Origin of the sequence: Alteromonas macleodii (assembly GCF_903772925.1) — a bacterium.
GTDB classification, from domain to species: domain Bacteria; phylum Pseudomonadota; class Gammaproteobacteria; order Enterobacterales; family Alteromonadaceae; genus Alteromonas; species Alteromonas macleodii_A.
This window is the reverse complement of the sequence record NZ_LR812090.1, coordinates 3,180,270-3,237,940: the sequence shown is the minus strand read 5'-3', so window position 1 is coordinate 3,237,940 and position 57,671 is coordinate 3,180,270. Positions and strand designations below refer to the sequence as shown.

Genomic DNA, 57,671 nt, shown 5'->3' with positions numbered 1-57,671 from the left:
TGACAATAAGGGCGATGCCCTCTATCTTGCTCTCTTAGGTAAGGCGAGTGGTGGCACAGGGGAGTTATTCTACAAACTAGGTATTGCTAAAGTAGATGTGGATCTTTCTTCAGAGTGTTCTGACGCTGGGGTTGTTACGCAATGCCGAGCTTCGGAAAGCATTGCAGCTGGAATCGCTGGTTTAGGGTTTGACTATTATGTCGGCCTTAGCTCTATGATTCGCTTAGAATATGTTCATATGACGGGTGAAGACAGCTTTTCTACAAATATGGTTAACGTCGGTTTCAGATATAACTTCAATTGATCTTTAGTATTTTAAATCCAAAAGCCGCTTGTTGATGTAAAAGTAAGTAAATTCACAACTATGGATTTACAATGAAAAACGAATTAGACAGCAAGTTCTTACTTCAAGTTTTCGATAAGATTCGCCAACATGGTGCAAAAGAAAACGAACAGTATAAGCTTAAAGGGATAACTGCTTTTACTGACCATGACGGGTATACGCTGTACATTGAAGACGTGAATGTGAAGCTCCAGTTTGGTTTTCATAATCAGTATCACTTTGATTATGATTCAAAAGATCAGTACGAATCTTTTGAGAAGAAACTAAAGGAAATTGATAAAGAGTTCTGAGTAACGGCTCCTTTCATTTTTGCTACAGCAAGCTAAAACAGACAATTGTGTAAACGCATAGGCTAGGTGGTGATATTTAGCGAATAATTTAATCCTGTCACTGCCTGCCTTACGTCTTTTTTGTTCCCTTTTATCCCAATCATCCTGTTGGTTAACTGGCCCAATTAGCCCCGCTAAAAACCTTCTGCTACAATGCCGCCCACTTCACTTAATAGGAAATATACATTGGCGGCGGCAATTAAAGCTCCTAAGTTTAAATTGGCATTTCTTGGCCCTAAGTTCTGGCCCGTTTGGTTGGGCGTTTTTATTCTATATGCTATTACTTGGCTACCATTACCTGTTATCCGCACTATTGGGGGCGGCACAGGAAAGCTGATTGCTCTTGTTGTGCCTAAACGAGCGAAAGTTGCAAAACGAAATTTACAACTTTGGAACCCGTCATTGTCTGAAAGTGAAATTGAAGCACTTTATAAAGAAAACATACGTAGAACAGGTATGGCACTGTTCGAAACCGCCATGGGGTGGTGGTGGCCTGACTGGCGGGTCAAACGCGCTATTGAAATAGAGGGCACTGAACATGTGGAAGCTGCCCTTGCTGAAGGCAAAGGCGTTTTTGGTATGGCGCTACATAATATGAACTTAGAGTTTGCGTGTCGTGGCATAGGTTTTTACCACCCTAGTATTGCCTTTTACAGAAAGCACAACAACCCGTTAGTCGATTATCTTCAGTATCACGGGCGCAACCGCTCTAATAAATACATGATTGATAAACGAAATGCTAAGGCGCTTATTGCAGCACTTGATGATAAAGAGTTATGCCTGTATCTGCCCGACCAAGATTACGGCCCTAGGCAGAGCATTTTTGTGCCATTTGGTGGCGTAAAAGAAACGGCTACAACAACGGCGACGCTTATGTTTATAAGGCGCACAAACTCTGAACCTATGATCATAACGTCTCAATACACCAAACGCGGCTATAAGATAAAAATATACCCACCACTTTCTGAACTTGGTGCAATGGAAGATGCAGAGGCTTTAACTCTTTTAAATCAACACGTTGATAGCGCAGTGAAGGAGCAACCAGAGAGCTATTTATGGATGCACAAGCGTTTCAAAACACGCCCTGAGAATAATCCAGAATCTCTCTATAAGTCATTGTAAGCGCTAAACTGAAAGCCAATTTAACGAAAAAAGTACGCACAGTGGTTGAGCATAATTATAGCGTGAGATTTGACAACATTTGGCAGAGTGTTGAGTTTTGTAACCTGGCAATAGGTGACTAAAGTGCATAACCATTGCTTATATCGTGATTGACCGCAACCTGTTTGCTCTTACAAAAATAGATAAATAGGATAAAGGCGTATTAGAGCCGATTCGTCTAATATAAACAAATCGGGTTGGTTCGAGCTGCGTTAAAAACGCTTCGAACTTGTTTAAGTGTATTTACAGATTGGTAGGTTATGGGACAGACGAGTTATTCAAGCTCTTCATTTTGGGCAAAGCAGATAGGTATTGCGGTAGTGCTTGTTATTGCCGCAGGCGTACTGATTTATATGCTACAGACACACGAACAGTCACCTACACCTGCATCACAAAAAGAAGAGAAATCTGTTTCAAAGGGCCTTAGCGAGTTTTACCGTGACTTTCGTATGTCTTCAACTGACCCATTAGAGGATGAACAGGGTGATTTCGTGCTTGATATTGCCGGAGTAGATCCTAACCTAGACAGCAAGTTAGCAAATATGTCCAGTCAAACGCGTCCGGTTGACAAGAACTGGACTGGCGAACACAAATACCGAACCTTCAAAGAAGGCAACACGCTTCGCGAGGCTATTTCACAATATGCTCAAGCGGAAGGGATGCAGTTAATTTGGAATTTGGAACAAGACTTTGTTATTAAGCATCAATTTCAATTAGACAACACAGTTGCCGGTTCTTTAGCTAAAATAGCAAGCGCCATCGACAGTAGTTTCGAAGGCGAAGTTCAAGCTTATCTATGTGCAGAGCAGCGCTCTTTAGTTGTTACAGCTCAAGAGACCGATTTTCTAAAAAATCAATGTCGCCGGGTTCGCGGGTAGCTCGTTTGCAGGCTCAGTCACTGAGCCTGCCAAATAATGTATCCCAGTGTTGCCTCACTTGCTCGCGTATAATATCTAACTCTTCACTTTGGTCAGCGTACTTGGTGTCTGCCAGAGTGAGGTGGTGATATTGCTCACGAAGCCGCAGGTACGCCTTTTGAAGTTTTTGTGCTGTTGGCGTATCAATAATGTTCGCGCTGGCTGCCACATCGAAAATTCTAAGGTTATCTGGGTACTCAGTCATTGCTTTCACAGTACAAGCGTGTGCTAATACAAGGTATTGCGCAATAAATTCAATGTCAGTAATACCGCCTTCACACTGTTTCAAATCTACTTTTTCATTATTTTTAACCAGTAAGTGTTCACGCATTTTTATCCGCATTTTGCAGACATCTTGTGACAGTGTTTGAAGGTCTCTAGATTGACTGAGAATTGAATGCCTTACCTGTGAAAAGTCGTTCAATAGTGATGTGTCGCCGCAGATAGCTCTTGCTCTCACCAGCGCCTGGTGTTCCCATGTCCAAGCTTCCTCAACTTGATATTTTTCGAAACCGTTTATGTGACAGCACAATAGCCCTGCGTTACCAGAAGGGCGCAAACGCAAGTCAGTTTCGTACAGCTGACCAAACAGTGTTTTAGTATTGAGGAGGTGCATAATGCGTTGGGCCAACTTAATATAAAACTGTTGTGCCTCAATCGATTTTTTACCGTCTGTACTACTTGAACGGGGCGCATTGTGTATAAAAACTAAATCTAAATCCGACCCATACCCCAGCTCATAACCGCCTAATTTACCGTAGCCAATAACGGCAAAGCCTTTATCATTACCCTCAAGGTGCAAAGGAACGCCGAAGCGCTGTCGCATTTGCATCCATGCTGCATTAACGACGTGCTCTAAGATAACCTCTGCTAGAACGGTGAGTTTATCGCTAACGTTATTAATGGGTAGGGATTCACTGATGTCGCTGGCAGCAATACGAAGCTGTTGGCAAAGTTTGAACTGTCTAAGTCCATCCATCAACATTTCCACGTCGTCTTGCTCTATACGGAGCATGGTCTCGCGTAGCTCGGTCTGATATTCCTGCTTGCTGGTTTTGATGTCAGTATTCTGCTGCCCTAAATAGAGTGGGGTGAGCAGTTCATCTAATAATAGTGGGAATCGTCTAATTTCCTGGGCTATCCAGTCGCTTCTTTCGCAAAGCCTTACCAACTGCTTAAGCACATCCGGGTTTTCAAGCAAAAGATCAAGATATGTTGTGCGACCTGTAATTGCTTCAATGACGCCTAATAATCGGCTCAACACCTGCGCTGTGTGATTGGGGTGCTGCTTAATTAATACGTATAAAATTTCTGGAAGAAGTTTATTAAGGGTATCTTCTCCTCTTTGACCTATGCGGTAGTTTCGTTGCTTGTCTTTAAAGGCGACGAGAATGGTGTAGATTTGACTACTTTCTTTACCGGAAAGATTGTCACTAAACGTTTCAGTAAACTCATCTTCTTGCAGTGAAAGGCGCCAGGCGTCTTGGCAAGCAATGAAAAGCTGGTCTTCATCTGAATGTGTGTCATGGCATTCTTCAACTAATTCGTTGAAATGACCGTGTATGCGACTCATCACTTCGTCTAAATGAGTCAAAAAGTCGCTATAATCAGCAAAACCCATAACATCAATCAGCGCATCTTGTTGCCACGGTTCGTCGGGCAATGTTTGAGTTTGACGGTCTTGGCTTTGTTGTAATGTATGTTCTACTTTTCTTAAGAACAAATAGTCTTGTTTAAGCTGCTTTGTTACTTCGCTTTCTACAATGTCTAATTCGCTCAAAACATCTAACGTGTGAAGTAAAGACTTACTTTGTAGCGCGGGTTCACGACCGCCATGGATAAGCTGAAAACTTTGGGCAAAAAACTCAACTTCTCGAATCCCGCCAGCACCCAGTTTAATATTGTTGCTCAAACGTCGCCTGCGAATTTCTGTAGCGATAAGCTTTTTCATATTGCGCAGCGCATCTAGCGTGGTGAAGTCTAAATAACGCCTATACGTAAACGGGTGAAGAATGCCTTTTAGCCACGAAGCATTATCTGAATTATCATCATTAATAACCCGTGCTTTAACCATGGCAAAGCGTTCCCAGTGCCTGCCTTGGTCCTGATAGTAGTCCTCAAGCGCAGCGAAATGCATTACAAGGGGACCGGAATCCCCAAACGGACGTAAGCGCATATCCACACGGTAGACTTGCCCATCATTAGTAACTTTGTTCAGCGCTTGAATAAGCTTTTGGGCTAGCTTGGTAAAAAACTGCTGATGTTCTAGCGCTTTTTTGCCTCCGCTAGTTTCTCCTTTTTCTGGGTAAGCGAATATCAAGTCAATGTCTGACGAAAAGTTGAGTTCTCGCCCACCAAGTTTGCCCATACCAAGAATGTACATGTGCATATCTTGGTTGTTGCTCTTCGGAGTGCCATAGCGTTGAGCTAAGTTTTGGTAAATCCAATGGTAGGCGCTAGTTATCAGCGCATCCGCTAATGCAGAAACTTGTGCAAGTGAGTCTTCAATATTCTGTTTGTTGAGCACATCTAAGAAGGTGATACGTGCCATTTCTTGATTGCGATATTCACGAAGCACTTTTAGTAATTCGTCTTCGCTCTTGAGTGCTTCAAGTTTTATCTTTAATTCAGTGCTGAAATGACTAATAGTTGAGTCAAAATCGGTAAAATTAGACAAAGGCTCGACGACTCTGGAAGTAAACTCAGGCTTTTGTATTAGTGTGTTAGCTAGGAAAGCGGAGCGAGCAAAAGCGTTTAAAAGTGCTTCACGGTGTTTTTCTGCTATGACTCGATCGGTTTCCGTCAAGGCAGGTGAATCTAGCAACTGCTGCCATAATTTTTCGGCTTGCTCTAGGTTTGTCATGCTATTTTCGTTGTCTATTGGCATAATGCTCGCGTCTTAAGAGATAACATTTATGTAAAATAATGAATACTCTCATTTTTATTAAAAGTATTCATAGCCTGTTGAGTTTTACCGTCTTGGACAGCGACGGTGACTTCTTCGGGCATTTATTGAAATAAATCTGAACAAGTTCGCTGTCATCCTTGTAACCATTTAGCAAGGATGGATGCTGCTGCCTCAATTGTTATTACTACAACAATACTGATTACAGAAGGGCACTCAGCAATGAACTTCGTATGTTCAAGGAGCAAAGATAACGTGGAAGCCTTATTAAAACTAGTACCTCTAACGCAGGAACTATTGATTTACCTTGCCATGGATGTGGCAATAGCGTTGGTGCTACTCATGATTATGAAATGGCTGACTGGCGCATTTAGAAATTACTCGGTAACTGAAGAACTTGGTGTTAAAGATAACTTTGCGTTTGGCATAAGCATTGCCGGGGGTATGTTGTCTTTATGTATTGTATTGAGTTCAGTAGTGGGACGTCATATAGGCGTAGGCTACCAAGAAGCGGCCATTGGCATGGTGACTTTTGGTTTTGTGGGGATCATGTTAGTGAAATTTGGGCGCTTTGCACACGATAAACTCGTACTTAACAAACTAGACACCCACACAATGATTGCCGAGCGTAGCGTTAGTGTGGCGCTTGTTGATGCTGCAAGCTTAGTAGCCAGTGCAATAGTGCTACGCAATATTATGATATGGGTTGATGGCAGCGACATGAATGCGCTGATTGCCATTGTAACGGGTTTTACCGTAGTCCTGACCATGCTACTAGTGATGACGCGGATTTTAGAGTTCAGATACGCACGGGATAACCAAAATGACTCGTTTCAAGGGGCGCTAGAAAAAGGGCAGTTAGCGCTCGCTATCGAACATAGTGGTAACCTGCTTGGTACAGCTATGATCGTTTCAGCAGCTAAGAACTTACTCATCTACAATCCATCAGGCTATGTGAGTAATGTAACGGGGTGGTTAATTGTGAGTGTAGGTTTGGCTATCGCACTTCATTTGCTGGTTCTAGTGAATAAAAAAATAATACTTTTTGGTATGAACTTCCGCCGAGAAGTGGACCATCAGCACAATGTAGGTGTAGCGGCGTTAGGTTTTACGTTAAGCATCGGTAACGCCATGATCATCAATGGAGTTTTGGGAGGCTAGTTCAGCAATTTGAGAGTTTTTTACAAACTAAGCATTCAAAATATTCCGCCTTTAGCGCTCTCATTGAACGATAGTTGGCGACAAATCTGTCGCCAATCACTTAGTCCTCAAACGCTGACTTAATACACGGCAAATCGTTGAGTTGCTTTTTTTGAATGATGCCGTTTTTTTGAGCGCGGTTCATTTGCTTAACCGCATATTCGAGTTTTGCTGCTTGCGCTTTGTCGGCAACTTCAAATACGGCTCTAAAAATTAATGGAGACTTACCTTTAAGCGCCTTTGCGCCCCCTTTTAGTATACCCCTATGCTGGGCAATACGACGTTTAGGGTCAGTAGTAATACCCGTGTAAATTTGCCCGAGCTTGTTCTCGACCATATAAAGATACCAAAGTGGATTTGCTTTTGGTTGGTGGGTATTGCCTGTCTTGGCTGTTATACTCTGTGCCAATGTACTCAATGTCTAAAAAGTTACTCTCAGCATGATATTACCAGATTTTAGTAAAGCAAAAGTGCTTATTGTTGGCGACCTTATGTTAGACCGTTATTGGAGCGGTGGTACAGGTCGTATATCGCCGGAAGCCCCCGTACCAGTAGTGAATGTTCAAAATTCCGAAGATAGAGCGGGTGGCGCAGCCAACGTTGCGGTAAATGTAGCAACGTTAGGCGCAAAGGTAACCCTGCTTGGCATGTGCGGTAAAGACGAAAACGCCAACATATTAAAAGAGCGATTAGAAACTCACGACATTCGCTGTGAGTTCTTTGAAGTGGATGGCTTTGATACCATTACAAAGCTTCGTGTAATGAGCAGAAATCAGCAGCTTCTACGCTTAGATTTTGAGAAGAGTTTTGAGGAGACAGACAAATCAGTATTGGAATTAGCTTTCGAAAAGGCGCTAGACAATGCTGACGTTGTTATTCTAAGCGACTACGCAAAAGGTTGTTTAAGCAACCCACAAGCATTAATAGAAAAAGCGCGCAGTAAGAACAGGCGTGTGATTGTTGATCCTAAAGGAAGTAATTTTGAAAAGTATGCGGGAGCGACTTTGATCACTCCTAATATGGATGAACTTCGCGGTATTGTCGGTGAATTAGATAGCGAACAGACATTGGTGGAAAAAGCACAGTCACTGAAAGCATCGTTGAATTTAAGTGCCCTTCTGGTAACGCGCTCGGAAGACGGGATGACATTGTTTGACGGTGACAATACCGAATTTCACTTGCCAGCAAAAGCTAAAGAGGTGTACGACGTAACTGGGGCAGGGGATACGGTTGTCTCAACACTCGCTGTTGCCATGGCCTGTAATTTGCCACTTCAAGCAGCCTGTGTACTTGCTAATTTAGCTGCAAGCGTAGTGGTTGGAAAACTGGGTACATCTACCGTGTCGAATACTGAACTTGCGCTGGCCTTGGGCGAGCAATCGGTGCATTTAGATGGCGGCGTGATGAATGAAGACCAGCTAGAAATTGCCCTTCAAGCAGCTAAAGCCCGCGGCGAACGTATCGTCATGACCAACGGCTGTTTTGATATATTGCACTCTGGTCATGTTGCTTACCTTGAAGAAGCTGCACAGCTTGGTGACCGCTTAATTGTTGCAGTGAACACTGATGCGTCTGTGGCCAAATTAAAAGGTCCAGGTCGCCCTGTGAATAATGTTAGCAGGCGTATGGCTGTACTAGCAGGCTTAAGCGCAGTCGATTGGGTGGTTCCCTTCGAAGAGGATACGCCTCAGCGAGTTATCGCCCGATTACTGCCTGATGTATTAGTAAAAGGCGGCGACTACAAGATTGAAGACATTGCAGGTGGCACTGACGTTTTAGAAAATGGCGGTGAGGTTAAAGTGTTAACGTTTGAAGATGGGGTATCGACTACAGGTATCATCGAACGCATTACTGAAAACAAACTGCGATAACCTAGTCGCTGACACGATAATACTTCGATAACGGCGCGTTGTTAGTTACCATGTAGATTACAAGCATAAGTAAAGCATAACGCGCTATTCTTAACCAACTTTAAGCCTTGGTTTTGAACACACATTTCTAATGGAATAACGGCAAATAGCATGTACGAAAGTTACTATGGACTTAACTCGAAACCGTTTCAGTTAACCCCAGACCCAGAATTTTTCTTCGCAAGTAAGTGGCATAAGCGCGCCATGTCTTATCTGCAATATGGCCTTTCTCAGGCAGAAGGGTTTATCGTTATAACCGGTGGAATTGGTACGGGTAAAACCACGGTTGCCAATAGCCTACTGGAAGAAATTGAAGATGATATTGCGGCAGCGCAAATAGTTACGCCAAAGCTGTCGCCAGACGAGCTAGTAAAAATGGTCGCGTCTAAATTTGATATTCCTACTGAGGGACGTTCAAAAGCGGATATTTTAAAAGCTCTTGAAATTTTCTTGTACGACTTGAACAAAGCAGGCCGACGTGCTCTGTTACTTGTAGATGAAGCACAAAACCTTCCGTTAGAAACCATCGAAGAGCTAAGAATGCTGAGCAACTTTCAGCTAAACGGCAAGCCGCTTATTCAAAGCTTTTTGCTTGGTCAAGAAGAGTTACAGCCTATCCTGCGTGCGCCGAATATGGAGCAGTTTAGGCAGCGTATTGTGGCGTCGTGCCATCTAGCACCACTTTCCTTAGAAGAGTGCAAAGAATATATCGAATACCGTTTGCACCATGCCGGATGGAATGGTTCAGCACTATTTAGCGACGAAGCGTTAGAACGCATTCATATGTTCTCTCGCGGCATACCTCGTAAAATTAACACCCTTATGGATAGGATAATGCTTTATGGCTTTCTTGAAGAGCTAGAGAGCTTTAACGCCGATGCGGTAAACGAGGTTATTGAAGAAGTAAAAGCTGAAATGTTCGAGCCGGATAAAACAGGCGCTGAAGTTACCGAACATATGGGATTTGCTGACCACCCCGAAAGTCAGACTATTATGACGCCGCAAGGCAATGTCGTTCGAGACACCAAGTATTACTTGGATATGCTTGCTGAGTTGGTTGATGCTTTGGACGACGCAATTTCACAGAAAGTGAAAATGACCCAGTACGTAGATAAGCTTATGAAGAAGAAGTTTAAGACCTACGTACGGCTTAAGAGTGATGATAAGAAAGAGTGATATTACAAGCGCCAGCCAAGGCGCTTGTTGTTATTGATACTTATATATAACAGATAATGAAATGCGTCGGTCTGAATAATTATTTCCGAAAAGGCCGACTCCGGTTGCAATGTCACCCGATTGATCAACGTATGTAAAATCGATTGCTGCAGTTAGGTATCTGCCAACCTCACGTTGAATAGCAATATTTCCCCGCCAATTATCAGTGCCCCCATCTAAGTCATCTTGATCTGAACGTTGTGTGATATTGGCATAAGTAATCTCTGTACTTATATTTGTATAGCTTCCAAGTTCGTAAACTAAGGTAGTACCAAGGGAATAGGTTCGGCGAAGCCGCTCTAAATCCAGGTAATCATCTTCTGCATAACGCGATGTGAGTGCAATCGTTAATCGTGAAAAATCGTACCCGGCTTGGAAGTTGGTGCTTTTTCGAACAATGATGTTGTCATCAAACTCAATTACCTGTGATGTTAATTGCACTAGTTGTTCACTAGCATCAGGTTCGTAGGTTAAGCTACTCGGCTGAAAGCAATCAGCAATTGATACAGTGGTAGCTGGGCAGACGAATACGCCTAGATTTTGAGGGTTAGCCAAAAGCCTAGACGTATTTGTAACATCCTCACTATAGCTTAATGTCGTGCGTAGGTATTTAGAATTATAGCTAGCGTCAAACGAAGCTGCCTCACCGTAAAATCGTCGTCCATATGAGCCAGATAAGTTAGTGCGAGGGCTTAGCGCCCACTTGAAGTCTAAACCAATAAAAGTTTCATCATCGTCTTCATCTAGGTCAGAATCACTGCTATTAGCTGTAACCGCTATATATCTATCTTCACTTTGACGGTAAAAAAGGCCCATTCCATAAGAATTGAATTTCCGGGTACTACTAGAAGTATCATCTCGGTCAGAAACCTGGTTAGCCTCATGTGCTGCAGTGAGTCTTATTCCAAAACTTTTTACTACAGCAATATCTATAAAACCGTCGCCGCTTCGCGTAATAAATTCGTCGCTGTTATTTTGCGCGCGGTCAGTATTGATGTACGCACCGTCAAGCTGCCACAAAACTCGTTGTATGCTGTCGCCGTTAGATATTCCGCCAAATAACTCAAACGTGTTGTTATCTAAAGCCTGACCGCTATTTAATGTGGAACGTTCAGATGCAACGTCAGCATAGGCAATACCGCCCTGAGCTTGTACCCAGTTGCCGCGATCAAAGTTGGCTAACGCCGAAATACGGTTTGAACGAGTCTTTGAAAGTGAATCGGAATTGTTAAGAAAGTCTGAAACTAAATAATTGTTTGCATTCGTATTTTGATAGCTCAGAGCCCCTTGCCCTTCAATTTGTAAAAAGCTATCGAATGGTTGCCATACTAAACTGTAAGAATATTCTTCAAAAGTATCTGTGCGACTGTTATCAACCTTATCTCGTTCTAAATGAGTAAGCGAACCTGACCAAAAACCTCTGAACGTTCTTGTATCTAGGCTAGCATTTATTGACGGAGTAACTTGTAAAGTGTCTAACGAGAGCTGCCCTTCAGCCTCAGATTCAACATCTTGAAAGATGTATTCAGCTTCCGCTTTTCCAGTTATTTTTATTTCTGCCAACGCGTTGAATGAGTACAAAAGGGAGGTGCCCATAAAAACTCCCCATAGCATCCCTTGTTGCCGCGTGGGTGTTCTAGTTCTCTCGCTCGGCATAATAATATCCATAATATCCACTTCCATCAGTATCGTGGTGTATTGATTTATTAACAACGAACCCGATGGCCATCTCGGGATTTAACCGTTCTACCGACATCTTGATATCATTGATCTTAGTTTTCCCTTCTTCAACTACCACGACTGCTTGGCCAGCGAAGTTTGCGAGAATAGCACTTTCGTTAATGCCGATGAGAGGCGGTGTGTCGAATATAACGATTCGATCGGGGTATCGATTAGCAAACTCGTCTACAGTTTCATGCATTTTTTGGCTTGCAAGCATTTCTGTGGACAAGTGATGTGACTTACCTGCAGGAATAATCTTAAGCTTATCAATATTTGTAGGATAAAGTACTTCAGAGATATCTTCTACGTCGCCTGACAAGTATTCCATAAGTCCTTTACGGCGCTCCAATCCCAATGTGTTTAGTACATTGGGCTTTAGTACATCAGCGTCGACCAACAAAACAGTTTTGTCTTGTTCAGCTGCTATACTGAGGGCTAGATTCGTTGCAGTGAAAGTCTTACCTTCAGAAGGACGGCTACTGGTCACCATAATAATATTCGGATTGTTTAAGGTTTTCGCCAAAGCGCCGAAAGCATTTGCGATAAGCTTACGCTTTATCTCGCGATATTCTTCGTTAATTTGTTTACGTTCACCTAATACCGATATATGGCCTTTATCGCTTAGCTCTTTCAACTTAAGAGTGAACGGAGAAAGTTCGGTCCTAGCGCCTGCCTTTGCCGAATTTCCACCATACTGAGAGCCCGTTGCGTTATCAGAGAGCTCTTTAGGTGTAATTGGCTCCTCGGGCTCCCCTGTATTTTGAACCTGATGACCTAACGACTCAGTCATGCTTTTCTTATTTGCCGCTTCTCTTTCAGCTTTCTGTCGCTGCAGAGCTTTTTCAATAGTGTTTTTCATTTAAAAGAACCTCTCTGCAATATTTATATTCATTATTTCAGCAGCAATAAGCACGCTGTAAATCATAACGATTGCACCCGAGGAAGCGAGAAAAACTAATAGCCTTCGGTTGTTGGTTTTATTTATCCGCTCAAATTCTAAGTGACTAACCGTTCCCCAAATGGGGTAGTCAGAAAGCCTGAGAAGTTGTTTAGGCCTGATAAGAACAGGGGTCAACTGGCTTATAATAAAGGCCAGTCCAATACCTGCCCCAAAACCAACGAATAGTACTGCCGTGTAAAGTATTATTCTGTGAGGTCCAGAGGGCTTATTGGCAACAAGTGGCGGCTCAATAATACGAAATTGAAGTTCTTCGGCAGATACTTCAGCTCTCCGAGATAAGTCCGCTGCCTCGCGCCGACCTAATAATTCTTCGTATTTTTTCTTTAAAATATCATAGTCACGATTAAGCGCTGAAGACTCAGCTTCAATTTGAGGTATGAGGTCGACCTTAGACTCTAATTCTGAAATTTTAGTCTTTAAATCGGACTCTTTGACATTTAATGCCGCTATTTCACTTTGAAGACGGCTCATTTCAAGGCGAATTTCTTGAGTTAACTCGTTCATCGGACCTTGAACGTCGCCCTCTGCAGCGGCTAAAAATGCGTCTACTTCTTTTTTCCTTGATGCTTCTAAACTTTCAAGTAACAGCTTAGTTTCTATGACATCTGGATGCTTATCAGTAAACCGTAATTTCAACCGATCCAAATCTTCTTCTAAGTTTTTGATGCGGTCATCATAGCGCGTTTTTAATACGCTATCCTCTTGATTAGTTACTCCTAAATTCGCAGACGCAGCTTGGCTTTTTATCTGCGACTTCAATGAGTCAACTTGTTTATTAGTCTGTCTGATTGAAAGTTTGGTGGCTTCTAATTCTGTATTGAGTGTTTGTAAGCGCGAATAATAGGTGCCTGACAGCGGTAGGATGTTGTTGTATTGTCTCTTGAAGTTTGCAAGACGCTGTTCTGATTCAGATAAGCGAGTCTCATACTCAGCAATTTGCTCCTCTAGAAAACGTCCCGCGGTGTCAGTGTCCCTTCGATTATTTCCTAAAGACCCTTCCACAAACAAATCAAGCGTTTCTTGAACGACTCGCTGAGCGGTAATCGCATTAGTGTGTTCATAGCTTATATTATAAATATTGTCGCGACCTGCAGATCTTAGTTGAATCTCATAAGCTAGTTGAGTTACTAGTTCTTCGAATTCATCGACAGTATCCGTTGTGATATCAAGATCACTTTCTCTAGCTATTGTTTCAACGTTAGAGCGGCTAAGAAGGGTTTTGGCCATCATCCGTACTTCAGAGTCTGGATCGCTTTGTATCGCGAGTCCCTTTAATAGGGGCTGTAGAACTGATCGAGTATCTACATACACTTGCGCTTTTGAAGTGTATTGGTCTGGAAGGTTAGCTACGAGTAGAAAACCCAACGGGCAAATAAGCCATGACGCTACTATAACATAGCGCTTTTTAACCCATACTCCTTTTACCAGATCTAAAAACTGGAGTAAGGTTTGTTGTAAATCCTGCATTAAATTGTTCCGTTAACTGCCTAGAACTAAAACCATGCTTCCGGGATAATAACTATATCGCCCGGTAAAATATCGACGTTTTTCGAAATGTCGCCACTGCGGATGAGGTCATCTATATCTAAGGCAAATGTTGTTTGCTTCCCATCTACTACACGAACCAGTTTTGCTCCGTTACCGTGCGCAAACTCGGTTAGACCTCCTACTGCTATCATAAGATCTAACAAAGTCATGTGCTCGGTATAGTTGACCGCGCTTGGATTAGTAGCTTCACCGATTACACGGACTTGTTCGCTGAGCGGGCCAGAAAAATTGTTAACACTAACGGTAACGCGAGGGCTATTTATATACGTAGACAGTTGCTCTTCAATCTCTCGCGCCAGCATAGAAGGTGTTTTACCTGCCACATCAATATCTTCAACTAATGATGTAGTTACTTTACCATCGGGGCGAACAACGAACTGTCCAGATACTTCAGGGTTCCTCCATACGAAGATCGTTAAGGTGTCACCTGGACCTATCAAGTATTGATACTGATCAACATCGGTAGTAAGAGATGCGCGGGTTGTAGCTTCAGGCAGCGTCGAGTTACTCGAGCATCCAATTAATACAGTGCCTAGTGCTACTGTTGCTACAAAACGAAACGACTTAAAGCGGTACATAAGAGATCATCCTACACTCATATGGTTAATTTTTAGCGTGCTTTTTTGTTTACCCTACGGGAATTGACACTATAATGCCAACAACAATTCTAGTCTATTAGAATAAATCCATTTATGATGGGGATTATAAAGTAGTTTTGGGAGGCCAGGGGTGGCAGTAAATAAGCGAAATCAAAATAAACGCTCCAACATTTTAGTTATAACGGAAGCATTACTAATCGCGTACATTGGGTATATTACGCACTTTATATTGACGCAAGTTGGATTATCTTCAGAAGTTCCTGTTGAAAAATTGTTGGTTAATACTGGGTTGTTAACAGTATCTATCCTGTTGTGCTCCCTGTCTGTCGGACTATATGAGGCAAAACTTCGTGAGACATTTAGAGGAATAATACGTCGAATCTTTGTCAGCGTCGGGCTAAGTTACTTCTTAGTTGAAGTTGTCAGTCGTGTTTTGTTTGACCACTTGCTGATGGATAGCTATTTCCTACCCGCTTCAGTGTGCGCGATCATTATAACACTCGTTGTATTCAGATATTTCACAAACCGTTTGGGATTACTCGGTCTTGGTAAAGTTAGGATCATAGTGCTAGGAGCGGGTGAACGTGCATCTATTATAGAAAAAAGAATGCGCCGTGACGTCGACCGTATTGGATTTGAATTGGTCGGTTTTATACCAATACCAGGCGATAATCGAGAAGACGGTATACACAAAGAAAAAATTATCCATGTCAAAGTTGATGAAAATTTTCAGCAGTTCATCGCGGACAACGACATCGAAGAAATAGTTATAGCATGCGACCAGCGGCGTGGTACTTTGCCCGTTGAAGTATTATTCGATTGCAGACTTCGAGGGATAGAGGTTACTGAGCTCCTTGACTTCATGGAACGTGAAACTGGGCAAATAGTAGTTAACCTTATGTATCCGAGCTGGGTGATTTACTCTAATGGCTTTAAGAGCCAAAACTACTTACGCGATGCCCTAGATTACACCGTAAATGCTATCTTAGCCTTTATAATCCTCTTTTTCGTATGGCCTATAATGCTAGCCACCGCTATTATTATTTATCTCGATGATGGGAGACGAACTGGTGTTTCGGTTCTCTACAAACAGGAACGAGTAGGTTTGAATGGACAGCTTTTTAAAATACTTAAATTTAGAAGTATGCGTCCTGACGCTGAAAAAGATGGCGCTAAGTGGGCGAGTAAAAACGACGACAGAGTTACGAGAATAGGTCACTTCATTCGTAAATATCGTGTGGATGAATTACCTCAACTGCTCAACGTTTTTAAAGGTGAAATGTCTTTTATAGGGCCGCGTCCAGAGCGCCCTCAATTCGTCGAACAGCTTGTCAGAGAAGTTCCTTATTACAACCAACGACACAATGTGAAGCCAGGCTTAGCAGGATGGGCTCAGCTTAACTACCCTTATGGTGCAAGCGTCGAAGATTCTATGGAGAAACTTAAATTCGACTTGTACTATGTAAAGCATCAAAGTTTACTTTTAGACATTCTTATTCTTATCAGGACGGTTGAAGTAGTTTTGTTTGGAAAGGGAAGGTAGCGGTAGTCGAGCTTGCAGGGAGAAGTCGCAATGGATTTGAAGGTTCACAAGTTTTTTTGGGTTTTATTGTCTATCACCGTGCTGTGGTGTTTAGCCAACTATCCAATAATGGTATCGCTGTGGGAATATAGTTTCGATGATGGGACGTACTCTCACGCTTATCTTGTTCCTTTTATCATCGTTTACCTCTTCTATATACTTGAACAAGAAAAACGAGTGATCTTCCGCGAGCGACTTAGCTTGCCTTGGCTTGCCCTTTTAGCGATATCAGGCATGGGACTAGTGCTTACTACTTGGTCACAGATAAGCTTGCTTTATTGGGCTGCATCGTTAGCGACTTTGATTTCACTTGCTTTTTGCATTTTTAGATTCAACGTTTCAACTTTATTTCCCTTTGCCTTTCTTGTTTTCATTTTTCCCTTTTGGGGAGCATTAGCAGTCCCGTTACAAAGCTTATCAGTCTATGTCGTTACCGCGCTAATGGGGTTAACCAATATTCCTGTTTATGTAGAGAACGAGTTTGTTACTATTCCGGCAGGAATCTTTGAAATAGCAGAAGGTTGTAGTGGATTAAGGTATGTGATCGTTTCTGCAGCAATCAGTAGCTTGTATGTTTTTTTGTATTTAAAAACGTTACGCTCTGCATTGATATTCACCTCTGTTGCTTTAGCTGGTGCGCTCGTAACGAATTGGCTAAGGATAGTTGCGCTTATTGTGATAGGCCATGAAACCGAAATGCAAAGTAGTTTGATGACGGATCATAATAACTTTGGTTGGTACATATACATTCCTGTCGCTATTTTCCAATTTTATATAGGTAGAAAACTTGAAGATAGGGAGGCTGAGTCTCTCGAATGCAATTCAGTTAATACAGATTCCAAATTATCGCACTTGAACGTTAAAGGTGGTCTTTCAGCTGTCTTTATTATGGTAGTCTTATCCTCTTCAAACGCAATGTGGAATGGGCAATTTGATAAGCAAAGCTCCTGTGACCCGCAGCAAATTTTCCTTATGCCTGAGATTTTCAATGCCGATTCGGTATGCGCTCAGCAAAGAGGCAGCGTTTATCAAGTAAAGTATTCCTACTATGGAACGTCTTTAGACCACAAAGCGTCATATTATTTGAACAGTCCAATCCCCGCAGGTTTTAAAGAACTGAGGTCTTCTGAAAACGGCGAATGGAACACAGTCACCGTTGGAAACAAAGACGGTAACATGTTTGCTATTGCCTATCGTTACGGAACCGATTTCGAGACTTACTTGTCACTAATTGAGTTAAAAAAAGCGCGCCTGAAAAACGCGCTTCGTGCCAATACGTCGTCAAATATTCAATGGAGACTCACACATTGTGAAAGTACGTGTGATCAATCGGATATTGAAAGAGTCGTACCGTGACTGTTTCACAGAATGTGTTAGTGATAACCAATTTAGAAGAACTTCATGCGGTCAAGAAAAGCTGGTTAAGCCTAGAAAAGAAAGCAAATGTCAAGAGTATCTTCAATAGTTATAATTGGGTCGAAACTTGGGCTAGACATTATGCAAATTACATTAAAAAGCTTTTTGTACTTACCTACTGGAAAAAAGGAGAGTTAACGAGCGTCTTACCGCTTTATATGAATATAAGTAATGAGCATGCAGCCTACTTCGTAAGTAGTTTCGAGCCAACGCATATCGAGACCTGTAGTGAAGCGCAAGATTTCCTATCTACTTCCGTAGAGGAAGTAATCCCTCATAGCATATTTATCGACTGCTTAAGGGAGCATAACGTTCATAGTGTAACGTTTAATAATATATCTCCACGTTCCTTTTTATGTCAGTGGTCACGTAAACTCTCTGGCTATCATACGATCAAACAAAATAGAGAGCGCTTTTATATTTCTTTACCAGAAGGAATAAAAAAGTTGGAAAAGAAAACGCGACGGTATCGCAATACCGCTTCTCGAGCAGGAGTGACCATTCACAGGGTTACAAATATTGATGAGTTCGAAGAAGTCTTTAACGCCTTGATTGAGCTAAACAGTAAGCGTTGGCTTGATAAGGCGAAACCCGCAATATTTGATGAAAGTGAGTTTTGTAACTTCCATCGTGAGCTTGCAAGGAAGAGTCTCGCAGCCAACCGATTATCGCTTTACTATACGAAATACGAAAATAAAATCTTCGCTGTGAACTATAGCTTTGTATCTAGCAATTCTATTGTTTTTTATCAGAGTGGAATTGATACATCTTTTAGGCCTAACGTATCCCCGGGAAATTTGCTTCATTATGCGCAAGCTTTTGACGCATTGCATAAAGGTATGGAGGTTTACGACTTCATGTCGTCGGCCCACAAGGAGGGATATAAGACTCAATTAACGTCAACATCTGAATCAGTATTCTCGTTCACCCTTCACACTAGTTTACTTAGTTACGCAATGACCGAATTAACAGAACGTTTAAAAATGATAAAAAAGTGGGTAGTAAATCGTGGTAGATAAACCCATACCAAAAAAAGCCTTTGGTCAGCAAGACGCGGAATCTCCTGCTACATTAGGTTTTTTCTTTCTTTGCCTTTATACAGCATTAGTATTGATTAGACCTCACGAATGGCCTGTTTTTAATATTCAGTTTCCCATTTTAAGAACGGTACTGATCACTACTTTTTTTATATATATAGTAGCGCTTAGACCTAAAGTATGGAATGCTCAATGCACGCTATTGGTCTTAATGTTTTTTGGCATGCTTATGTCTGAAGTTAGGGCATTCAGGTATTTTTCAGACCTATCTTTGGTCATAGATTGGATAAACTCCAATACTATTCCATTCATTCTTTATTTGGGTTTTTTAAGCACAATCACTCGTCAAAAAACAATATTGCTGATTGCAGTTGCGGCATGCATCGTAATGACGCAGCATGCTTATATCCAAATAAATGACCCTTATGGTCAAGGTTGGGCTGAGTCTGTGATCTATCGAAATGATGGGCCTACAGAAATGATGCAGGCCAGATACATTGGTATCTTTAACGATCCCAACGATATGGGCATGTTCTTAGTTATGAATATTCCTATAGTTGTTCTCTTCTTAACTAGTACAAGCAGTAAACTCTTGAAGCTGATTTGGCTGGCTACACTTGTGGTACTTTGCTTAGGTATCTACTGGACTGGTAGTCGGGGCTCATTAGTAGGCTTCATGGCAGTCTTGTTCTCATTTTTTTACTTAAGGTTTGGCAAAGTAAAATCACTTATTTTAGGTGGAATATCCGTCCCTGTACTGCTTATTGCAATGGGTTCGTTTCGGTCTATAAGTAAAGACGATGAAAGTTCGATGCAGCGTCTCACTGCATGGTACGAAGGTATCCAAATGTTGGGCCACAGGCCTTTATTCGGTTTTGGCAAAGAACGCTTTTTAGAATACCATCCAAAGGTGGCGCATAACTCTTTCGTGACCATAATGGCTGAACTTGGTGCCTTCGGATATGTACTATGGATGACTTTTCTTTTCTTGTGTTTCATGATGCTTTTGAAAGTCATAAAACTTAAAACAAAGTTAGAAGACCCTTGTGAAAATATTAAGCAAGAGATAACAATGGCTACTTATTTAGTTATATCTTTAGTGGGTTATTGCAGTACCGCGTTCTTCATTAGTAGAAGCTATATAATGTTTTTCTATATTTTCGCGGCCATGTCAGCTGCATGTTTTATAAGAAGTAGTCGCCTTGTAGGAAAAGAAACACTTTCCTTAACTGGCAAAGACGTTTCGAAGGTTATGGTATTAAGCGCGGTAAGCTTATTCATACTGTGCCAATTAATAATAATTCTACTTAAAATCTAATAAAAGGATTTCCAGGTGAGTTTAGTTGAAGTAAGTGTCATTGTTGCGGTCTACAACGGTGAAAAAACACTATCTAAAACCATAGAGAGTATCATCAATCAAACCTATACCAATTTTGAACTCATTCTGGTTGATGACGGCTCCTCTGATGGCTCTGCAGCATTAATTGAGCAGTATTTAGGTGATGAGCGAGTCAAATATTTTAAGAAAGAAAACGGTGGTGTCGCGTCGGCTAGGAACTTTGGTATTGATAAAGCTAAAGGGCGTTTTATTGGCTTTTGTGATCAAGATGACCAATGGCTCCCAGAAAAGTTGAAAAAACAGCTTCCTCTTTTTAATGATGACGACGTTGGCTTGGTCTACAGCTGGGTCAACGTTGATACTCATGGTGTATTGACAAAGACAATGCCAGAGTATTCGGGAGACTGTTTTGAAGCGCTGCTCAATGAGAATTTTATATCGTGCTGTTCTGCAATGGTTCGAAAAAGCTGTATTGAAAAAGTTGGTGGTTTGGAAGAAAGCCGAGATCTCCACGGCGTTGATGATAGACATCTATGGTTGAAGATTGCACGCATTGCTAAGATTGCGGTGGTGAAAGAACCTCTAGCTATCTATTTCATTCATGGAGAAAACTACTCGCTTAATGAAGCTAAAATGCTTGAAGCTGACCTTCTGTGTATTGATATGATTGAAAACACCGAAGGGTTAGACAGCCAGCAAAAAAAATTATGTGAGTTAGGTCGGTACAATATATATAAACACTACGCGCATAACTTTTTTTACCAGAACGATACAGCGAATGTTGCCAAATGCCTGTTCTGTGCATGGCGAATTAAGCCATGGCATGTAGAGTTGTTACTAACCAGCGCTGCGGCAATAATTACAGTGCCAGCGATGCTGAAAGAAATAAAGAAAATAAGAAAGCGAGCAGTATAAATATGCAAAGTAACGCGTTAATTGTCATCGGAATGCATAGAAGCGGTACTTCAGCGCTGTCCGGTTTACTCGATGAACTTGGTGTTTTTATGGGGAAATCGCTTTTCGCTGCGCAGAAAGGAGTTAACGAAAAGGGGTTTTTTGAGAATTCTGAGCTTGTAAAGCTCAATGACCTACTGCTCGATGCCCAACTGTCGTCTTGGGACGACCCTTTAATGACGACAGAAGCGGCGTGCACTGAAAATTTGTTAGGTGACTACCGCGACAGTGCGCAAAGAATGTTGAGCACAGATTACAGTAGTCAAGCTCTTTGGGGGATGAAGGATCCTAGGACTACACTGTTATTGCCGTTTTGGCGCCAAGTTTTCTCAAGCCTTCCAACTGTGAAAGTTAATTATGTACTTATGCTTCGTTCACCTTTTGAAGTCGCTGGCTCACTAAAAAAGAGAGATGAATTTTCATTAGAAAAGTCACTTATGCTCTGGCTCAATTATACGCTTCTCGGGTATTTTAACTCACAAAATGCGCCAAGGTTAATAGTGTCATACGATAACCTATTGTCTGCACCTGAAAAAGTCGCAAAGGGTATTGCAGGTCTTGTAGACCTAACAGTCGAAATTGATCGAGATAAGCTCGGCTTTGTAGATAAAAATTTAAGAAATCAAACAAGCCAAGTGGTGCCCGATACTTATTTATCGAAGCTCGCCAACGAGTTGTATATCAACCTGTCAAAAGAAAATATTGATCACCAAGCCATTATTGCACTGAAAGAGGAATACTTAGACTACCAGCAGGGGTTATCTGCGGTATTAAAAGAACACAGTATAAGTATCAAAAAAGACGAAGTTTTTTATCGTCACTTGTTCTTAGACGCCTATCACTCGTTTTGGTGGAAATGTAGCTGGCCAATTAAAAAACTTGAACATTTATTAAAAGGGAAGCGGTAATGGTGCATGTTGCGATAGGTGTTATTACCTGTAAAAGACCCGCTTGGCTTTCAAGACTTTTAGACAGTTTAATAATACAAGAAATCAACAGCGACGTTAAGGTAACGATATTCGTTGTTGATAACGCAATAGATGAAGAAACCAAGTCGGTAGTGCTCAATAAAGTGATATCAAACAGTCAAATTTCGTTGCACTACGACACCGAACCCCAAGCTGGCATTGTGTTTGCTCGAAATAAGTGCGTGGAATTGTTTCAAGAAGCAGACGCCGATTTTCTTTTATTTATTGATGATGACGAATGGACAAGAGATACTGACTGGATCCAACGTTTATTGGATGCAGCAGGTAAATACGGTACAGACATCGTTACAAGCCGAGTTATCTCTATTGGCGCTGATGATGTTCCTAACTGGGCTATAGAGCTCATTTACGGCGATAATCCGTATTCAGAAGGTGACCCTGTTAAAGCGTTTTATACAAATAATTTGTTACTTTCAAAAAATGCCATTGAAAAAACTATTCCCTGTTTTGATGCGCGGTTCGCCATGACTGGAGCGAGCGACTATCATTTTGCCCTTCGTTGTAACCATCTTGGACTGTCTTGTGTTTATACAGAAGCGCCAGTAATCGAAGAGTTCCCTAAAAGTCGAGCTAGCGTAAAGTGGTTTTGTCGCAGGGGGTTTCGCTCTGGGGTGGGTTATACCCGCTCTCATTTGTTCGAAGAGCAACCAGTAAAAGCTGTTATTCGCGTCTGTCTAATGTCGGGAGTGCGCGTGGCAAGAGGCATATTAAGTGTACTTACAGGCATATTTACAACTGACAAACGAAAGTTAGTAGATGGGCTTTTCCGCTTTTGTGCCGCTGCTGGGACCATTGCAGGTTTATTTGGCGTGAAGCACGAAGAGTACAAAGTTATACATGGAAAATAAAAGTAGCTTGCAACGCTTGCTTAACCCGGATGACAAAGAAGGAGTTTAGTTTTGATAAGGTTCAGAATCTATTGGGTAGGACTTGTTTTACTGTTTGCCACTTTACTTCCTTCGCAGTCATGGGCGTCTAGCAGCGCATGCTTAACAAAAGATATTTCGCTTTATCAATGGAGAGTAAGGCACAATCAAGCCTTGCCTGCCGAACTCTCGCTAGCGCCTGATCAAACGATTGAGCAATGTATACGTTTAACTGGTGTTGGAAAGTTCGCGCTCACACTCGAGCCAAAGGGCTATAAAGTATCGTTAAATGGTGCAAGCTTCGTCGAAAATGGCACGCTTAGCATCAATGACAATGACACTTTGCTTATACAAGCACGGTCACCTTCAAAAAAAGGTATGCATCAAACTATACGTTTGCTTTTTAAGGAAACAAACCCTGATGCGCGAAGAAATACCTTCATTGTACCGTGGCAAATACAAACGCGAAATGACAGTTTAGTACCTACACAATGGTTAGTAGGTAGTGATAAACGTTACAAACAGGTTGCTGACGTTCTACCAAAAGTAAAAGGTGGCGACACAATTATCTTGAATGCAAATGAAACATTTGAACCATTTGAGATTAAAAACATTTCTGGTTCAAGAAACAAACCTATCACGTTAACTTCAAATACAAAAAACGCTTCTGAACGGCCGATAATAACTGGGGCTTTTGACAAGTTCGGTTGGACCGTTGCGGTAAGAGCCTCGCATTTTTGGTCTTTCAGCAATATAAAAATAGCTGATGGAAAGGTTTGTTTTCGCAACGAGGCCCATGGTACAAAACTAGAAAATGTACTCATACGCGATTGTCACATTGGAGTTATGGGAACGGATCGGAACTCAGGTTCATTAACTATTACGCATAGCGAAATTTTTAATAGTGGCGGCAAACCACCAGGACAGAAGTGGGGGCACGCTATCTATGTTGCTAGTGATCAACATGCGTTTCCTGGTTCAACGTTTACACTTGTGAATAGTTACTTGCACGACAATAAAGGTAATAACGTAAAATCTCGATTCGAACGTTCGCTTATAAAACGTAACTGGATTGAAGGCGGCGAGGATTCCCAGGCGCGATACCTTATTGAATTGATAGGGTTTGATGGAGCCTATGATTTTAATGGTCAAAGCCATCAAGTTGTTGAAAACTACCTTATCCACAAATCAACCTCGTTGGGGTCAAGAGTTGGCGGCGACGGGAATAGCCCTTCAAGAGGAACAATGTCATTTAGCGACAATGTTTTTATTATTGAAAGCGGATTTACTCATTCAATCGTTAGAACCTTTCAAGGCTTAGAAGCCGTTTCTTTGACTGGCAATTCTGTAGTGTATTCAAGTGAATTAACTAACAACATACTGTTAGATGACGAAGTAGAAGATGACGGCTGGGTAGGGGGAACGCCTACGATTGAGATAAGTAATAACGTGCTCAATGAAAATATCACTCTTGTGAGAACACCCTTGGGTGTTTTTCACAAGAGTCGCGGTGATGTATCCATTAACAGTAACTTGATTTTTGACCCTCTAGTATTAAAACACGGCTTTATAGAACAAAATAGGCCTCTTTCAGGAAAATACATAGGTGCTATTAACTTGCATTAAATGATAAGCATCTACTAGATATTTACTCAATTGCAATTTCAATAGAGTAAAATTCTTAATACAAATAATGCGTTACTAAAAAGAAAAATAATGAAAGAAATAGTTTTAAATTCGCTTAAGTGGGTTGCACTGGGAAAGATAGTAGGCCAATCGATTCGTTGGATTACAACAATTTTTACACTGCGGTTCCTATTCCCGGAAGACTACGCTGTAATGGCGCTATCAAGCTTCTTTTTAGCATTACTTTGGGCTTTCAGTAATGGTGGTATCGCCTCTGCTCTTATACGAACAAAAAAAATCAATGATAAGTTGGTAGGTGAGTTTTTCACGCTTTCAATCATCGCTCACTCGCTTTTTTTTCTGCTGTTGCAAGCTATAGCAGAACCGCTTGCGCAAATATATAGCGACCCTCGTTTGGCCGACGTAATCAGGGTCACGTCATGCACGTTTTTAATCTCTCTTATCGGTTTTGTGCCCAGCACTATTTTAAATAGAGACATGCAGTTCAAAAAGCTCGCTATTGTTGATGCTCTATCCGAATCTGTTGGCGCGTTGATTACGGTATTTTTAGCTTGGAAAGGCTGGGGCTATTGGTCGCTTGTCATTGGGGTTTTGGTGTCGGAATTTGTTAAGCAAACTGGCTATGCCCTGCGTAACCCAAAATGGATTTGGCCTTCAAGATTCACGCAGAGAATTAAAGAAATAGTAAGTTTTGCGTGGAAATCAGCCACTCAAGCGGCTATTGGATATACTGTTTTTAATATTGATGTGGCGATAGCAGGTCTTTTTCTCACCACTGCTGAATTAGGTTTCTATCAGTTTGCTGTTGTTCTTGCCATGATGCCGGCAGCAAAGGTGTTACCGATGTTGCGCCAGGTCGCACTACCTGTCTACTCAAAAATACAAAACGATCCAGGGTCGCAAGAACACTATTTTCTAAAAACCCAGCGTATTAGTGCGCTTATTTTCGTCCCTGTATTTTGGGGAATAGGAGCGGTTGCCTCAACGCTTGTTCCCCTAGCATTCGGTGATAAGTGGGAGCCCGCAGCTATTCTGATCGCGGTTTACTGCATTACAATGCCACTAAAATGCTTAGAGCAACTATTCGGGCCTCTGCTCAAGGCGATAAATCGCGTAGACGTCGTTCTAAGCAACACACTAATCTACGGTGCGGTTTTAATACCTTCCTTTTTTATCGGTGCACAATATGGAGCGTTAGGTCTAGCATCGTCTTGGTGTATAGCATTTTTAGTAGCCTTCGCAATTGCAACGAAAAGAGCTTGTAAAGCGATTAACATTAGCTTCAAAAACTATTTAATCGAAATATCTATCCCTCATCTAGTTGGTGCACTAATGGCATCATGTTGTTTTGCTATTGGCATTGTCCTTAATGAGCAAGATGCGCTCGCGGTATTGACCTTGCAGGTCGCTATTGGCGCAGTTATTTATATTGGGTTACTTCAATTAATTTCAAAGAAATATATTCACGAAGTAGTAAGCCTTGTTAAGAAAAAGCAAACATAAACTAGTGATTAAAATGGTCATTGAGGCGTTGATACCATTACAAATTAAATAACTTGTAAACAGGCTGGTGGTAGGAATGGGGTATTAATACTTTTTAAGAAGTACATTCTTTTTTATCGTCAGCCGTTTTTGTTTAAATAAAAACTTCAAATCAGAGTAAGCTATGAAAGTTGGTGTATACCGTCCGTCGGACCTTCCCGAAAGTTTTAATGTTTGTATCGATAATATCGTTAAGTACGCTAGCCATTTAGATGTGGACTTCGTACAAACAACTGATGAGGCCACGTTGGCTTCTTGCGACGTATTGTGGGATCCCAGAGCCGGCGGTGGCCACGCTCCTGTCGAATCTCTCTATCAATTAGACGTACCTCTTGTTGTTACGCTCCACGGGATAGGTCCGCTGATTTTCCCTTCACACTATTCAGTAGGATTTCGACATAGACTCCAAGTTTTAAAAGATAATCGAAAGAAAAAGAATGATTGGAAAAAAGCCCATGGGAAATACAGTAAAATTGTTACGGTTTCTAATTTTTCAAAAAGAGTGATCAATGAGTATTTGGGCGTAGACGCAGATGACATTCAAGTTGTATACAATGGTGTCGATACAACGGTTTTTAACGGCGCACGTCCAGAGCAAGATAACCAGCCTTATTTTTTACATGTATCTAATGATGAATCTAGAAAGAATGTTGACAGGATTATCAAAGCTTACTCGCTTATCAAAGAGCCGAACAAATGGCCATTAGTTCTCAAACTTTCTAGCGACAGAAAATGTAATGTTGATAAGGTCAAGTTAATAAGCCAACGCTTATCCAACGAACAGTTATCTGACTTGTATCAAAAAGCAGGGGCATTTTTATTTCCTTCTATCTATGAAGGTTTTGGTATTCCCATTATTGAAGCAATGGCTTCACAATGCCCGGTCATCACATCTGCCAACACTGCGTGTGAAGAAGTAGCGGGTGAACATGGTATCTTAGTGAACGCAACTAGTGTTCATTCTATAAAGCAAGCAATGATTGAGGCAATGGAAAGGCCTATGGGAACTGAGGCGCTTTTTGCAGCTCAGGAGCACGCAAAGTCATTCGGATGGGAAAAAGCGTCAGAAGCTTATTTTGAAATTTTTAATGAGGCCATGACGAAGCAAAACCTCAGAACCCTTGAGAACAGGAGCTAGTCTAATGTAGGTCGAACTTGATAGAATAACAATCGATACCTAGTTAGAGTTAAACTTTTGCCCAGTGCTTATTAATCCATAGCCTGAGAGGGTGTTCTATGTATTTGAAAGAAACAAGCCCAGCAAGGAATGCAATGGGCAGAACAATAAAACCGATATATGGTGAGTAACCACCAAATTTTACGAAAGTAAAATAGAATGGCTGTTGCCAAAGGTATAAAGAGAAAGAAAGAATACCAATTTTCTTAAGATAAGGATTTGTTAAAAGTAGTTGAACGAAGTGGGGTGTTTTTTCTAAATGATTTACGGTAAATGCTAAAAGAATGGGTGGAAAAAACGCTTTAGCATACCACGGAACGTCGTCTGAATAGCAATAAGCAGCTAAAGCAAAAGTCATAATTGGCATGAAGGAGGGAACAAAAGCGTTGAGTTTGCTTTTTATTAAAAAGTATCCAGCAGAGAAAAATATGAAGCTAGCAACTACTTCTGACCTGATATCGTAATTAAATTCAATTGAGTTCGCATTCTGTACATAGATTAATTTTGCGGCGAAAGTGGCAATACCTAGACAGAAAAGTGGGATGTACTCCCGTCCTTTAAATACATAGAATAAGCTTATAATACTAAGAACCACGTAGCAATGCTCTTCAATGTTTAGAGACCAAATATGACCGATAGGCAAACCTGTATGCAAGATGTCCGGTGAAATAGGAATATAACTTCTCAAAAAAAAGAGGGTATGAAGATAGTTTGTTGTTTCTGGTGACCTTAAAACAGCAAAACCGTACAAGTAAACAGCGCTCACATAAATAAAAAATACAGGAAATACTCTACTAATTCGTTTTTTATAAAAAATTCCCAGAGGAACTCTTTTTAAAAAAAGGATGTTGCTCATTAGAAGGCCTGATAACACAAAAAATATATCAACGCCTAAACGTCCAAGGTCAATTGCTTTTAAAAATGGAAAAAAATGAGAAAGCAAGACGAAAATTATTGCTATACCTCTCCAGCCATCCAATATTTCGACATTACCAGAAATCTGTGAAGTATCTGATGTATATGGAAATAGTTTCTTCAATATTTGCAGCTTCAATTTTTTCTTTCCCTTAAGGATGCAAGCAAAACAGTATCTAAAAGTAGACTCCTCAAGCAGTTTCGCTCTTTCTCAATCGGAGTGCTTCGTGCGTCAAACTGCTAACAACACCTTTATTCTTTCTCTATAGCACAATGAGCTATCACGTACCTGCCGAGTACAAAGAACAATATGACGCGATCTCTTGGATTAGTTCGAAATATATTGACATGCCTTTATTCATAGCTTAGCGCCCATATTTTAGTTTTAACACCTTACAACAGTGTTATAATCTCTTTAGCTGAATTCTGCCATGTATAATTTGAAACTGACGCGTTAATCCTTCGAGAATCCCATGGGCTATCTGCTATATTATTAATTGCCTTTGCAACTGCATCTGCACTTTGCGCCTCTATTAATATGCCTCCAACGTCTGGAGTTAGTACTTCAGCTATACCACCTACGTCAGTAGCGATAACCGGTGTCCCTGTTGCTAAGGCTTCCATAATAACATTAGGAACGCCTTCTCTATAACTTGGTAATATGAGGGCGTCTGAGTTGTGAAGCTCGTCCACAAGCGATTGGTGAGGTATGGCACCGAGTAGTGTCACCGCGTGTTCGAGAGACTTAGCGCTTATCAACTTTTGAAGGGCGTCTTTACTGCCGCCTTCTCCTGCAATACGCAAAGTCATCATTTGTCCATTGAGCATCGCTTTTTCAAAACCTTCAATAAGCTCAAATACCCCCTTTGTAGGAATAAGAGAACCAACGAACAGAAGACGCTGCGTTTCGCTGGAAAACGGTGTGGTCTCTCTGAGCGTAAATACGTCAAAATCGACTCCATTATAGATAACGTGAGGGGTTATCTCTGGTACGTGTTTTTTTACCACTTTGGCGAGTGCTTTACTTTTTGTCGTCACCGCAGTGCTCTTTTTAAACGCCCAGCGCATCTGTTTTTTGTGCAAAGGCTGCTGCATCAGTGCATTAACATCACTGCCTAAGCATTCAATGATGAGTTTGTATTTAAAAACGGTTTTACCCAGTGCTGCGACGACAGCTTCAGCATAAGCCCAGCTAGCTATTACATTTTCACTCTTAGCTAACCAAACCAAAGGTTTTACACAAATAATAAGTGAGAACAACAAGAAGAGAGGGTGTAAAGAGGTGAGAACTTTGGGAATATAAAAAAACGGAAATAAACAAAAGCCTTCAGGACTTCTGTGACCGTTAATTACAACCTGCTTGAAATAGGTAAACCAAGGAACAGGCATCAGAACTTTAACATCGGCATGTGCTTTCAGGTGCCTAATTTCCTCAAAGTTGTATGTTGCTCTAGCTGGTTGCCATGGAAGAGGATGTAGGTTAGTGAAGAAAAGAATAGATTTTTTCATTATCGATATGCTGCTTCATAAATCGAGGATACATCATTAATTGCGTAATTCTGATTAACAAATTCATATGCGCACAGCCCAACGTGTCTCAAGCTGTCTCGATTATGTATTTGCGAAAGTAGCAGTGTATACCAACACTCAATATCATCAACATTGTAAATAAACCCATTTTCCCCATGTTGAATAAGGCGAGGAATTTGACCGACGGAAGTAGATATCGCAGGAATGCCTCGTGCCATAGCTTCTAGCAAAGACATAGGTAATCCTTCAGTGGTTGAGTTAATTAATAGAATATCCTGACGCTCATAAATGGCATCTTCGTCTAACACTTCACCGTGCAGTGTTACGCAATCGTGTAATGCGTATTTCGTGATGAGATGCTCTATAGCACTTCGCTCAGGCCCGTCCCCAAAAACATTTAACTTTGCAAACTGTCTAAGCTCATACCGAGCGAAGGCTTCTACCAATTGTCCAATGTTTTTAAGTGGCACAAGTCGACACACAGTACATAAATTTAAGATTGGCTGTTCTGCGATATTTTGGGGTATAGGGGGGCAATAAACACCATTACTGATGACGATAACGTCTTGTGGCTTCCACTTATAACGCTTGTAAATACCATCTTTAATACTTTCAGAAACACCAAACACTTTGTCGATGTAAAGCTGTGCTAGTTTATGAGAACCCTTCACAAATCCAATAGGGGGCTCAACTTCGCCATGGATCGTATAAATCACTTTTTTAAAGAGTAGAATGGGGAAAATAGGTGCGAAGGCTTTAATCACCGCCGGAGAGTGAATATGAACTGTGGAAAAGCCGGCTAAATAACGTGATGCCTTTACAAGGCGCGTGATAATATTTCCTTTGATATTGATAACCTCAACGCCGAGTGATTCTATGTCACGTTGAAATGCATCGCTTTTATCACCAAACGATAGAACTTTGACATCGAGGCCTTTTTGACTTTGTACCTTAACTAAGTTCTTAACACATTTTTCCGCACCACCAACTTTCAAACTGCTTACGCAGTGTAAAATACGCATCCTAATACCTCTTTGCGTAACTAAACATGCGCTTTATATCTGCGGCAGACATGTCAGGAGCGATGGGGAATCGATGGAGATCATATGGGTTAGTACTTGGGATTGTATTTATACCAGGTTGAAAATTAAATGCGAGTTCGTAACCGGTATCTTTTAGCCCTTCTATTACCCTTTTATCATAGGTCGCCTTACTCCCTACAGGATAAGAAAAAGCTGAAATATCGCACCCTAAATTGCTTTCAAGCAAAGCTTTTGAGTGACTTAACTCATAAAATAACTCATCTTCTGAGAGCTTAGTTAATATATCGTGATTGTGTGAATGAGCACCGAGCTCCATTCCAGATTCGACTAACGTATTTAAATGATGCCAATCCATAAATTCTGCACGAGGGTAGCCGTCTTGATGATGCAACGTTTGTTCAAGCTGACTAATCTGTTTTTGGGCGGGTAATTTACAGTTTTTGACAGCTTGTAGTACGGCTCGAATAAAACGTTCCTGGCAATTTTCAAAAATTACCTCATTTCGCCACGCATCAAGATGCACTCTATTAGGCTTGTGACGCTTAATAAGGTAGGCCACTTTGTCCCACCAGGGGACATGACGGCTTCCTACTAGACCCGTTGCAATGAAAAAAGTGGCTGACACATTGTGATTACTGAGCACGGGTAAGGCATTGCTAAAATTATCAATATAACCGTCATCAAATGTTAAGCACAATAGCTTAGATTTTGGCTTCTCATTGTTCGTTAACAACTCGGTCAATGCCTTGAGACTAATAATATCAAAATTTTGTTTAAAAAATTTTATATGAGCATCAAGCTCTTCAGTAGTACACGAATATACACACGGATCAAATTCTGTATCTTTACGATTACCTATCCGATGAAAGTTTACGCTGTAAAGGCCGTTAGGAGCTGTGCGCCACGACAAACCATCTAGGCCTAGTATGCGCCCTGCTTTCATTTTTATTTTTGACAACATGTTACGCTAGCTTTTTAAACGCTGGGGGGGCAAGCACATAATCTCGGAAACGGTTCGGGTTGCCTTCTTCCCCAGCTTCAGCTGCTTTTATGATGTTATACATTTCTCTAGCAGAAACGTAATGTAGTGCGTAATTCTTTCCATCGTTATATTTAGAGGTTAAATGTCGATGCATTTCCTTTACAGGCTCGCCAAGTAATGTGTCCATATCGCCATCCTGAGCTCCGTGGGTGTGTACTTTTATAAATATCCATTCAGGTTTTCCTTCGACATGAATAGCTTGATCGACCCACAAATCAACACGATTGGGTGTCGGAGGAAAAGTTTTTCTAACATCTGAGTTTTCGATTTGAGGGAAAATTCCTTTCTTTCGCACTTTCCAATTTAAACCCAAAATTCCTTGAATAAGCAGTAGGTCACCCCAAGCCTTGCCACCTTTTACGATAGGTCGTCCGGTTTCATACGACTTCGGTTTCTCAGGATCGTCTTTCGCATAGTAAATGGTATTTAACATAGCGGGTTGTGATTCATCGGGGGATGGAAACGTGAAATCGGCGTAACACCCGGTTTCTCGAAGTACAATAAGCTCATCGTTTACACCGCACCACTTTCCTTCAGGGTGAGAGTTATCTAACACCCAGTTTCCATGTATAAAGGCGTAAACGGGTTTGCCTGTCTCCGGGTCAACGCTTAATGCATTATGTTCTTCGTGAAGGCACTGGGCAAAGCCAGAAAGGGTTTTTCTTAAGTTATCGCTAGTATCATCTTCGTGATGTAGGTGTATTTCTATCTCGCCAAAACCCTTAGCGCATAAATCGGAAATTTTATCTAAATGTTCTTTTCGATACTCCTCTTCGGGAAAGAAAAAACTATGCTTTGGATGATTTCCGTCTGCATCAAGAAATTGTGAGGCCATTTTAGGGTAATCAACCATCCAACGGTCCACACGTTGCCGCTCCAATTCAATGTTATCTTTATTTTTCCACTGAGGCTCATAGTGGTCTACGAAGCAAAACATGACATGCTGCGTACCACTTACAGTAGGCTTTTGTGTAAACTGGCTTTTCGTGTAATTCCAAAGCCAACTCTGCATTTTCTTTTTCTTTACAATGGCAAAGAATGCTACTGAGAGTAATACTAAAAGTGCTAGTGTAAGCGCGATCATCTAGATGTCCTTTGCCATGTCGCTGATAGGTTAGAGGATAGAAACTTAATGTAACCTCTGAAAAGGGATATATTCATTGATACAAAAAATGTTATTAGGCTAATAATATTTCCAACTATTGGAACGTCTTTGAATATTCTCAATTCACCTAGCATCCATAGTGAATAAAACGCTAGCTGTCCAAATAACATTACCGTATATAAGTAATTAGTGTGCCACAAGAGTACAATGTTGAGAAGCAAGGTAACTATCATTAAATGAGGAACAAACCAGCGAATTACCTTATGGCTTAAATAAGAAAACCAGCGCCACTTATAGCGTGGATTAAGCAACCAAGTTAAGCGGGACAATGATTGATAATTACCTGCGCCTATGCGAATGCGTCGGCCTGCTTCTTCCTTCAAGGTCGGGGCGATCTCTTCTGTCGCCAACGCCTGTTTATTATAGATAATTTGATATTTTCTTTTGGCTACGTTCATCACAATGCAGAAATCATCTATTATTGTGTTGTCCGGCAATGGTTCGTAAAGCGAAGTTCTAATCGCGTAAATCCCACCGTTAGCGCCAAGGAGAGCATCAATTTTAGATTCGTGTTTTTTCAAAAATTGCTCATATTTCCAATAAATGCCATCTTTATTGTCGCCTGAAAAAGCATCCACAAGGTTAAGTTCACCACATACGGCACCAACTTTCTCACTTTCAAAAGGTGTAACCAAGTTTAGAACAGCATCACTTGCAAACATGGTATTGGCGTCAGAGAATACGGTTATGTCACTTTCAACACGCTCAAGCAAATCATTAAGTACATTGATTTTTCCTCGGTTTTCTTCAAAACAAAAAACGCAAAGACGTGGATCGCGAAAACTGCTAATTATACTGTCGGTTTTGTCTGAGCTACCGTCTGAAGCAATGAGAAATTGTATTTTTTCATAGGGGTAATCAAGAGCTAACAGGTTCTCTATGCGCTCACCTATACAGCTTTCTTCATTATACGCGGATATCACGACTGACACCGAAGGTAATTCATTACCCCCAGTAATCACGTTTTTCTTAACTTGCTCGCGTTTAGAAAATGCTCTGCTGAAAGAATATAGTACAACCGGATATAATAAGTAGCTGTAAAGAATGAGGGAGATGGCCAACCAAAATAAGAATTCTATGTACTTCATGAGATTTATCTAGCTTTTGCTGGTATTCCCAAAGCTGTTGTATTTGAAGGGACATCCTTCACTACCACAGCATTAGCGCCAACTTTCACGTTACTTCCTATGTTAATGCCACCAAATGCCTTGGCTCCAGCTCCAAAAAAAATGTCGTCGTTGAGTATCGGCGATTTGCCTTTTTCGTCTCCAATCACCACACCACTTTCGAGAGTGATGTTTTTGCCACCAATAACTTTTGAATTAATGACAACCCCAATAGGGTGCATAATCACAAAACCTTCATCGAATTTGGCATTAACGCCTATTACGCACCCATTATAAACACGGTTTATATGAGAAAGTATTAGTGCAAGAGGGGATAGCAGTCTTATTTGCGCACATCGGTATGCTAAACGATACAGTATGTTTGCACTAGTGCCATCTGTAAAAATGATTCTCAGCGTCGATATCTCAGCGCCATCATTCATGTATATTTGCTTCTTTCTCGCAAAGTCTGTTCTTATTAATTTAAATATCGATGGCATATTAATGAAGCCTAACTTTCCCAGTTTACATTTAATAGTGAAGAAGGTTATAAGCTAAATACTCTTGTTATTAAGTTACCAAGTCTTCTAGAACTTATCCAAAGCAGCGTATAAGCATCTTAAAGAACAGCAAACTACTCAAAACATATGCTTTTAGCAAGCCAATAGTGAACGCTTATTTCAATGGAACATTCTTTGTACATTTAATTTCATTGCTTTGTTAAAAAGAATGCTCTTTGTATTTAGCTCGATACTAACTTCAGTATACCTGCATGTTGTTCGCCTTTTAGTTACTAGTGGTATTCAGAAAGCTCTTTCTCGTAAATGCTTTTGGCTGAAGACTGTTTTCTATTTACAGGTGTTAATTTACGCAATAAAGCTTTAGCACTTTCCTTGTCATTAGAGGCTATAAGAGTTTTGACTAGCAGTATTCCTGAATTGAACTTATCTTCTGTGTTCTGGTAAAGGTACGTGGCTAGATCTAAGGCTTCTTCGTATTTATTTAGTTTAAGTTTTATAGTAATTGCAGTGTCGATAACGTTGATATCATTTCGGTTCAACTCAATCGCTTTATTGATATATTCATCGGCACTCTTTAAATCGCCGCGTATCTGTAAGAGCCAAGATATATTATTATACACGTTAATATTAGCTAAGTTGTCTTCTATCATAGATTTATAGAACATGATGGCTTGGTCAGGAGCTTCCATAAAAAGCCATTCTGCATAACGAATTTTGAAATTTACATCTCTTGGATATCGAGTGATATGCGTTTTAGCTAACCTTTCAACGTTTCTCTTGTCGCTCAAGGCCATATACGCCTTGAGCAGGAGAACTCCGTTTTCCGTAGACTGGTCTTCATCGTAAATAGTCTCAAAGGATTCAGCTGCCTCGAACCATTTTGAGTTAGATGCAGCTATAAAGCCCTTGGCTTTGACTACGTGATAATTATCAGTATCGTTCGGGGTTGAACGTATTACTCTCTGCGCTTCTTGTAATTTATTGTCCCGTACCAGAAAGTAAGCTTTCCAGCCTACTAATTTTATTGGGGAGCTTTTTAAAGATTCATCTGTCACTTCGTCAAGCAAACTTAACCCCTTTTTCCACTCTTTTTGTCTTTCATAAAAGTTCAAAGAGAAGAAAACATATTCGTCACCTATCCCGTTTTTGTTCTTCCAAATCTCCAATAGGTTGTCTACTTCCGCATACTTAGATTCGCGTTCTAACAATGCGGATTTGAAAATGAAAAAGCGATTAGGCAAATTTGTCTGTACATCGACTTCATCAAGAAATTTTAAAGCCGTTGTGTGGTCGCCTTTTTTTAAATAGACAAATGCAATATCTGTTAAAAGGTTGGCATCGGGCTCAGTGAAGCTGGTATTAAGGTCTATCAGCCAGTCAAGGTTTTCTTCTAAAGTACCTGATAGGTTCGAAGCTCTTATCAAACCCGCAGTGGCATTTTGATTGTATTTAATAGATAAAACGCGTTTGAATTGTTCTATAGAATCCTCATAATTACCATTCGCCAAATTATCAGCAGCAATGAAAGTATTGGCTCTGATATTGTTTTTATCTATATCCAAAATGTGCTGAAACACTTCCTTAGCGTTTGATTTTTGTCCTACCTTCAATAAAGTTGCGGCTTTTAGAGATAACAGTCTGATATCTTCTGGCTCTTTAAGAAGCCAGTGTTCAATAACTTCCAAAGCGGTATTGCTATCTTCTCCAGCGATAAAAGTACTGATATAAAGTTGTCTTTCTTCTAAAGACTCGGTAGCTTTAATTTTTTCTAAGTCATTTTCTGAAAATGAGTTTGTTCCTTTCGCAGCAAGGATTAAATTGACCATTTGTCTAATATTCGGTTCGTTTAAACTTAAACTAGAAATTTTGTTTATCAATGAATTAGCATCTCTGGACTTACCTTCTAGCTCTAGCTGGTCAGCTATTTTCAAGCCGAGCAGAGCGCTAAACTCGTTGTTTTGGAGCTCAAAGTTGGTAGCATCTGCTATTCCTAGTTCTAGTTCAGTGGCTATTATATAGGTATAAACATCACTACTATTGCGAACTTTTGACTTGATTTTTGAAAAGTTTTCATAGGCTCGCTCGTAGTTTTTTAAGTAATAGTGTGCTATTCCCGCTATAATTCTTACATCCGCATTGTTTAAACCGGCGTTTATAGATAAGTTTGCATATTTTGCTGCTTGCTCGAAATCTTGTTTATCCAAGAAGTACGCGGCTTTCGTGAGATTGGCGATAGCATTGTCAGCATTGCTTTTCAAAATAATTTCGGCATAACTATTTGCATCATCAAGCTTATTTTGCTTGTAACTTGAAATCATTGCATAAAACTTGGGGCGGAAGTCAGACTTTCTAATGACAATCATTTTTTCAGAAATTATTTGAGCAAGTTCGTAGTCTTCATCTTTCAGTAACTGCCTCACTAACTGATAGGCTAAGAAGTAATTTTTTTGGTTAACCGAAACGTCATTCAATAACTCAAAAGCATTTCGATTCTGCTTTTCAAAAATAAGCGAAGACAGTAATTTATCATTTAAAGAGTTAGTCTCGTTAACTTCTGTTAGTACTAGAATATCTTGGGCTGTCTTAGGAAGATAAGTAAAGTTTTTATTAAGTCTCTCTAGTAAGACAATATTTTCTGTTAAAAAAAGCGTTTCCGCATAACTGTTGTAAAACTCTGAGCTAAAGTCGGAATTGTTATTTAGTTCTTCCGCTCTTAAAAATTCTTTTTCCGCACTATCATAGCGGCCGTCTCGCAAATGTGTTTCTGCTAAAAGCTTCCTGAGGTATACATTATCGGGAGAGTTTTGAAGCTTATGCTTGATCACGACAGAAGCGCGGTTAATTTCATCATTTTCTATGAGTTGCTCTATCTCCGCGATGCTTAAATCTGTACCTTTATTGCTACACGCTATTATAAAAACTGGTAGTAGCGTAATAAGAATAATTTTTTTCATAAAATAGATTGCCAAGTTTCCTTTATAGTATTTAATGTAACTAAGTCACTAACAAAAAGAAACATCAAAAGGTATGCTGTACTTTTTCAAGTAAGAAAACACTCTGTTTATACTGTTTTAGTTATGGTTTCAATAGGTTCTAACCTTTAAATTAATAGCTCGCTATTTATATTGAAGCCTCGAAGTTGCACTAATTTAGCAACAATAAATTTCGTGACGTAATATTACTTCAACTTTTACTCGTTTAAACTATATGAATACACGTGATATGATGGGACCTAAAACGACAGGGTTAGCCAGATACTGACCGCTTTTTCATTGCTAATATGCAACAATAGCTCACCCACATCAATATAAGTAATAATTATATTCTCTGAGTGTAGTGTTTTACGGAGATGTTATGGGAGTAAAGCTGTTAGTACTCCTCCAACCTTATTGAAGCTCAAAACTTAGTCCCATTTTATAAGAACCAACCTGTGCCTCGTATTTTCTGATTGAGCTCTTTTCAAAAAATTGCCATGGGATGAGATTTTAATTGATGATCTTAACTGCTTTAGAGTTTTTAATCATTTTCAACGAAAGTGTCGAGACCTTGAAAATATTTGCATTAGCTAAGCTAACATAGTAACTCAGCATAAAAATTTACACGAAAGAAAAAAGCCACTCATACGAGTGGCTTTTGGATGTATAGAAATGATTACTTTTTAGTAAAACGTCTGCTAAAGCCTAAGCCTAGCAAACATAAACCCATAAGAGCTGCATTCGTAGGAGAAGAAGCTGTTACATAAAGGTTAGATGAATCAACAGTAGTTTCACGTGTAAGCCACTGCGAGTCGGCAGTAACTGGAATACCGTATTGATCGATTATGTCTTGTTGGAAAACAGATACAGTGTAACCAGGTTCAACAACAGGGGCTTGCGTAGCATCTAGTATCTTAAGTGTAGCGAACGCACCTAAGCCATAGTCATCAGAATTAGGAGAATTTAGTAGATCTCCCAACCCAGTCATTCCATCAAAAGATTGTACAGTATTAATCAAATTTGTGGCAGAAACTGGCTCACCAAAAACTGTAAAGTTCAGGCCTTGATTAATGTTATAAGCTGACGATGTAACTTCTATAGAGAGAACCTCACCAACTTGTGTTCCACCATTTGTGTAAGAAAAGTTGATGTAACCATCAATAAATCCAGCAGCTAGTTGGTCACCGTCCGCCTCGTCAAAAATGTTATTGTTGTTTGCATCAGACGCAAGAGCTGTAAATCCAAAAAGTTCATACTCGAAGCGAAGGCCCCAAGTGTCATTGAACGAATCGTCACTCAATGGAAAAGCAAGTGGGCTTAGGCCACCTATTGTACCACTACCCGAATCGAATACATAAGAACCGTTACCGATTACACCACTACCGTCCAAATCTAGGTAAGCAGATGTAGGATTAAAGGTGTTAAATACAAAAGAAGTAAAGATGTCTGATGTAGTGCCATCATTTTCGTAATCTACGAATAACGGATCTGCAGAAACTGATACTACGCTTCCTGCTAAAGCTAATCCTGCGAGTGTTTTTGTAAGCTTGTTCATATCGCCTCCGTTGAACAATTCTATTTAAGACGATTACGTTAAGCTTAAAACATGCCACTATATTATCATATTGATATCTAAGGGAAATAATATACTTTGGATTAACCCTAAGACAATTCTGTAAAGAAATTTGACACTATTTCGATAATACTAGTTTCTTTGCAACTTTTAACTTCAGCTTCTGTATAAAACTTTTGTTACCCTTTCGTAGGTAAGTTACTTTAAATTTGTTCCGATACGCATCAAAGTGCATTCCCTTTGGTGCAGTAAGGACATCACCTCTTTTAAGTAGCAGTTTAAGTGCGTTTGTAGCGGCTACACCGGCACAAAGCTTAACCGCCATCGGCGTAGATGGGCCGCGTTTTTCATTGAAATTTGCCGCTTCTGGGACTACTAGATATTTTCTCTGTAACATTTTAGGAGATAGCCCGACTAAAAACTTCAAGCACTTATTTTCATCATCATCATCTTTCTGGATATCAAAATAATCAGAGAAAGACATACTAGAATCTGTAAAGCAAAGTACAGAAGTTCCCATTCCTAAGGGCGCTGCTGTAATCGCGGGTATACCTTGTAGACGACAATGGTTGAATACTTGTTCTCTGATATCAATAACGAAAAAGTCAAGGCTATCTATGTATATGTCTACATCAGCGAGGAATTCAGAAATGTTTGTCGAATTTATTCCTTCAGGAAAAACTTTTATCGAACAGTTAGGGTTAATATCTTTTAACACTCTTTCTAAAACAGAGATTTTAGGCATTTCCAATGTGGAAAGAAAAGCTCCAGCTTGGCGATTTAAGTTATGGACTTCAAAAATATCAAAATCTGAAATGGAGAATTTCTCGATTCCCAGTCTTGCTAAAGTTACAGCGTGTTCAAAGCCTACTCCGCCAGCACCTGCGATAGCAACACGCTTGGCTCTGATGCTCTGCTGTTCATCTGCAGTCAACCATCCAATATTTCTAGAGAAAGCTTTAGTATAGTCAAACATAACTTAGACTAATCCTTTTGGGTACTTACCAACCGTTTCTTGGATATCATTTAACATCACTCTAAAACTAGGTCTGAGGTTATGGAATAGCAATGTAGGGTTGATATAAAACGGCGCTCTTTTACCGTGATAATTTACAACAGGCCCAATTTGTTCAAATTGGATTCCGATGAACCGCATGCTGCGAGCTAGCCTGGGCTCCATCATAACGTAGGTATGCTTGATATCATTATGAATTACTAGAGCTGCAGCAGAAAAGTATAAGCCTATAGCTATGAATGGAAAACAGCGTAGTTCGTTTTCTGAGTATGTGTGCTCGTTGATAACACCGATGGCAGCTCCAGAGAACTTATCCATCTGACGTTTTCGAAATTCTAGTGGAACTGCCAGGCGGGATATTTCACAAATATCTTGTCTTGCAAAATTACGTGGATTTAGCGTTTCATGAGTAATGGAGTCTAAACAAAATTTCTCTATCGGGAGAAGTTGCTCGTCTGATTGAGGCCTTACTAGCCGCACTGTGCCCGCATAGTGGCCTGATCTCCTATGCTTTATTAAACAAGGGCTGGAAAACGTATCGAATTCATCTTTTTCAAATTTATCGCTTCGAAGCGGTTCGAATCCTAGTTCTTCACAATATACCTTGTGTCGTATAGTATAACTTTCATCTCGAACTGAGTCAGATTGCGCAACCACCGGCTCTAGAAAGTCTGAGAAGTGTTTAGAGATAAATTTAGCTTCTTGAAGTTTCTCTAATCCGCCAAGTGCTTTTCCTAGTTTACTGTCTCGGCCGACGATAGACTTCACGCGCGCTATTATTGTTTTATTAGCCACTAAACTTCGATCCACAAAAATCATCCTTCAAGAGAGTTTAGCAAATATTTTTCATAAATTACTTAATCCTTTTATACTATTTTTCTTAGTAATTGATAATTTGTGTTTGTTTAGCATTCGTATTTTTGCTTGTATCATCGTAAATAGGCAGTGATCTATGTAACACAGGCGTGAAAATACCTGTTTTGTATGAAAAAACGTAATTTATTTAAGACATTTCGGTAGCCATATATAAATGACGTTTTTTCTAAATATCTATAAGCGGAAATAATATGAAAATTTTCTACATCACAGCTTTACTAATGCTCACTATTTTCAGTGCAGGGCTTAAAGCACAATCCAATCAAAGTAATGACTTTGTTGACACGGTCAAAATGGTTTCAGAAGGTACAGTAGCAATTGCTATCGATGCGCCAATCAAACATTCGTCTCCACGAGTTCTAGGAACTGGTTTCGTTGTAACGAATGGGCACTTCGCGATAACTAATTATCATGTGGTATCAGAAGATCTAGATCCAATTATAGTTGAACATTATGTCGTTCTAAGCGGGGTGGGGAGTGTTGTTAAAAAAATAAGAGCGGAAGTCGTTCAAATAGATCCCAAACATGACTTGGCTCTATTGAAATTGAGTTCTCCATTAAAGCCCTTAGAGCTTGGGAGCAAAGAATTACTACTACCTGGAACTGAAATAGCGCTTACAGGTTTTCCAATCGGTGCTGTTTTAGGGCTATACCCAGCTACCCATAGGGGGTACATTTCAGCTATAACCCCAGATGCAATCCCTGCATCAAACAGTGACCAGTTAAATTTGGTAATGATGAAGCGCCTTCAAAATGTTAGTCTAATTTATCAACTAGACGCTATAGCATATCCTGGTAACAGTGGTAGCCCATTATATAACCCAGAAACGGGTGAGGTTATTGGAGTGATAAATAAGGTTTTAGTTAAAGATGCTAAGGAAAGTGCTTTGGCATCGCCGACGGGAATTTCTTATGCTATTCCTGTAAAATTTGTTATTAAGTTAATTGGGAAATATGGTGAAGAAAGTTAATATTGGGTTTGTGAAGTCATATATGGCCTAATACTTGCCTCGTTTGTGTGAGGTTATAGAAATTTTAAAGTAGCTTCTATGGCGGTTAATTAACTTAATAAAAAACGCGTTATTGCTTAGATGACCAATTATAAGCTTAAAGCTTACCCTTTCAGAACCCAATGACAATTTTACATCAGTTAGGACGTGACGGATGTACCTCAAAATTACTGAACAATACCCAAGGGATTAATAAATGAAAATCTTAGTCACCGGAGCAGCTGGTTTTATTGGCGCAGCTGTATCGCAATACCTTATCAATCGTGGTGACCAAGTTGTCGGGATTGACAACATAAACGATTATTACGATGTAAATCTAAAGCACGCCCGCTTAGATGAAATTAAATCATCACCTGCTGCAGAACTGTTTTCATTCGTTGAAATAGGGGTAGAAGAGCGCGATAAGATGGCAACGCTTTTTGAAGAACATAAGTTCGACAGGGTAGTGCACTTAGCAGCGCAAGCAGGCGTGCGTTATTCTCTTGAAAACCCTAACGCTTACGTCGACTCGAATATTGTCGGTTTTGTGAATATCTTAGAAGGGTGTCGTCATAATAAAGTTGAGCATTTGGTGTATGCATCATCTAGCTCGGTCTACGGCGCTAATGAAACTATGCCGTTTTCAGAGCAGCATAACGTCGATCACCAAGTTAGTTTGTATGCCGCTTCTAAAAAAGCGAACGAGCTAATGGCGCACACTTATAGCCACCTTTATAACTTGCCTACAACAGGGCTGCGCTTTTTCACCGTTTACGGTCCTTGGGGTCGTCCAGATATGGCGCTGTTCAAGTTCACAAAAGCTATTTTGGAAGGTGAAACAATTCAGGTTTACAACTACGGTAACCACCGTCGTGATTTTACCTATATTGATGATATCGTTGAGGGCGTAATTCGCTCACTGGATAATGTGGCCAAGCCTAACGAAAGTTGGGACGGCGGCAATCCAGACCCTAGCACCAGTAAGGCGCCTTATAAGGTGTATAACATTGGTGCGCAAACGCCTGTTCACCTTTTGAAGTTCATTGAAACGCTGGAAAGTGCACTGGGTATTGAGGCTAAGAAAGAGCTGCTTCCTATGCAGCCGGGCGATGTGCCTGACACCTATGCTGATGTGTCGTCACTGGTTGAAGATACTGGGTACCAACCGTCTACCGATGTCGAAACAGGCGTAAAAGCGTTTGTTGATTGGTATCGTGACTTTTACAAGGTGTAAGACCTAGAGCGTTAAGCGTTATCTAAAAAGCAGTTAAATTGCACTGTTTCTCATAAATCCCGCACACTTTTTGGGCAAAAATTCTTTTGTGGTTGAATAACCAAGCTCAAAAAGTGTGTTTTTAATTTCAGGCGTAAGCGAAAAGTCCACCGCAGATATCTCACCGGTATTTACCACCACCGTATTGTGCCAATACTTGGCATTGACGTACTCCCTAGATATTGCTGTCATAAATGTACGAATGAGCATGCTGACGTATTGGGGTAATTGAAGAAGGTTCTTTTTAATAGCTTTACGTTTTTGATTGGTGCTTTGTAGCCTGAAGCACACGGATGGTGTGCCATCACCTCGCCAGTCTTCAAACAGCGCATCCTCAGACAATATTGCCCCATCTACTAATAAGTGCTCTTTAAAGGGCTTAAATGAAAAGATAAGCGGAATCGACATAGAGTACCGCACCGCTTCTGATACTTTCATATCAGGGGAAGTGTGCTTATTAAATAGAACTGGCCCGCCGCCGTTCACGTCGGTAGCGAGTATATGCAGGTCAAGGGGGAGGTCTGCAAACACTGCGCCCTCTAGCTGTTCGTCAATCCATCGTTGAAATACGTCGCCAGACGACAGCCCACCTTCTCGAAGTAACCTTATCAGCGAAAACTCAGTGAATTGCTTGAAATCGGTAACTAGTGCTAGCTCTCGCATTTGCTCGACAGTGTACCCTTTGGCATAAAGGGACGCGATAATTGAGCCGCCAGATACACCTACCAAGGTATCGAAGCCAACATTCATATCGTGCAGCGCTTTTATGATGCCGATATGGGCGCTTAAGCGCGTGCCTCCACCAGAAAAGATTGGAACTATTTGTGTTACGTTCGCATGTAAAAGTTTATTCGGTATCGCCGCCGAGGCTATTTGCATGTGCATACTCCAAACTAGGGAGGCGTCGCGAACAAAGTTTTTAATTAAGCGGTAAAACGAAACGCAGTGCCTCACAGTAAAAGCGTAGTTTAATGGCGCACTATCAGTAAAGCTTGAAAAGGAAGAAGAGCGATATCTTTAGTCTAAGGTGTTGCGTTATTGCTACATAATGCGATGCTCAGTACTTTTACCAGTGAGTTCAACTGGCAGATCACAAAGTACAAATGATTGGACATCATGGGAACGATACATAAAAAGGCTCACTTAGAGATTAACAAAAGTGAGCCTAGTTTTTATAAGGTTGAGTTTCTAACGTGCTTTACGGTCGAGGTTATAAACTTGAGGGTTCAACCAATAAATACACATTTGAAATTAACTCGCAGCAAGCTTCGCTTTCATCTCGCGGCGACGTGCGTGCAGCAAAGGCTCGGTGTAACCACTAGGTTGTTCTTTACCTTTGAAGATAAGGTCGCTTGCAGCCAAGAAGCCGATTGAGCTGTCTAAATCAGGTGCCATTGGAATATATTCAGGGTCCCCTGCATTTTGCTCATCTACTAGCACTGCCATTCGTGCGAGCGATTCTTTAACCTGGTCGACACTCACAATGCCGTGCTCTAACCAGTTCGCGATATGCTGCGATGAAATACGCAAGGTCGCGCGGTCTTCCATCAAGCCTACATCGTTGATATCAGGAACCTTCGAGCAGCCAACACCTTGGTGTACCCAGCGTACTACGTAGCCCAAGATACCCTGAACATTGTTGTCGATTTCACGTTTAATGCTCTCGCGAGTCAGCACAGAGGCATCTTCTAGCAATGGAATGGTAAGTATGTCAGCAAGGCCATCAAAGTTTTCATCTAGTGACTTCTGAACGTCAAACACATTTACATCATGGTAATGAAGGGCGTGCAGTGTTGCTGCAGTGGGTGAGGGTACCCACGCAGTATTAGCGCCAGCTTTAGGGTGGCCTATTTTGGCGGTCATCATATTTTGCATTTCATCAGGAATTGGCCACATGCCTTTACCAATTTGTGCTTTGCCAGAAAGACCACAACGAAGGCCTACGGCTACGTTCGCGGTTTCATAAGCTTTAATCCATGCCATCGACTTAAGGGCAGCTTTTTCTGCAAAAGGCCCTGCTAGCATCGAGGTATGAATTTCATCGCCAGTTCTGTCTAAGAAACCGGTATTGATGAATACAACCCGTGAAGTGGCTTCAGCAATACACGCTTGAAGGTTAATACTCGTGCGGCGCTCTTCATCCATTATACCCATCTTAAGGGTGTTGGCTGGAACACCGATAATTGTTTCGATAGCACCAAATAATGCGTTAGAGAATGCAACTTCTTCAGGCCCATGCATTTTAGGTTTAACAATATAAATACTGCCTTCACGGCTGTTTTTAAATTTACTGTTGCCTAATAGATCATGCTTTGCGATAAGTGAGGTGACTAAACCGTCCATAATGCCCTCTGGCACTTCTTCGCCATCAAAGAGCATCGCATTGTTAGTCATAAGATGACCTACGTTTCTAACAAACATAAGGCTTCGACCAGAAAGCACTAGCTCGCCGCTTTTTAACTCGTCTTGTGAAGCGTGTTTAGATGGCTGATAGTATCTATCGTCATGCATAGCGCGAACAAGTTGCTTGCCGCCCTTTGTCATTTCAATACTTAGGGTGCCTTTCATCAAGCCTAGCCAGTTGCTGTACACTAAAGTTTTGTCTTCTGCATCAACGGCGGCAACGGAATCTTCGCAATCCATAATAGTAGTCAGGGCCGCTTCAACCAATACGTCTTTAACGTTTGCAGCATCGCTCTCGCCAATAGGGTGAGTCGGGTCTAGTTGTATTTCAAAATGCAGGCCGTTGTGGGCAAAAAGCAAGCTTGACGGAGCGCTTATGTCACCTTGGTATCCTTGCCACTGTTCGGTATTCGCAAGTGTAGTCTCATCGCCGTCGGCAAGGGTAATTGCTAGTTTGCCCGATTCGATTTTGTATTTAGTGACTTCTGCGTGGCTGCCTTTCGCGAGCGGAATCATGCTATCTAAGTAGTCTTTCGCTTTTGCAACTACTTTGGCTCCGCGCACGGGGTTATAACTTTTTCCTGGCTCTGCGCCTCCGTCATTATTAATTACGTCAGTGCCGTATAATGCGTCGTAAAGGCTTCCCCAACGGGCGTTTACCGCGTTAAGCGCATAGCGAGCGTTATTGATTGGCACTACTAACTGTGGGCCAGCCATAGTTGCAATTTCAGCGTCTACATTTTGTGTTTGTGCGCTTACTTGCGATGGTTGCTCCACAAGGTAACCAATGCTTTTTAGAAAGTCGGTATATTCATTTCCATTTACAGGGTTACCAGCTTTGTGGTAGTCGTCGATAGAGCGCTGAAGCTGTTCGCGCTTTTCTAGTAACGCGCGATTTTGAGGGATGAATTTTTCGAAGAGGGTTTCTGCACCTTGCCAAAAGGTGTCTTTATCTACGCCTGTGCCAGGAAGTGCCTGTTCATTAATAAAGTTATCGAGTTGTTCGGCAACCTGTAGTCGGCCTCTAGTAATATATCCTTGCATAACTACCTCTATACATTTGTCTGTTAACCCAGTGTAGTGCGTATAGAGATAGTTTTTTAATTTATGGTTTGTATTTTTGCCATATATTTTGTGAATGTTTAGCCCGCGTTCATTTCGCTAGCTACATCACTGATCAAGCGGCGCAACCAAATATGACCTGCGTCGTGATGAAGTAGGGCACTCCACGCCATTTTTAGTGCAATAGGTGGTATGTCAAAAGGCGGCTCTTTAATTACTACGTCTGGGTCGTGCTTAAACAAACGGGCTGCTTTGCTCGGCAAAGTAGCAATAAGTTTCTGCTTTTTCGCAATTTGCAAGGCCGCGTGGTAATGGCGAGTAAAAACACGGATAGCACGTTGTTTTCCTATCTTGGTCAGTTCAGCATCAACCCACCCCAACTTTTGAACTTCATTCGGGTCAATACCAACGCCAACACCAAAGCCTGTTTTACTTACCCATATATGCTGAGCATTTAAGTAGCCTTCAAGATTGCATTTTTCCACTAGCGGGTGATCTGCGCTCATCACGCAGCTAAAAGTGTCGTACCAAATAACTTTTTGGTGAAACGACAGCGGCAGTTCGTCGAAGCGGTTAATTGCCATATCCACTTTACCTTGCTCTACATCGTGAAACGTCACGTCACTAGGCGTAATAAGGTCAAGGGTAATATTAGGCGCTAGCTCGGCCAGCCTCCCAACAAGTTCAAGTAACAAGGTACTTTCTGCATAGTCACTAGTCATAATGCGAAAAGTTCTGTCGCTGGTTAACGGGTCGAAATCAGTTTCTGGCTGAATAGAGCTTTCTAATCGACTAAGTACATCGCGAATAATAGGCTGCAGCTCGAGTGCACGCTTAGTAGGTGTCATTCCATCGCTGGTTCGTACTAAAAGCGGATCTTTAAACAGATCGCGAAGGCGTTTCAAGCCGTTACTCATTGCTGGCTGAGTAATGCTTAGCTGGTTTGCAGCTTTGGTTACACTTCCTTCGCGCAACAGCACATCTAAATAAACTAATAAATTCAGGTCGACCTTCGCTATATTCATTATTCTAATGCTCTTATTAAACCTTATTGAACAAGCCTATTATAAAGCTTTTTTATTTGATTGTCAGATAAGCGTTTAGTCTTAAATTTGTTACGGAATTATTTGTAACTTATTGAAATTAATTAAATATGTGACTTGGTAATGGGGCGGGGGAAAATATGGCTTCTTTTATTTTTACTAAAAAGCATAAATGAAATGAATAGCGTGCAGAAAAAAGGGCACCCGAAGGTGCCCTGTAGGAAAGGTTGGGATGCTTTCCGTTTAACTCATTGCCTGTTCGCGTTATACGTCGAACTGGTTCATGGTGTTATCTTCACCAGACGCTTTAAGTGCACCTTCACCAGAGAAGTACTCTTTATGCGTATCACCTAAGTCAGAACCTGCCATTGCCTGGTGCTTAACGCATGCTAGGCCTTGGCGAATTTCTTGACGCTGCACACCGCGTACATAAGCAAGCATACCTTCTTCACCGAAGTAGCCTTTTGCAAGGTTGTCTGTAGACAGGGCCGCAGTGTGATAAGTCGGTAGCGTGATAAGGTGGTGGAAGATGCCTGCTTCACGCGCTGCATCAGCTTGGAAGCTCTTAATCTTCTCGTCCGCCGCTGCTGCAAGTTCGCTGTCGTCATAGTCAGCAGACATAAGTTTCGCGCGGTCATAACCAGAAACGTCTTTACCTTCTTCTGTCCAAGCATCGAATACTTGCTGACGGAAGTTAAGCGTCCAGTTGAATGATGGAGAGTTGTTGTAAACTAGCTTTGCGTTTGGAACTTGCTCGCGAATAGCGTTAACCATTTCAGCAATTTGACCAACGTGCGGCTTTTCAGTCTCAATCCAAAGTAGATCAGCGCCGTGTTTAAGTGACGTTACACAGTCAAGTACTACACGGTCGAAACCAGTGTTGTCTTTAAAGCGGAACAAGCCGTTTGGTAAGCGCTCAGGTTTAACAAGTTTGCCACCTTGTTTAAGAACTAGGTCACCTTCAGTTAGGTCGTCTGCGCCTGCAACTTCAGTTGTTTTAAGGAATGCATTGTACTGAGCAGCTAGGTCTCCTTCTGAAGTAGAAACAGGGATCTTTTGAGTAAGGCCAGCACCTAGTGAGTCGGTACGAGCGACGATTACACCTTCATCAACACCTAGCTCAAGGAATGCATAGCGTACTGCGTTGATCTTAGCTAGGAAGTCTTCATGAGGCACGGTTACTTTACCGTCTTGGTGACCACATTGCTTCGCATCAGATACCTGGTTTTCGATTTGGATACAGCATGCACCCGCTTCAATCATCTGCTTTGCAAGTAGGTACGTTGCTTCTTCGTTACCAAAGCCCGCGTCGATATCCGCGATAATTGGAACTACGTGAGTTTCGTAGTTGTCGATTTCAGCTTGAACAGCAGCAACATCGCCGCCATTTTTCTTCGCGTCGTCTAGTTTATTGAAAAGGTCACCCAATTCACGAGCGTCAGCTTGGCGAAGGAAAGTGTAAAGCTCTTCGATAAGCGCAGACACTGACGTTTTTTCGTGCATTGATTGGTCAGGAAGAGGACCAAACTCAGAGCGAAGTGCTGCTACCATCCAACCTGAAAGGTATAGATAGCTTTTATTCGTTGTGCCCTGGTGCTTTTTAACTGAAAGCATTTTCTGTTGACCTACGAAGCCATGCCAGCAGCCTAGAGACTGTGTGTACTGAGACGAATCTGCGTCGTATTCAGCCATGTCTTTGCGCATGATACTTGCTGTGTAGCGAGCAATGTCTAAACCTGTTTTGAAACGGTTTTGAACCTTCATACGTGCAGCGAATTCTGGGTTTATACCTTCCCAAGCTCCGTTTTGTGCTGCCTTTAATGTGGCGAAGTTATCAATGTCTTGTTGATATTGCGACATGAGCGTCTCTCCCGACTATAATTAAAATTCTTAACGTTGTTTGTGTTCACGCTGTAGGGCGTTCCCGTTGATTCCATTTCATCCTAGTGCCGTAGTTCGAATAATAGAAATATATATTTTGCATTGCGGTCATTTATTCTGTGAATGTTTAATGGGGTCGTTGTGCCGTCGAAATTCTAAAAATTTAGAAAACGCTTATTGAGTTTTTTATGAAATGAGACGTGCGAGCCTAGTCGTTTACCGCTAAAAAATTGAAAAAAGCTTAAGAGAGCTGTGCGCGAAAGTAATTAGAAGAGGCACACTTGAGGTTGTTCGCCTATATTTAAGCTACCTTTTGTTGATAGTGATGCCTTGCGAGCGCATTTAGCTGAACCCTGCGCGCTTTCACGTACTTACGTAAAGTGGTTAGGGTAAGGCGCAAACGCTAGCAAATAAAAGCTTACAAAACGTGAGGTTGCTGCAAAGAGTGTTTTACTGTTAAAGCATTAATTATGTTGCTTTTTTCAGCTGTCTATTAGCTAAAAGGGTAATAGCTTTGTAAAGATGGTCGGGGTAACTTTAGCGATAAGTTATTGTAGCTAGGCTAAATTGATATAACGGTATTGATTCGGCTATAGGTCTTTGATTGTAAATTGAAAAAGTGGGCGTTATGAGTAACAGTGTATTGTCGTCGGTTGATCAGAGAACCAAGCTTGTAGGGGAAAACAGGCTTGAGCTTTTGATGTTTCAGCTTGGAACCCGCCACATCTTTGCCATGAACGTCTTTAAAATTAAAGAGGTTATTAACGTTCCCAAACTCAACATTATGCCTGGGTCCCACAACAACCTTAAAGGTGTAATGAACTACCGCGGTAGCTCTATTCCAATTATAGACTTGCGTCAGGCAATAAAAATGCGCGGTGCAGCCACTGAAGCTACGGCTAAAAACGTAATTATCACTGAATACAATAGAAGTGTGCAGGGCTTTATTATTGGCGAAGTTAAAAACATCGTAAATACTTCTTGGGGGACCATACAGCCGCCCCCAAGCGGCATTGGTAAGTCTAACTATTTAACCGCCATAACTCAGGTGAATGTTGAGGGTAAACAAGAGCTGGTTGAGATAATTGATGTCGAAAAAGTGCTCGCGGAAATCATCGATTACGATACATCCATCTCCGAAGAAGTGTTAGATCAAGGTATCGTTAATCACTTTTTAGGTAAGAAAGTGTTGATAGTTGATGATTCCAGCACGGCAAGAAAACAAATTAAAGATACCTTGGAGCAGCTTGGTATCAGCATTATTGAGCGAAAGAACGGCGCAGAAGCCTTGGCGCTACTAAAACAGTGGGCAGATGATGGTAAAAACCCTACCGATGAAATCCTGCTTATGTTCACTGATGCAGAAATGCCGGAAATGGACGGTTATCGGCTTACCTCAGAAGTGCGTAACGACCCGCGTATGAGCAACCTGTTTATCGCATTAAATACCTCATTAAGTGGCAGTTTCAACGATGCTATGGTTGAAAAAGTAGGTTGTAATAGATTTATCTCTAAATTTCAGCCCGATATGCTTGTAGACGTGGCGCAGCAGCGCATGCGTGAATACCTTGCTGCACAAAGCAAATAGATTTCCTTTCTTAAAAAAACTTCAATTAGACGAGGTGACTAAAATGGTCATCTCACCACAAGCTTATTTTATCCAAAAGCTTTGAGCATATTGTCTGCCTGATTTACACTATTACCTTTTATCGCTTTATTAATACTAATGAATCATTCGCGATAATATCGATTTTGCAGTAACTGCGGCTAATAACGTCAGCAGGTATCTTTACTTACTCAGGGAAGTTTAAATGATTAAACAATTTGTTCGCACATCATTGCTAAGTTGTGCGTCTATTGCTGTTCTTGCAAGCTGTGGTATCACTGAATCTAAGACTGAATCAGCAAACGTAAACAGTAGTCAAATCAAAGGCGTGCCGAAAAATATCATTATGGTTGTTGCCGACGGCATGGGGCCTGCCTACACAACCGCTTACCGTAATTATGTAGATGATCCGTCAACACCGGAAGTAGAGACGGTTGTATTTGACGATATTTTGGTGGGTAACGCCTCGACTTACCCCGCTCGTGTATCGGGTTATGTCACCGACTCAGCCGCTGCTGCAACAGCACTTGCTACCGGCGTGAAGTCATACAATGGTGCAATAGGTGTAGATGTTAATAAGCAGCCGGTAAACTCGGTGATGTACCATGCTAAGAGCAAAGGTATGCGAACTGGTTTGGCGGTTACATCTCAAATTGTTCACGCAACACCAGCATCATACATTGCGCACAACGAAAGCCGTAAGAACTACAACGAAATTGCTGAAGATTTCTTTGATGTGCGCGCAAACGGCGAGTTCGTTGCAGATGTAATGTTAGGTGGTGGCACTTCTTACTTTGAACGTGAAGACAGAGATATTTTGGCGCAGTTCATTGATGAGGGCTACGAATATGCCGATTCATATAACCGCTTGGCGTCGGTGCCAGCAGGAAGTAATGTACTAGGTCTGTTTGCTCCTGTGGCACTGCCTGCAGTACTTGATGATAAGCGTAAAAACCGTCTTAAGTATTTAACTCAACATGCTATCAAGCACTTAGAAAACGACAACGGCTTTTTCCTTTTAGTTGAAGCGAGCCAGGTAGATTGGGCAGGGCATGCGAATGATATCGCTTCTGCCATGGCTGAAATGCACGACCTGGCGTTAACCATGGAGTATCTGCGCGACTATGTAAAAGCTAACCCGGATACACTGGTTGTATTAACTGCTGACCATAGCACCGGCGGTTTAACAATTGGCGCAAATGGTGATTATCGCTGGAGCCCTGAACACCTTAAGTCAATGACAGCCTCAGTAATGACGATAGCGCTTAATATGGCTAATGAAGAAAATCCTGGTGAGTATGTTGCGCAGAAGCTTGGGCTTTCCTTAAGCGAAGAAGAGTTAGCCACGTTAAATAGTGTATCGAATCAAGATGATGAAACGCGCTTTATGGCGGTGAAAACCTTCCTAGATTCAAAAACAAATACAGGGTGGACTACAGGCGGCCATACTGGTGTAGATGTTGAAGTGTTTGCTTTTGGCGCTGGCTATCAGTCGTTTATGGGGCAAATTGACAATACCGATATTGCTAAAACCATTTTCAGTTTTATTGATAAAAAACAGCCTATGAAAATCGATAATGACGCAAATGAAGTATCAAGAAAGGTGACCACCAACATTGAGCTTACGTCAGACGAAGATGATGACGGCTTATGTGATTTCAAAGAAGACTGGCGCTGTAACTAAACGTCGGGTAAACGGGCGAGCTAAGGCTTTTGTAGCAAATGCATTATTGAAGCAACACATAGCCAATAGAACTTAACTAAAATGGAAGCGCCAGCGTTTTTTAAACAGGCGCTTTTCTTTTATTTACAAAAAAGATATTAGCAAAAAAGAGGTCAAACGAGAGAATGGAAAGCGAAATGCTATCGTTACTGCAGGATATTTATGACGAAGTCGAGCCTATGCTTGGCATGGGTAAAGTCGCAGACTATATCCCCGCGTTAGCCACGGTTAATCCTCGTCAGTTTGGTATTTCTATTTGCGATATCAATGGGCACATCACGTCTATTGGTGACGCTAGCGTGCCCTTTTCAATACAAAGCATCTCAAAAGTTTTTAACTTGGTTTTGTCCATCAATCACTACGGTGAAACCATGTGGGAGCGGGTCGGGTGTGAGCCATCTGGGCTGCCGTTCAACTCCTTAGTGCAGTTAGAATACGAACATGGTATTCCACGCAACCCTTTTATTAACGCAGGCGCGCTGGTGGTAAGCGATATGGTGCAATCGCGCTTTGCATCACCTTTTATTGCCATGAGAGATTTTGTAAGACGCTTAAGCTGCAATGGGGAAATTATAGTTAATAAAGAAGTTGCTGATTCGGAGTTCGAACACCGTTCTCGTAACGCGGCAATGGCGTATTTGATGAAAGCCTATGGCAATTTTGAAAATGATGTGGAGGATGTGCTTCGCAATTACTTTCATAACTGCGCATTAGAAATGAGTTGTGAAGACTTAGCGCGATCTACGAGCTTTCTTGCTAACGCAGGCTTTTCAACCTGCGCGAATGAGCAGGTATTAACGCCTTACCAAACTAAGCAAGTGAATGCATTGCTTGCAACTAGCGGTATGTATGACGAAGCGGGCAGCTTTGCTTTTAAGGTGGGTTTGCCGGGCAAAAGTGGGGTAGGCGGCGGTATTGTTGCCGTGGTACCTGGTCGATTCACTATTTGCGTATTTTCTCCTGCTCTTAACAGCGTAGGGAACTCTCAGCTAGGCGTGGCGGCGCTAACTTCACTAAGTGAACGGATAAACTGGTCTATTTATTAGTAGCCCGTCAATTCCATAAAGCCGCTCCCCGAGTGGGAGCCCTCTACTTCAACTCGTCCCTCAAAATAGGGAAATAAACTGTTATTCCACTGTTTTTCTTTAAACGCGCTTACGGAAATATCAATATTTTTTGTCGGTAACTGTATGCGCCATGCTGTGGGAACGGAACGCACTGAACTATCATGTTCGTTTCCCTGCTTGCCATCTTGTTTGCTTTCTTTTTGAATTAGCTCATAGCCTGTTGGCGTAATAGATAGGTTGGCTTGCTCGACGTTCTCTTTCATTCCATTTTTATTTATGTAGCTGGCCGTTGTGAATACTTCAGTGTTTTTAGTTTCGCTTTTCTCTTCGCGGTTAGTATTCGCATGCATTCGAAACGCCATAAGTTTGCTTCCGTCGTTTAAGTGCAGTGAAAACCAGTCCCATCCTAATGCCTCACTGTTGGCCAAATGGCTTGTCCATTCGTGATCAAACCAGCCTTTACCCTCAACCTTTATGTTATTGCCTTCTATATTCATTGTTCCTTTTGCATTAATGAAGGGCTGACTGTAATAGTAAGACCGAAGACGTTCGTCTTGCGTTTTTTTGCTATAGCCATTATCGCCTTGCTTTATAAAAGGGCCCGAAGAGTTTAAGTTAAGCGCGACCTTAACGGCTTTATTCATTGGAACTACTTCATTATTTAACTGTGTATCTGCAGGTAAAGCTCTATCATCAGCACCGTTTTGAGCTTCATCGCTTCTAGGTAACACTTCTTCAGTGGGTTTGGAGGTTGCATTAGGTAGCTGATTTGTATCGCGAGTATGTTGTTGACCAAAAGCAAAGGTCAACGTGGAAGGAAACATGGCTTTGCTATCTTCCGTGGCTTTTGATTCTGGCTCAGTCTGTGTTGCCTTCCATACCCAATCATCGATAACCGTAGTAAAGGGGGCTGATTTTACGTAAGCGTTGCCTACGCCGCCATTCGCAAATCGCTCTTCAAAATAGTGGTGTTCTAGGGTGTGCAGTGAGGCATGTCCCATCCATTGTTGTCCGTTAGCCCAATTTCGCACGACTGGCTCATAAGTACTTTTACCGGAGGCTGCATCAGTATTGAATCGAAAAAGCGTATACTGCAAACCGAATTCCTGACCGTCTTCGCCACTTAATACAAAGGTTAGGTACCACCATTCTAATTGGAAGTCGGGGTGGCTTTTATGATCTTCAGGAAGCTCAACATACGTGTTTCTCTCTACTGAAGTAAAGGCATCGCTCGATTGCATCTCGCCAAAGAAACCACGAGGTGAAGAGGCTTTTGGCGACTCACTACTTTTGCTTTGCTCGTTTGTATTCGAACTGTCATTACAGGCAGACAAGAATGAGCAAATGAGAAAAAGCAATAAACAGCTAAATTTGCTGAAAGGCCAAGGAGAATAGTGGCTATCGCGATTTAATCTATACCTCATAGCTGCACTTCCTGTCTTAAATCAATTTTGGGTTTGAGTTTCCCTAAAGGTAATAAAAGCACCAGTGAAACGATAAGCAGAGAAAGACCTACACTGGACAGAATAACGTCTACTTCAATTGAAAGAGAGTACACCCAGTTAAACGCGTATCGATTGACTAAATTTATAAAGACGTAAGCTAAGTAAATGCCAAAGGGTATGGCAAGCAGTGCTGAAACCAAACAAAGTAACAGGTACTGCATAAATAGCGACGTCTTAACTTTTAGCTGGCTCACTCCCAATGCTCTTAACACAGACAGTTGCGCTGAACTGCCTATAGTCAAAACGGTAAGGGACACCGCGAAGGCAATGCCTGCAACGAGCAAGGTTGTGATATTCAGGCCGTCGGTCAACACAAAGGTGCGGTCAAACGTATTCATGGAGGTATTTAAAAGCGCTTGCCTGCTATACAGGGTTATGTCGGTTTCATCTCCAAGGTGAGCTTTTAGCTGCTGTGCGAGCTTATCTTTTGAGAAGGCAACGTCGCTACTCGCCGTGACATCTTGGTCGCCGGTTGGCTTGGGATATATAGCCAGTACGCCGGAAAATAAGCTATTTCTCACTGTAATGTTGTTTTGGTTAAATAAAGGAAGTGGCGCTAATACCTGCCCATTAAGATTGCCATAATCAGGGTAGATACCAAGCACTTTCCATTTAGGTTGCGTTGAAAAGATACTTGTATTTAAAGGCTCGGCAGTCGTAGCGTCGGCAGAACTGTCTGACGCCCCTTTTGCTTGATTGGTTGCTGGGTTTGGTGATTGAGTAACGTTTGAACTACTTCCACTTAACCCTTTTCGAAACCTTATATTAGCTATATTCAGCGTGTCGCCTAATTCAGCATTAAGCGCGAAGGCTAGTTGCTGATTAATAAATATTCCTTTCCCTTCCACAAACGCACGCCAAGCTGTACTAAGGTCGTTATTCATTACATTATCGAGGACCAAGCCCTTTTTACCTTTTTCATGAACAGGGTAACTACTAATAGAAACGTAAGTTGGGGCGGGGGTTATTACTTCATCTATTTTTTCTGTGCCGAATAAACTTATCACGTCACCCTCAGCTTTTAGCAAAGGCGTCACCGCCAGCGGTGATAGTGAATTGGCTGACAGTGATTCTACATTACTGAGTGGCGCGTCGGTATAAAGGTAGAAAGGCGCGTAAAGTCTTTGTTCTAACCATTGTTCCGTTGCACTTCTAAAGCTGTCGGTCATGGTATTCATGCCGATATTTGCTGTTAACGCGATAAAAAATGCGCAAACAGCAAGGCGTGTTTTACTAGACAGTAAATGCATATTAGCAATCACGTAATGAAATACGGGCCATTGTCTTGGCGCAAACGTGGTGAGTAGCTTTGCTACGATAGGTAGCCACAGAAGCACGAGTACGCAGCTGGTGAGGAGTAATAACGCAACAAAGAGTAGTGCAGATGCCGTAGAGGTAATAAAGGCTTCAGCAATAAATAGAAAAACCAAGGCAGCTGCTGATACAAGGCCTACAGTCCATTGCCGCATCATTTTCTTTTTAGCGGGCCGCACAGTTAACGCATTTGAAAGCTTAACTATAGAAGTTAAAGAGAAAACGACTAAGGACGTGAAAGTCGTTATTAACGCGAATCCAAAAATAAAAAGCAGGTTTACGTCAGGGGTAATGAATACGGCGTTAAATAACGACGTGAAGGTACCGCTTATTACCGGTGATAACCATGACGCGGCTTGAAAGCCTACGAACATGCCAATTGGTATACTTATCACGCAGTAAACCATAAGTTCAGTAAAAAGAGCGCTACTTAAAACTCCTTTAGATATGCCAAGTTGGCGAAGCCGTATCACGTTAGGCAGCCGTGTGCGGTACATTAAGTTTAGCGCGTTCAGCACTATAAAAAGTGATACCACGCCCATAAGCGCGCTCATTGCCCACAGGTTCAATCTAAAGCTATCCGGTAACGTTCCGGTATCATTGCCGCTGTCGTTACTTGATTGTTTAACCGCTATCCCAAGTAATGCTTCTATAGTTTCAAGGTCTTGTTCGGAAAGCGGCGAGA

The 57,671-nt window shown here is 41.4% G+C and carries 45 protein-coding genes (2 of these 45 cut by a window edge); 22 read left to right on the top strand and 23 right to left on the bottom strand.

All coding sequences use genetic code 11. The annotated features are described in order from the left end of the window. The 4 genes from PCAR9_RS13995 to PCAR9_RS13980 all read left to right on the top strand — a co-directional run. Positions 1–304, top strand: partial view of a hypothetical protein gene (locus tag PCAR9_RS13995; protein WP_179984124.1) — the 3' portion only. The gene continues 227 nt to the left of window position 1, outside the view; the window shows 304 of its 531 coding nt (coding positions 228–531); its start codon lies off the left edge, out of view; the stop codon is at positions 302–304. Between the two features lie 71 nt (positions 305–375). Beyond that, the gene (locus PCAR9_RS13990; RefSeq protein ID WP_179984123.1) at positions 376–633 is read left to right on the top strand and encodes a DUF3081 family protein; all 258 of its coding nucleotides are present in this window, start codon (positions 376–378) and stop codon (positions 631–633) included. A gap of 225 nt (positions 634–858) precedes the next feature. Beyond that, on the top strand, positions 859–1,794 hold the full coding sequence (gene lpxL, locus PCAR9_RS13985) for an LpxL/LpxP family Kdo(2)-lipid IV(A) lauroyl/palmitoleoyl acyltransferase (protein ID WP_179984122.1): 936 nt from the start codon (positions 859–861) through the stop codon (positions 1,792–1,794). Between the two features lie 299 nt (positions 1,795–2,093). Beyond that, positions 2,094–2,711: a TcpQ domain-containing protein gene (locus tag PCAR9_RS13980; RefSeq protein WP_179984121.1), complete on the top strand. Its 618-nt coding sequence runs from the start codon at positions 2,094–2,096 to the stop codon at positions 2,709–2,711. 13 nt (positions 2,712–2,724) lie between these two features. Here the strand turns inward: PCAR9_RS13980 and glnE are convergent, their stop codons facing one another. After that, complete coding sequence (gene glnE / locus PCAR9_RS13975; RefSeq protein ID WP_179984120.1) at positions 2,725–5,637, bottom strand: bifunctional [glutamate--ammonia ligase]-adenylyl-L-tyrosine phosphorylase/[glutamate--ammonia-ligase] adenylyltransferase; 2,913 nt, start codon at positions 5,635–5,637, stop codon at positions 2,725–2,727. A 273-nt stretch (positions 5,638–5,910) separates the two neighbouring features. Here glnE and PCAR9_RS13970 point away from each other — a divergent pair, with 273 nt between their 5' ends. Then, on the top strand, positions 5,911–6,816 hold the full coding sequence (locus tag PCAR9_RS13970; RefSeq protein WP_179984119.1) for a DUF350 domain-containing protein: 906 nt from the start codon (positions 5,911–5,913) through the stop codon (positions 6,814–6,816). 100 nt (positions 6,817–6,916) lie between these two features. On the opposite strand, the gene PCAR9_RS13965 is transcribed toward PCAR9_RS13970, so the two are convergent. Then, positions 6,917–7,264: a GIY-YIG nuclease family protein gene (locus tag PCAR9_RS13965; RefSeq protein WP_179984118.1), complete on the bottom strand. Its 348-nt coding sequence runs from the start codon at positions 7,262–7,264 to the stop codon at positions 6,917–6,919. 31 nt (positions 7,265–7,295) lie between these two features. Here PCAR9_RS13965 and hldE point away from each other — a divergent pair, with 31 nt between their 5' ends. Further along, on the top strand, positions 7,296–8,726 hold the full coding sequence (gene hldE / locus PCAR9_RS13960; protein WP_179984117.1) for a bifunctional D-glycero-beta-D-manno-heptose-7-phosphate kinase/D-glycero-beta-D-manno-heptose 1-phosphate adenylyltransferase HldE: 1,431 nt from the start codon (positions 7,296–7,298) through the stop codon (positions 8,724–8,726). Positions 8,727–8,876: 150 nt separating this feature from the next. Next, positions 8,877–9,941, top strand: a complete 1,065-nt coding sequence (locus tag PCAR9_RS13955; protein ID WP_179984116.1) for an XrtA/PEP-CTERM system-associated ATPase — start codon at positions 8,877–8,879, stop codon at positions 9,939–9,941. 30 nt (positions 9,942–9,971) lie between these two features. Here the strand turns inward: PCAR9_RS13955 and PCAR9_RS13950 are convergent, their stop codons facing one another. From PCAR9_RS13950 to PCAR9_RS13935, 4 genes are read right to left on the bottom strand one after another with little or no spacing between them, the layout of a single operon-like run. Then, positions 9,972–11,576, bottom strand: a complete 1,605-nt coding sequence (locus tag PCAR9_RS13950; RefSeq protein ID WP_232091209.1) for a TIGR03016 family PEP-CTERM system-associated outer membrane protein — start codon at positions 11,574–11,576, stop codon at positions 9,972–9,974. A 40-nt stretch (positions 11,577–11,616) separates the two neighbouring features. Then, positions 11,617–12,561: an XrtA-associated tyrosine autokinase gene (locus tag PCAR9_RS13945; RefSeq protein WP_179984114.1), complete on the bottom strand. Its 945-nt coding sequence runs from the start codon at positions 12,559–12,561 to the stop codon at positions 11,617–11,619. Continuing rightward, entirely contained in the window at positions 12,562–14,130 is a 1,569-nt protein-coding gene (locus PCAR9_RS13940) for an XrtA system polysaccharide chain length determinant (protein WP_179984113.1), read from the bottom strand. Positions 14,131–14,156: 26 nt separating this feature from the next. Further along, positions 14,157–14,789 (bottom strand): XrtA/PEP-CTERM system exopolysaccharide export protein, encoded by a 633-nt coding sequence (locus PCAR9_RS13935; protein ID WP_179984112.1) that lies wholly within the window; start codon positions 14,787–14,789, stop codon positions 14,157–14,159. A 151-nt stretch (positions 14,790–14,940) separates the two neighbouring features. On the opposite strand from PCAR9_RS13935, the gene PCAR9_RS13930 reads away from it, so the two are divergent. From PCAR9_RS13930 to PCAR9_RS13885, 10 genes are all read left to right on the top strand, one after another. Next, positions 14,941–16,353, top strand: coding sequence for a TIGR03013 family XrtA/PEP-CTERM system glycosyltransferase (locus tag PCAR9_RS13930; protein WP_179984111.1), 1,413 nt, complete (start codon positions 14,941–14,943; stop codon positions 16,351–16,353). A gap of 30 nt (positions 16,354–16,383) precedes the next feature. Further along, a complete protein-coding gene (xrt, locus tag PCAR9_RS13925; RefSeq protein ID WP_179984110.1) occupies positions 16,384–17,748 on the top strand; it encodes an exosortase in 1,365 nt (454 codons plus the stop codon). 20 nt (positions 17,749–17,768) lie between these two features. Continuing rightward, positions 17,769–18,827, top strand: a complete 1,059-nt coding sequence (locus PCAR9_RS13920; RefSeq protein WP_179984109.1) for a GNAT family N-acetyltransferase — start codon at positions 17,769–17,771, stop codon at positions 18,825–18,827. Next, positions 18,817–20,163, top strand: coding sequence for an O-antigen ligase family protein (locus PCAR9_RS13915; protein WP_179984108.1), 1,347 nt, complete (start codon positions 18,817–18,819; stop codon positions 20,161–20,163). Before PCAR9_RS13920 ends, PCAR9_RS13915 begins: the two co-directional genes overlap by 11 nt. Before the next feature lie 15 nt (positions 20,164–20,178). After that, positions 20,179–21,099 (top strand): glycosyltransferase family 2 protein, encoded by a 921-nt coding sequence (locus PCAR9_RS13910; RefSeq protein ID WP_179984107.1) that lies wholly within the window; start codon positions 20,179–20,181, stop codon positions 21,097–21,099. Then, the gene (locus tag PCAR9_RS13905; RefSeq protein ID WP_179984106.1) at positions 21,003–22,046 is read left to right on the top strand and encodes a sulfotransferase family protein; all 1,044 of its coding nucleotides are present in this window, start codon (positions 21,003–21,005) and stop codon (positions 22,044–22,046) included. Before PCAR9_RS13910 ends, PCAR9_RS13905 begins: the two co-directional genes overlap by 97 nt. Next, a complete protein-coding gene (locus PCAR9_RS13900; protein ID WP_179984105.1) occupies positions 22,046–22,975 on the top strand; it encodes a glycosyltransferase family 2 protein in 930 nt (309 codons plus the stop codon). Before PCAR9_RS13905 ends, PCAR9_RS13900 begins: the two co-directional genes overlap by 1 nt. A gap of 51 nt (positions 22,976–23,026) precedes the next feature. Further along, the gene (locus PCAR9_RS13895) at positions 23,027–24,619 is read left to right on the top strand and encodes a hypothetical protein (protein WP_179984104.1); all 1,593 of its coding nucleotides are present in this window, start codon (positions 23,027–23,029) and stop codon (positions 24,617–24,619) included. Between the two features lie 90 nt (positions 24,620–24,709). Continuing rightward, the gene (locus PCAR9_RS13890; protein ID WP_179984103.1) at positions 24,710–26,143 is read left to right on the top strand and encodes a lipopolysaccharide biosynthesis protein; all 1,434 of its coding nucleotides are present in this window, start codon (positions 24,710–24,712) and stop codon (positions 26,141–26,143) included. Between the two features lie 163 nt (positions 26,144–26,306). Continuing rightward, positions 26,307–27,320: a glycosyltransferase family 4 protein gene (locus PCAR9_RS13885; RefSeq protein WP_179984102.1), complete on the top strand. Its 1,014-nt coding sequence runs from the start codon at positions 26,307–26,309 to the stop codon at positions 27,318–27,320. A gap of 49 nt (positions 27,321–27,369) precedes the next feature. On the opposite strand, the gene PCAR9_RS13880 is transcribed toward PCAR9_RS13885, so the two are convergent. The 11 genes from PCAR9_RS13880 to PCAR9_RS13830 all read right to left on the bottom strand — a co-directional run bounded on the left by PCAR9_RS13880 (position 27,370) and on the right by PCAR9_RS13830 (position 41,054). Continuing rightward, positions 27,370–28,413 (bottom strand): acyltransferase family protein, encoded by a 1,044-nt coding sequence (locus tag PCAR9_RS13880; protein WP_179984101.1) that lies wholly within the window; start codon positions 28,411–28,413, stop codon positions 27,370–27,372. A 254-nt stretch (positions 28,414–28,667) separates the two neighbouring features. After that, positions 28,668–29,783, bottom strand: coding sequence for a glycosyltransferase (locus tag PCAR9_RS13875; RefSeq protein WP_179984100.1), 1,116 nt, complete (start codon positions 29,781–29,783; stop codon positions 28,668–28,670). Then, positions 29,783–30,826 (bottom strand): glycosyltransferase family 4 protein, encoded by a 1,044-nt coding sequence (locus PCAR9_RS13870; RefSeq protein ID WP_179984099.1) that lies wholly within the window; start codon positions 30,824–30,826, stop codon positions 29,783–29,785. Before PCAR9_RS13870 ends, PCAR9_RS13875 begins: the two co-directional genes overlap by 1 nt. Position 30,827: 1 nt before the next feature. Beyond that, entirely contained in the window at positions 30,828–31,808 is a 981-nt protein-coding gene (locus PCAR9_RS13865) for a polysaccharide deacetylase family protein (RefSeq protein WP_179984098.1), read from the bottom strand. A gap of 1 nt (position 31,809) precedes the next feature. After that, on the bottom strand, positions 31,810–32,973 hold the full coding sequence (locus tag PCAR9_RS13860) for a hypothetical protein (RefSeq protein WP_179984097.1): 1,164 nt from the start codon (positions 32,971–32,973) through the stop codon (positions 31,810–31,812). Next, positions 32,970–34,142, bottom strand: coding sequence for a glycosyltransferase family 2 protein (locus tag PCAR9_RS13855; RefSeq protein WP_179984096.1), 1,173 nt, complete (start codon positions 34,140–34,142; stop codon positions 32,970–32,972). The genes PCAR9_RS13860 and PCAR9_RS13855 overlap by 4 nt, the downstream gene beginning before the upstream one ends. A 5-nt stretch (positions 34,143–34,147) precedes the next feature. Beyond that, positions 34,148–34,603, bottom strand: coding sequence for a serine O-acetyltransferase (locus tag PCAR9_RS13850; protein WP_232091208.1), 456 nt, complete (start codon positions 34,601–34,603; stop codon positions 34,148–34,150). Between the two features lie 350 nt (positions 34,604–34,953). Further along, complete coding sequence (locus PCAR9_RS13845; protein WP_179984094.1) at positions 34,954–37,635, bottom strand: tetratricopeptide repeat protein; 2,682 nt, start codon at positions 37,633–37,635, stop codon at positions 34,954–34,956. A gap of 697 nt (positions 37,636–38,332) precedes the next feature. Beyond that, entirely contained in the window at positions 38,333–39,211 is an 879-nt protein-coding gene (locus PCAR9_RS13840; RefSeq protein ID WP_179984093.1) for a hypothetical protein, read from the bottom strand. 136 nt (positions 39,212–39,347) lie between these two features. After that, complete coding sequence (locus tag PCAR9_RS13835; protein WP_179984092.1) at positions 39,348–40,205, bottom strand: ThiF family adenylyltransferase; 858 nt, start codon at positions 40,203–40,205, stop codon at positions 39,348–39,350. Positions 40,206–40,208: 3 nt separating this feature from the next. Continuing rightward, positions 40,209–41,054 (bottom strand): PEP-CTERM/exosortase system-associated acyltransferase, encoded by an 846-nt coding sequence (locus PCAR9_RS13830; protein ID WP_232091207.1) that lies wholly within the window; start codon positions 41,052–41,054, stop codon positions 40,209–40,211. Positions 41,055–41,311: 257 nt separating this feature from the next. Between PCAR9_RS13830 and PCAR9_RS13825 the strand changes: the two genes are divergently transcribed. Together PCAR9_RS13825 and PCAR9_RS13820 are read left to right on the top strand one after the other, a co-directional pair. After that, the gene (locus PCAR9_RS13825) at positions 41,312–42,091 is read left to right on the top strand and encodes a S1 family peptidase (RefSeq protein WP_179984090.1); all 780 of its coding nucleotides are present in this window, start codon (positions 41,312–41,314) and stop codon (positions 42,089–42,091) included. A 235-nt stretch (positions 42,092–42,326) separates the two neighbouring features. Further along, positions 42,327–43,343 carry an NAD-dependent epimerase gene (locus PCAR9_RS13820; RefSeq protein WP_179984089.1) on the top strand — a complete coding sequence of 339 codons (1,017 nt, stop codon included), beginning with the start codon at positions 42,327–42,329 and terminating at the stop codon, positions 43,341–43,343. A gap of 33 nt (positions 43,344–43,376) precedes the next feature. On the opposite strand, the gene PCAR9_RS13815 is transcribed toward PCAR9_RS13820, so the two are convergent. The 4 genes from PCAR9_RS13815 to PCAR9_RS13800 form a co-directional block, all read right to left on the bottom strand. Beyond that, positions 43,377–44,261 (bottom strand): patatin-like phospholipase family protein, encoded by an 885-nt coding sequence (locus PCAR9_RS13815; protein ID WP_179984088.1) that lies wholly within the window; start codon positions 44,259–44,261, stop codon positions 43,377–43,379. Positions 44,262–44,633: 372 nt separating this feature from the next. Further along, positions 44,634–46,829, bottom strand: a complete 2,196-nt coding sequence (locus tag PCAR9_RS13810; protein WP_179984087.1) for a malate synthase G — start codon at positions 46,827–46,829, stop codon at positions 44,634–44,636. Positions 46,830–46,927: 98 nt separating this feature from the next. After that, positions 46,928–47,872: a LysR family transcriptional regulator gene (locus tag PCAR9_RS13805; RefSeq protein WP_136782222.1), complete on the bottom strand. Its 945-nt coding sequence runs from the start codon at positions 47,870–47,872 to the stop codon at positions 46,928–46,930. Positions 47,873–48,154: 282 nt separating this feature from the next. Beyond that, the gene (locus PCAR9_RS13800; protein ID WP_179984086.1) at positions 48,155–49,750 is read right to left on the bottom strand and encodes an isocitrate lyase; all 1,596 of its coding nucleotides are present in this window, start codon (positions 49,748–49,750) and stop codon (positions 48,155–48,157) included. Between the two features lie 649 nt (positions 49,751–50,399). Between PCAR9_RS13800 and PCAR9_RS13795 the strand changes: the two genes are divergently transcribed. The 3 genes from PCAR9_RS13795 to glsB all read left to right on the top strand — a co-directional run bounded on the left by PCAR9_RS13795 (position 50,400) and on the right by glsB (position 54,146). After that, positions 50,400–51,359: a chemotaxis protein CheV gene (locus PCAR9_RS13795; RefSeq protein WP_179984085.1), complete on the top strand. Its 960-nt coding sequence runs from the start codon at positions 50,400–50,402 to the stop codon at positions 51,357–51,359. Positions 51,360–51,582: 223 nt separating this feature from the next. Next, positions 51,583–53,061 (top strand): alkaline phosphatase, encoded by a 1,479-nt coding sequence (locus PCAR9_RS13790; RefSeq protein ID WP_179984084.1) that lies wholly within the window; start codon positions 51,583–51,585, stop codon positions 53,059–53,061. 176 nt (positions 53,062–53,237) lie between these two features. Further along, positions 53,238–54,146, top strand: a complete 909-nt coding sequence (gene glsB / locus PCAR9_RS13785) for a glutaminase B (protein ID WP_179984083.1) — start codon at positions 53,238–53,240, stop codon at positions 54,144–54,146. Here the strand turns inward: glsB and PCAR9_RS13780 are convergent. Beyond that, positions 54,143–55,591 (bottom strand): lipocalin-like domain-containing protein, encoded by a 1,449-nt coding sequence (locus PCAR9_RS13780; RefSeq protein WP_179984082.1) that lies wholly within the window; start codon positions 55,589–55,591, stop codon positions 54,143–54,145. The genes glsB and PCAR9_RS13780 overlap by 4 nt on opposite strands. Next, positions 55,588–57,671, bottom strand: partial view of an FtsX-like permease family protein gene (locus PCAR9_RS13775; protein ID WP_179984081.1) — the 3' portion only. It continues 916 nt past the right edge of the window; the window shows 2,084 of its 3,000 coding nt (coding positions 917–3,000); its start codon lies off the right edge, out of view; it ends in the stop codon at positions 55,588–55,590. Before PCAR9_RS13775 ends, PCAR9_RS13780 begins: the two co-directional genes overlap by 4 nt.

Excerpts from the sequence above, each read along its gene's own strand:
- PCAR9_RS13905 (WP_179984106.1), top strand. The coding sequence starts at position 21,003 with ATGGCATGTAGAGTTGTTACTAACCAGCGCTGCGGCAATAATTACAGT.
- xrt (WP_179984110.1), top strand. The coding sequence starts at position 16,384 with ATGGATTTGAAGGTTCACAAGTTTTTTTGGGTTTTATTGTCTATCACC.
- PCAR9_RS13870 (WP_179984099.1), bottom strand. The coding sequence starts at position 30,826 with ATGCGTATTTTACACTGCGTAAGCAGTTTGAAAGTTGGTGGTGCGGAA.
- PCAR9_RS13860 (WP_179984097.1), bottom strand. The coding sequence starts at position 32,973 with ATGATCGCGCTTACACTAGCACTTTTAGTATTACTCTCAGTAGCATTC.
- hldE (WP_179984117.1), top strand. The coding sequence starts at position 7,296 with ATGATATTACCAGATTTTAGTAAAGCAAAAGTGCTTATTGTTGGCGAC.
- PCAR9_RS13935 (WP_179984112.1), bottom strand. The coding sequence starts at position 14,789 with ATGTACCGCTTTAAGTCGTTTCGTTTTGTAGCAACAGTAGCACTAGGC.
- PCAR9_RS13800 (WP_179984086.1), bottom strand. The coding sequence starts at position 49,750 with ATGTCGCAATATCAACAAGACATTGATAACTTCGCCACATTAAAGGCA.
- PCAR9_RS13790 (WP_179984084.1), top strand. The coding sequence starts at position 51,583 with ATGATTAAACAATTTGTTCGCACATCATTGCTAAGTTGTGCGTCTATT.
- PCAR9_RS13820 (WP_179984089.1), top strand. The coding sequence starts at position 42,327 with ATGAAAATCTTAGTCACCGGAGCAGCTGGTTTTATTGGCGCAGCTGTA.
- PCAR9_RS13990 (WP_179984123.1), top strand. The coding sequence starts at position 376 with ATGAAAAACGAATTAGACAGCAAGTTCTTACTTCAAGTTTTCGATAAG.
- PCAR9_RS13900 (WP_179984105.1), top strand. The coding sequence starts at position 22,046 with ATGGTGCATGTTGCGATAGGTGTTATTACCTGTAAAAGACCCGCTTGG.
- glsB (WP_179984083.1), top strand. The coding sequence starts at position 53,238 with ATGCTATCGTTACTGCAGGATATTTATGACGAAGTCGAGCCTATGCTT.
- PCAR9_RS13885 (WP_179984102.1), top strand. The coding sequence starts at position 26,307 with ATGAAAGTTGGTGTATACCGTCCGTCGGACCTTCCCGAAAGTTTTAAT.
- PCAR9_RS13955 (WP_179984116.1), top strand. The coding sequence starts at position 8,877 with ATGTACGAAAGTTACTATGGACTTAACTCGAAACCGTTTCAGTTAACC.
- PCAR9_RS13815 (WP_179984088.1), bottom strand. The coding sequence starts at position 44,261 with ATGCAAATAGCCTCGGCGGCGATACCGAATAAACTTTTACATGCGAAC.
- PCAR9_RS13855 (WP_179984096.1), bottom strand. The coding sequence starts at position 34,142 with ATGAAGTACATAGAATTCTTATTTTGGTTGGCCATCTCCCTCATTCTT.
- PCAR9_RS13980 (WP_179984121.1), top strand. The coding sequence starts at position 2,094 with ATGGGACAGACGAGTTATTCAAGCTCTTCATTTTGGGCAAAGCAGATA.
- PCAR9_RS13835 (WP_179984092.1), bottom strand. The coding sequence starts at position 40,205 with ATGTTTGACTATACTAAAGCTTTCTCTAGAAATATTGGATGGTTGACT.
- PCAR9_RS13845 (WP_179984094.1), bottom strand. The coding sequence starts at position 37,635 with ATGAAAAAAATTATTCTTATTACGCTACTACCAGTTTTTATAATAGCG.
- PCAR9_RS13945 (WP_179984114.1), bottom strand. The coding sequence starts at position 12,561 with ATGAAAAACACTATTGAAAAAGCTCTGCAGCGACAGAAAGCTGAAAGA.
- PCAR9_RS13810 (WP_179984087.1), bottom strand. The coding sequence starts at position 46,829 with ATGCAAGGATATATTACTAGAGGCCGACTACAGGTTGCCGAACAACTC.
- PCAR9_RS13950 (WP_232091209.1), bottom strand. The coding sequence starts at position 11,576 with ATGGGCACCTCCCTTTTGTACTCATTCAACGCGTTGGCAGAAATAAAA.
- PCAR9_RS13865 (WP_179984098.1), bottom strand. The coding sequence starts at position 31,808 with ATGTTGTCAAAAATAAAAATGAAAGCAGGGCGCATACTAGGCCTAGAT.
- PCAR9_RS13840 (WP_179984093.1), bottom strand. The coding sequence starts at position 39,211 with ATGAACAAGCTTACAAAAACACTCGCAGGATTAGCTTTAGCAGGAAGC.
- PCAR9_RS13805 (WP_136782222.1), bottom strand. The coding sequence starts at position 47,872 with ATGAATATAGCGAAGGTCGACCTGAATTTATTAGTTTATTTAGATGTG.
- glnE (WP_179984120.1), bottom strand. The coding sequence starts at position 5,637 with ATGCCAATAGACAACGAAAATAGCATGACAAACCTAGAGCAAGCCGAA.
- PCAR9_RS13825 (WP_179984090.1), top strand. The coding sequence starts at position 41,312 with ATGAAAATTTTCTACATCACAGCTTTACTAATGCTCACTATTTTCAGT.
- PCAR9_RS13940 (WP_179984113.1), bottom strand. The coding sequence starts at position 14,130 with ATGCAGGATTTACAACAAACCTTACTCCAGTTTTTAGATCTGGTAAAA.
- PCAR9_RS13795 (WP_179984085.1), top strand. The coding sequence starts at position 50,400 with ATGAGTAACAGTGTATTGTCGTCGGTTGATCAGAGAACCAAGCTTGTA.
- PCAR9_RS13875 (WP_179984100.1), bottom strand. The coding sequence starts at position 29,783 with ATGAAAAAATCTATTCTTTTCTTCACTAACCTACATCCTCTTCCATGG.
- PCAR9_RS13780 (WP_179984082.1), bottom strand. The coding sequence starts at position 55,591 with ATGAGGTATAGATTAAATCGCGATAGCCACTATTCTCCTTGGCCTTTC.
- PCAR9_RS13850 (WP_232091208.1), bottom strand. The coding sequence starts at position 34,603 with ATGAATGATGGCGCTGAGATATCGACGCTGAGAATCATTTTTACAGAT.
- PCAR9_RS13890 (WP_179984103.1), top strand. The coding sequence starts at position 24,710 with ATGAAAGAAATAGTTTTAAATTCGCTTAAGTGGGTTGCACTGGGAAAG.